A 56,810-nucleotide genomic window follows, 5' to 3' on the forward strand; every position below is an offset into this window, starting at 1 on the left:
GCAAAGAAAAGTAGGTGCCGCCCCGCACAGGGGCGACGCGTGAAGCACGAAGGCATAGCGCGGATGCCAGCGAAAACGCAAGCAAACCAAACCGCGGCGCATGAAGCCCAAAGGCAAAGCCCGGATGCCAGCGAAAAGGCAAACACACCGCGCCAAAGCTCGCGCAGCAAATACCGTAACCCGGATGCCAGCGCAAAGGCCAAAACCCCAAAACCGAACATCAGCGCCGCGGCAAAAAACTCAAACCTCACCGCGCCGCGCAGGCCGAAAAAACCTCAACTCGGCGTCCGCATCAACCTCGCCTTCTCCCGCTCCCAATCCCGCTTCTTCTCAGTCTCACGCTTATCGTGCTGCTTCTTGCCCTTGGCAAGCCCAATCTCACACTTAACCCGCCCATTCTTGTAATGAAAATTCAACGGCACAAGCGTATACCCGCGCTGCTCGACCTTGCCAATCAGCTTGCTGATTTCCTCAGCATGCAGCAGCAGCTTGCGCGTACGGACCGGGTCCGGGTTGATGTGCGTCGACGCTTCGGGCAGCGGGCTGATGTGTGTGCCGATCAAAAATAGCTCCGCATTCCTGATCACGACGTAGCCTTCCTTGATCTGGCCACGCCCGGCGCGCAGCGCCTTGACTTCCCAGCCCTCCAGCACGAGCCCCGCCTCGTAACGCTCTTCGACCGAGTAGTCGTAGAACGCTTTTCTGTTGTCGATGATGCTCATGAATGGAAAGTGGCCAACTCGTTTAAAATCACGATTTTAGCAAAGCGGGACGCCGAAAACCCGCCGCGGCGTCATTCAGTTGTCACGCGCTCGCTATTTATCAATCCCTGTTGCCACGCGCTGTTCAATTTATGGCAGATGTCCAGAAAACCGTGTTGATACGCCACTCGGCGGAACAGATGTTCGACCTCGTCACCGATGTCGCCGACTACCCCAATTTCCTTCCGTGGTGTGGCGGCGTCGAAATCCGCCGCCAGGAGGAAAACCTGATGGAGGCGAAGATCGACATCAACTTCAAGGGCATCAAGCAGCACTTCGCGACGCACAACACGCAGGAGCGGCCGACGCGCATCGACATGAACTTCGCCGATGGCCCGTTCAAGAAGTTCACCGGCTACTGGCGCTTCACGCCGCTGCGCGCGGACGCGTGCAAGATCGAGTTCGCGCTGCACTACGAGTTCGCGAACATTCTGCTGGAGAAACTCATCGGACCGGTGTTCAGCCATATCGCGAACACGTTCGTCGAATCGTTCGTGAAGCGCGCCGATCAGCGCTACGGCAAGGCATGAGCAGGACGCTGACCATCGAGGTCTGCTACGCGCTGCCGGGCGAGCAGACGCTGATCGAACTGCAGTTGCCGCAAGGCGCGACGCTCGGGCAGGCCATCGACGCGAGCGGTATCCTCGCGCAACATCCCGGAATCGATCTGACGAAACAGAAGACGGGCGTGTTCGGCAAGCTCAAGCCGCTGGACACCGTGCTGGCCGACCATGATCGCGTCGAGATCTACCGGCCGCTGATCGTCGATCCAAAGCTCGCGCGGCAGCGGCGCGTCGAGAAATCGCGTCAGGAAGGATCCGTCGAAGGGCGTAAGTGGCTGCACAGGGATTCGCGCTGACGTTACGCTGATGTGCGACGCACAAATGGCAAACGGCGCATCGTGTCACACGGTGTGCCGTTTTTGCTTTGTAGCGAGAGGTTGCTGCCGGCGACAGGGCGCAGCCTAGTGCACAGCCGCCTGAGCCTTTTCTTCGAGCGTCGAGCGGTCGGAGTCGTCGCCAGCGTGCTGGCGCACCGACCAGCTGACGCCCGCGACCAGCAGCAGGATGGCGGCCATTTCGAGCGGACGGGGCATCCGGTGATCGTAGATGAACGCGTAGAGCAGCGCGAACAGCGTCTCGAAGACGATCAACTGACCCGACAGCGTCAGCGGCAGACGCTTGGACGCCGCGTTCCACAAGCCGTTGCCGAGCCACGATGCGCCGATCGCGAGCCCCAGGTTCAGCAGCCAGAACAGATGCCAGCGGGTGTCAACATGCGACGTATCGACGGCCGACGACGGCAGCACGGCCACCACGAGCCACAGCAGCGCGCCGAGCAGGCCCGTCACGACGCCCCACAGCACCGACCACTCGTTACCGCTGAAATGCGTATGACGCTGCAGATAGCGCGCGTTTTCGACGGCGAACCACGTCCAGCAGGCCAGCGCGCCGACCGCGCACGCGATGCCGATCAGTTTGTTCGCGATTGTTCCCGGCGTTTCACCCGCCGTGCCGAACACATCGACATTGATGCACACGATACCCACGACGACGAGCGCGAGCGGCCACGCGAGCCGCGCAAGCGGCACGGCGCCATGATCGCGCCGTCCGAGCAGCGTCACGGTGACGGGCAGCACACCGACGATCAGCGAGGACGGCGCAATGCCAACGAGGTGCACGGCGCCCGTCAACAGCAGGTAATAGAGCAGATTGCCCGCGAGCGCGAGCTTGACGAGCGCGTTCAGATCTTCACGCGTAAGCCGGCGCATCAGGGAGCGTGCGGAAGGCAGCGCGGCCAGCAGCGACACGACGCCGTACATTGCGTAGCGGCCGGCGCTCAGCAGCACGGGCGAAAAATCGGGCAACAGCCGCGGCACCAGAAACACCATGCCCCATAACGCTCCCGCCAACATTCCGTACACCACGCCGCGCTGCATTGCCTTGCCCCGATCGAAAAACTGAAAGTGCGCGAAGCATAGCCGGACGGGCGTGTTCGCGTCTTGTTCGATTCTGCACTTTGCAGCACTTCGCCTATGCTGGAAAAGCGCGCCTGGAAGGATGAATGGCAGCGTATGCGTTCGAACGAGCATACGAAACCGGTTCGAACGCGAGCCGAACGCAGAAGCGAAATCAGACGGTCGTTCGACGCGATAAAACATTGAAGAATTTCGCTAACTGACTGTTCGTGCAGCGAAAACCGGAAGGTTTCGCGTATAATTCGCTTTTGCGCCTATAGGATTTGCCATGCGTCTGATCCAAAAAGCACTCACGTTCGATGACGTGCTCCTCGTCCCGGCTTTCTCCGACGTTCTGCCGCGCGACACCAGCCTGAAAACCCGGCTGACCCGCAACATCTCCCTCAATATGCCGCTCGTGTCCGCCGCGATGGACACCGTTACCGAAGCTCGCCTTGCCATTGCCATGGCGCAGATGGGCGGAGTCGGCATCGTCCACAAGAATCTCACGCCGGCCGAGCAGGCTCGCGAAGTCGCGAAGGTCAAGCGCTTTGAATCGGGCGTCGTGCGCGATCCGATCACGGTTCCGCCGCAAATGAAAGTGAGCGACGTGATCGCGCTGTCGCGCCAGCATGGCATTTCGGGCTTCCCGGTCGTCGAAGGTGCACAACTGATCGGCATCGTCACGAACCGCGATCTGCGCTTCGAAACGCGTCTGGACGAGCCCGTGCGCACGATCATGACGCCGCGCGAGCGTCTCGTGACGGTCAAGGAAGGCACGCCGCTCGCCGAAGCGAAAGCGCTGATGCACGGCCACCGCCTCGAGCGCGTGCTGGTCGTCAACGACGCGTTCGAACTGCGCGGCCTGATGACGGTGAAGGACATCACGAAGCAGACGGAGCACCCGGACGCCTGTAAGGACGAGCATGGCAAGCTGCGCGCGGGCGCCGCGGTCGGCGTCGGCGAGGACAACGAAGAGCGCGTGTCGCTGCTGGTGCAGGCGGGCGTCGACGTGATCGTCGTCGATACGGCGCATGGTCATAGCCGGGGCGTGCTGGAGCGCGTCCAGTGGGTCAAGAAGAACTTCCCGCACGTCGAGGTGATCGGCGGCAACATCGCGACGGCCGACGCAGCGAAGGCGCTCGTCGAGTACGGCGCGGACGGCGTGAAGGTCGGCATCGGCCCGGGCTCGATCTGCACGACGCGTATCGTCGCAGGCGTGGGCGTGCCGCAGATCAGCGCGATCGCCAACGTATCGGCGGCGCTCAAGGGTACGGGCGTACCGGTGATCGCTGACGGTGGCGTGCGCTTCTCGGGCGACGTCAGCAAGGCACTGGCAGCAGGCGCAAACGCCGTAATGATGGGCAGCATGTTCGCCGGCACGGAAGAGTCGCCGGGCGATGTGTTCCTGTATCAGGGCCGCCAGTACAAGTCGTACCGCGGCATGGGTTCTGTCGGCGCGATGAAGGACGGCGCGGCTGACCGCTACTTCCAGGACAACTCCGCGAACATCGACAAGCTGGTGCCGGAAGGCATCGAAGGCCGTGTCGCGTACAAGGGCTCGGTCGGCGCGATCCTGTTCCAGCTGATCGGCGGCGTGCGTGCATCGATGGGTTACTGCGGCTGCCGCACGATTGACGAGTTGCACGAGAAAGCTTCGTTCGTCGAAATCACGTCGGCGGGCATGCGCGAATCGCATGTGCACGATGTCCAGATCACGAAGGAAGCCCCCAACTACCACGTGGACTAATTGCCGATGAAGCCGCTGCTGCGTGCCGTACTGATCATCGATGCCTTGTTGTTGCTGGCGTTTGGGCTGTTGTTTTTGCTCACGCCGTGGAAATCGCTGTACGACGCGCTGCAGCTGGTGCAGACAGACCCTGCGCTGGTTGGGCAGGGGGCGGGCATTGCGCTGATCGGTCTGGCGTGGCTCGCGCTGCATGCGTCGATCGACGGCGCGATGACGGCGACGACGGCCAAGGTCGTCGGCCATGTGAACTGGCTGACGGGCTTGCTGATGCTGGTCTGGCTGGTGGGGCTGCATACGCCGCAGTTGACCGGGTTTGGTCAGCTGGTGGCGGTGCTGACGGGCGTAGTACTGCTCGTTATCGGTCTGGGCGGGGTGAAGCTCTCGAGCGCGGTGAAGCGGCGCGAGCGGCTGGCCGGCACGGCTGCCGCCGAACGCACCGACCGTGTGGCGGCGCGCGACGCCGAGAACGAGGCGCGCAAGGCCGAGCGTGAGCGTGATGCGGCTCGCACGGGTGTGGTTTATCCGGCCACCACGGGGCCGCATGTCGAGCCGACGCTTGCCGCAACGCCCGTGAGTCCGGCGACGGGGCATCCCGTCGAGCCTGGCCTGACGGCGCAACCGCCGCGCGCGACGATGCCCGAAGCGGCCGCGGCCGCGCGTGAAGACGCGCTGGCGCATGAACGCCGGGCCGAAGCCCACGAGGACGCCGCTGCGCGTGAACGCGCAGCAGCCCAGCGCAATGAAGCCGACGCGCGTGCTGCCGAAGCGAAATCGGGCACACCCCGGCCGCCGTTTCATGGCTGACCCGCGCAAGCTTACGCCCAACGCCGAAACAACTGGAATCCGTCTGCGCGCAGGTCTTCTATCGAGCTTTTTATCGATCACGGCACGCAGCGATGCGGCGCTCAGGCCGCCGTTGCCGCGCAAGCCAATCCGTTTCGAATACAACGCCGTTCTGTCGCGATGCGACCAGCGCGGCTTTCCCTATCCGTTCTTTTTAGATTCAGTCCGCTGCCATGCATGACAAGATCCTGATCCTCGACTTCGGTTCGCAAGTCACCCAACTGATCGCACGCCGCATTCGCGAGGCGCACGTGCTGTCGGAAATCCATCCGCACGACGTCAGCGACGAGTTCATCCGCGAATTCAAGCCGATGGGCATCATCCTGTCGGGCGGCCCGAACTCGGTGACCGAGAGCGACACGCCGCGCGCGCCGCAAGCGGTGTTCGAAGCGGGCGTGCCCGTGCTCGGCATCTGCTACGGCATGCAGACGATGGCCGAGCAGCTCGGCGGGAAGGTCGAAACCGGCCATCTGCGTGAGTTCGGCTACGCGGAAGTGCGCGCGCGCAACCACACCAGCTTCCTCGACGGCATTCAGGACTTCGCAACGTCCGAAGGCCACGGCATGCTGAAGGTGTGGATGAGCCACGGCGACAAGGTGCTGGAAATGCCCGTGGGCTTCCAGCTGATGGCATCGACGGACTCGTGCCCGATCGCCGCGATGGCCGATGAGGCGCGCCACTTCTACGGCCTGCAATGGCACCCGGAAGTCACGCACACGGTGCAGGGTCGCGCGATGCTTGAGCGCTTCGTGCTGAAGATCTGCGGCGCGAAACCCGATTGGGAAATGGGCAATTACATCGACGAAGCCGTCGAAAACATCCGCAAGCAGGTCGGCGACGAGCATGTGATTCTCGGTCTGTCGGGCGGCGTGGATTCGTCGGTGGCGGCGGCGCTGCTGCATCGCGCGATCGGCGATCAATTGACCTGTGTGTTCGTCGATCACGGCCTGTTGCGCCTGAACGAAGCCGAGCAGGTGATGTCGATGTTCGCCGACAACCTCGGCGTGAAGGTGATCCACGTCGACGCCAGCGAAGCCTTCCTGTCGAAGCTCAAGGGCGTGACCGATCCGGAAGCGAAGCGCAAGATCATCGGCGCCGAGTTCGTCGAGGTGTTCCAGGCGGAAGCCGGCAAGCTGACGGATGCGAAGTGGCTCGCGCAAGGCACGATCTATCCGGACGTGATCGAATCGGCGGGCAAGGGCAAGAAGGCCGCGCATACGATCAAGAGCCACCACAACGTCGGTGGCCTGCCGGAGACGCTGAATCTGAAGCTGCTCGAGCCGCTGCGTGAACTGTTCAAGGACGAAGTGCGCGAACTGGGCGTGAAGCTCGGTCTGCCGCCTTCGATGGTGTATCGCCATCCGTTCCCGGGCCCGGGCCTCGGTGTGCGTATTCTTGGCGAAGTGAAGCGCGATTACGCTGATCTGCTGCGTCGCGCGGACGCGATTTTCATCGAAACGTTGCGCACCTTCATCGACAAGGAAACGGGCAAGTCGTGGTACGACCTGACGAGCCAGGCGTTCGCCGTGTTCCTGCCAGTGAAGAGCGTGGGTGTAATGGGCGATGGCCGCACGTATGAGTATGTCGTTGCGCTGCGCGCGGTCCAGACGCTCGACTTCATGACGGCGCATTGGGCGCATCTGCCGCATGACCTGCTCGGCCATGTGTCGAACCGGATCATCAATGAAGTGCGTGGTATCAATCGCGTCGTGTACGACATCTCGGGCAAGCCGCCTGCGACGATTGAGTGGGAGTGATATAGCTTCTGGCACAGGCCGAGATCAAAAACTCGGCTCTGCGCCTGTCATTCAATTCGCGCCGGAAGACGGCGGGTGTCTTTCGGCGCTTTGAGTTATTTAGGCATGGTGATTCGTTTTTTTGAGCGCACCGATCTTGCTGCGTGCGAACAGCTGTTCGACAGTAACATTCCAAAGTTTTTTGCCGAGGAGGAGCGTGTCGAATTCACTGAATACCTTAACCGTCTTCCGGGGCCCTACCTGGTGCTTGAAGAGGATGGCGAGGTCGTGGCCTGTGGTGGCTGGGCAGCCAGCAGAACGACTCCCAACGAGATTATTTTGTGTTGGGGAATGGTGAGCAAAGACCGGGCACAAGGCGGGTCTGGGAAGTCGCCTCATGAAGGCACGACTGGAGCACATCTTTGCGAGCAACAACGCTGCGGCGGTTTTGCTGACCACCAGCCAGCACAGTGCCGGCTTTTTTGAGCGGTTTGGATTTCAAACTGTCCGCTCAGAAAAGGACGGGTACGCGCCGGGCATTGATCTGGTGGAGATGCGGCTTGAAGCAGGGTCCGTTGCAGCGAAGTGAATTGCGCATCGAACTGGCGGCGGCCCCCGTCCCCGCAAGGGTGTAACCACCAGATCGACGATCATCGAGCGTGCGACCAGGAAGGGGTGCTGGGGCGTGTCAGCGCGCTTTCTGCCGTGATGCGTCACGGCGGAAAATCGTGGAGATTCCGCTTACCGATCGTATCGTTGAGCGTTCTTGCCCAGTTCTTCGATATCAACGGATGCTGCGAGAAATGCGCCGCAACGCGGCTTGTCCACGAAACGAAGCCACTGGCTGAACTGGCTGAGAAGGAAGTAGACAAACATGATGTGCTCCTGTCAATGAAGGTGATAACAGGCGCAATCCATATCGTGTTGAGTGGCGCTCTGTTGATGCTTCAAGAATAGGGACGCGTGACAGCGGCGGACATAGGAAAAGGACGAATTTTGAGATAGCAGGCTGCGGCTTACGGCTTCTCCAGCACATACGTTGCCGCCAACGTCCCGTAGTAGGGCTGCAAACCGACACTACGCATCCCGAGCCGCTTCATGACATTGATCGATCGTTCATTCGACGGATGCGTCGTCGCATAGATAGAAGCAAGGCACAGTTCATCGAACGCAAACCCGATCATCGCTCGCGCGGCTTCCGTCGCGTAGCCTTGTCCCCAGTGATCGCGCTTCAAACGCCAGCCGACTTCCACCGGATTACCCGGTTCGTTCTCGATGTGCTGCACGCACCCCGCGCCGATGATCTCGCCGCTGTCGTGCCTGATGAACGACCACCACGAAAAGCCGAACCGTTCCCAGCGCGCCTTTGCCGTATCGATGCTCTGATGCACTTCCGTCGGCGTGGCAGGCGAGCCGTCGCCGAGAAATTGCATCACGACAGGATCGGAGTTGAGCGCGAGCAACCCGGCGAAATGAGCTTCGTCGAACGGTTCGAGGCGCAGCCGCGAGGTATGGAGAAGGGTTCGCATGGCATCCGTCCATTGGATGAAGGAATGCTCGCGCATTCCTTGACGAAACACTAGCGCGATACGTGCCGCCGTTCTTGCCCCGTGTCCGCCAGATCGCGCGCCCGCGCCAATGCAGAAGCGATCGCATCCAGCACCCGCTCGCGCGCCTCGTCATTCTCCTGCCGCAACGCGAACGACGGGTGATACGTGGAGATCACCTGCATGCCGTCAACATCGATCGACCGTTCGATCCAATCGCGCAAACTGACTTTCTCGTGCAGCAGCGCAGTCAACGCAGTCGCGCCCAACGTGACGACGACGGCAGGCTTCACGCGCTCCAGTTCGCGTTCGAGCCAGTAACCGCACGCATCGATTTCCTGCTGCGCAGCAGTCTTGTGCAGGCGCCGCTTGCCGCGCAGCATCCACTTGAAGTGCTTGACGGCGTTGGTCAGATAAAGTTGTTCGCGCCGCAACCCCGCACGCTCGATTGCAACATCGAGCAATCTGCCCGCTGGTCCGACAAACGGCTTGCCCGCGAGGTCTTCCTGATCGCCAGGCTGTTCGCCGATCAGCATGATGCGCGCATCGTCGGGACCGATGCCATCGACGGCTTGCGTCGCGTGCCGCCACAGCTCACAGCGCCGGCATGCGTCGAGCGTCGATGGCTGCTGACGCGCCGGTTGCGCGCTATGTGCATCGACAGGCACGCTCTTGCCGCCCAGCACGCCGACGCCGCGCGCCTGCGCGACCCGTTGCGCGCCGCTTTTCGCTTCGCTGATCATCGACGGAATCAGGTGGCCTTCGGGCAGGCCTTTCCAGAAGCGCACGGGCATGTGCTGTTCGAGCGCCGTCTCGTTCAGCCGCGCGGGATTGAATGTGCTGCGGTAGTAGGCGAGCCAGAGCGCTTCGGCTTGGTCGGCGGTGTGCTTGCAACGGTCGCTGGATAACGCCGGACGGTGTTCGAGCCGCAACGTTTTGCCGTTCCACCACGCGGCGCTATCGGGTGTCGAGATGAGCCACGTCGAGCGGCCCATGCGGCGTGCGAAATGCTCGGCTGACCACGCGAGCACATCGTGCTCCGGCTCGTACCACGCGACGTACTCGGGCAGATCGGCCGCAGGCGCATCGTTGCCGGGCTCGCGCAGCCGGAAACGTACATACGCGATCATGTCGTGCTTCGCGCGCCGTACGGCCTTGGCCATCTTGTACAGGCGCGCGCCGTCGCAATCGGCGGCGGACGCGACCGAGCGGTCGCCGTCATGCCATCGCCAGAGCACGCGGTAGAGGAACGCCCAACGTGCCGTGTCGCGATAGAGCGCTGCGTCCTTCAGCAGTTCACCGAGCTCGCGAGAAATGCGGACATTGGCGGGTGCGGTCGTTGCCTGGGACGCAGACGCGTGATCGTCGAACAACGCGGGCGTGGTTGCGCGATCGTCATCGCCAATTACACGCCAGTCGATATCCTCGGGCGCAATGCGGCTCGCAAGCGCCTGCAGCGCGGCTTCGCGCCACGCCGCATAGCTGTCCTCGATCGAGATGACCCGCATGCCTTCGCGTCCGGTGTCAAAGCAGCGACAACTGCGTCGGCGGCGGCGTCAGTGCGTGACGTAACCGCTGCGTCGACAGGTCGGCGTGCGCGGGGCGATAGTCGGCTGTCACGACGAACGGCCGCGTCTTGTCCATCGAACACCGCAACTGCACGAGATCCTGATAGCGGATGCGCCGCGAGCGCCGCAGTGCCACCAGACGCTTTGCGTTGCGCATGCCGATGCCCGGCACGCGCGCGATCATGCGTACATTCGCGCGATTCAGATCGACGGGAAAGCTCTCCCGATGACTCAGCGCCCACGCGAGCTTCGGATCGATGTCGAGCGCGAGATTGCCGGGTGTGTCGAACAGTTCGTCAACGCGAAACCCGTAACCGCGCAACAGAAAATCCGCCTGATACAAACGATGCTCGCGCAACAGCGGCGGCGCCTTGGCCGGCAGCGCCGTCGGACTGTCGGGAATCGGGCTGAACGCGGAGTAGTAGACGCGCTTGAGCCGGTACGAGCCGTACAGCGTTTCGGCCGTTTGCAGGATCGTGCTGTCGCTGGTGTCGTCCGCGCCGACGATCATCTGCGTGCTCTGGCCAGCCGGCGAGAAGCGCGGCGCTTTCGCGTCGCTCTCGGCTTCGTCGCTGGCGAGGCGAATCGAGCCCATCGCGAGGCGGATCGTGCGCGCGCTTTTCTCGGGCGCGAGCCGTTCCAGACTGATTTCGGTTGGCAGTTCGATATTGACGCTCAGGCGATCCGCGTAACGGCCCGCTTGCGCGATCAGTTGCGGATCGGCATCGGGAATGGTTTTCAGATGGATATACCCGCGAAACAGATGTTCTTCGCGCAACGACTGCGCGACGCGTACCAGTTGCTCCATCGTGTAGTTCGACGAGCGGATCACGCCGGAACTGAGAAACAGCCCGTCGATGTAATTGCGCCGGTAAAAGTCGAGCGTGAGGCTCACGACTTCCTCGGGTGTGAAACGCGTGCGCGGCACGTTGCTCGTGCGCCGGTTCACGCAATACTGACAGTCGTACAGACAGAAATTGGTCAGCAGGATTTTCAGCAACGACACGCATCGGCCGTCGGGCGTGAAGCTGTGGCAGATGCCCGCGCCCGTGCTCGCGCCGAGCCCGTCCGCGCCGCGCGAACTGCGCTGTGGCGCGCCGCTGCTCGCACACGACGCGTCGTACTTGGCGGCGTCGGCGAGTATTTCGAGCTTTTTGAGCAGTTCCATGGCAGACGGCGACACTGTATATATGTACAGTATTCTACGCCGTCGCGTGCTGTCCACAAGGCACGTATTGCCGCGAACGCGGCGGCTGTCCCGGATTTGTCCTATTTTTCAGTGGATAAGCTGAACAGCGGCGGCTTCTGCCTTCACACAACTTCACAGCTCGCAGGCGGCGCAGTGCAATCATTGCAGCCCCGAGCCGAATCGACGTATCGACGGTTCGAAGCCTCAGTTTTGTCGCGGTGAAGGACATGATCGAATGACATCCCAGCCAGATATCGACCAGCGCTACGCGGCAGCCGAGCAAGTCTTTTTCGCGGGCGACCACGACGCGGCGCGCGCGCATCTGGACGCCGTGCTGCAAGCGCAGCCCGGGCACGCCGGCGCGCTCCATCTGCGCGGCCTCGTCGCGCTCGAAGCGAAGGAGCCGGGCGGCGCGGCGCACTGGATCGAGCAGGCGCTGCGCGCGCGGCCCGATCCCATCTTCTACAACAGTCTGAGCGTCGTGCAGATTCGTTCGGGCGCGCTTGCCGAGGGCGCGGCGAGCGCGCAACGCGGGCTCGATCTCGCGCGCAGCGAGCCGTCCGTGTCGATCGATACGTCGATTCTCGCCTTCAATCTCGGCGTCGCGCTGCAACTGAACGACGACATGGAAGCGGCAGAGCACGCGTATCGCAGCGTGATCTCAACGAACCCGGCGCACTCCGGCGCGCACAACAACCTCGGGCTCGTGCTGAACGCGCTCGGCGACGTCGAAACGGCCATCGTGCATCACCGGCGCGCGTATGAGCTCGATCCGTCGAATCTCGAAGCGCGCAGCAATATCGGCCATATGATGCTCGCGGCCGGGCGATACGAAGAAGCGTGGCCGCATTTCGAATACCGCTGGGCCGCGCTCGGCAACAATCGCGGCGAGCGCGGCGCGCGGCCGGCTGAATGGCCTGTGCCGCAGTGGCTGGGCGAAGCTTCGCCGAAACGGGACGCGCGGCTGTTCATCGTGTACGAGCAGGGACTCGGCGATGCGTTGCAGTTCAGCCGCTTCTTCCCGCTCGCGCTCGACCGTTTCGCGACGATCGGCTTCAACTGCCCGAAGCCGCTGCGGCGGCTCTTCGAGGATTCGTTTGGCGAACGTTATCCGCAGTTGCAGCTGCTGGACGATGTACCCTCCGACTGGAGCGAATGGGACTGCTATTCACCGATGCTCTCTCTGCCGATGGCGCTCGAAATCGGCTTGCAGAACCTCGGCTCGGCGCCGTCGCGCTATCTGCGCGCCGATCCGCAGCGCGCCACATACTGGCGCGAGCGTCTCGCGGCAGTCGCGCCGCAACGTGTGCCACGCATCGGCATCGTGTGGGCGGGCGGCAAGATCAACGCGCATATGGACAGGATGCGCAGCATCGCGCCTGCGCAGGTCGAGCGTCTGCTCGCGTGGCCGCGCGCGCAGTGGATCAGCTTGCAGAAAGCGGACGACGCGTCGAAGGAACTCACTGCGGCACAGCGTCCGAACGTGAACGACTGGATGAGCGAGATCGCGGATTTCGCCGACACGGCGGCGCTTGTCGAGCCACTCGATCTGGTGATCGCCGTCGATACGTCGGTTGCGCATCTCGCCGCGGCGATGGGCAAGCGCGTGTGGCTGCTCAATCGCTACGCGGGATGCTGGAGGTGGCTGCGCGAGCGCACTGATAGCCCGTGGTATCCGGGCATGCGGATCTTCAATCAGTCCGAGCGCGGCAACTGGGTCGACGTGCTGTCGAATTTGATCGAAGCGCTGGAAGCGGAATTTCCGGCGCGCGCATAAAAGGCAAAACGCAAAGCAAAACGCGGCGCATACAATGCGCCGCGTTTTCTCGAACGCGATCCGCCTCGGCGAATCGCGCATTTCACTACCCGCTCAGATCGCCACTTCAGGCGGCGCCTGGCGGAACAGACGCGTGATCCAGCACAGGTACGCGATACCCAGCACGAACCACACCGCGCCGAGCACGAGCGCCGTCTTTTCGAGGCTCGCGAGCAGCCAGATATCGGCCACTGCGCCGATCAGCGGAAACACCAGCCCGCCGAATACGCCGATCTTGCGGTCGCCATGATTGCCCGACAGATACAGACGGACCACGCACAGGTTGACGGCCGTGAACGCGAGGAACGCGCCGAAGTTGATGAACGACGTCGACGTGGCCACATCGAGCTTCAGCGCGATCAGCCCGACGATGCCCGCAATCGCGATATTGATCGCCGGCGTCTTGAAGCGCGGATGGATATAGCCGAAGAAGCGCTTCGGCAGGATTTCATCGCGACCCATCGCATACAGCAAGCGGCCGACGCTCGCCTGCGCCGAGATGCCCGACGCGAACTGCGCGAGAATCAGGCCCGCGAGAAACACGGTCACGAAAATATCGCCGCCAATCATCTTCGCGACTTCGAACGCGGCCGAATCCGTGTCCTTGAACTCGACGCCGGGGTGCGCCAACTGCATCGTATACGCGGCGATCACGAAGATCGCGCCGCCAATCAACGCAATCAGCAGGATCGCGCGCGGCATGTTCTTCTTCGGATCGATGGTTTCTTCCGTCAGCGTCGACACGGCATCGAAACCGAGATACGAGTACGCGGCAATCGCGGCGCCCGCCATCGTCGCGCCGAGCGGCACATGCGGCTTGAAGAACGGCTCGGCCATCGCGATGCCGCCAGGGCCCGCCGCCGCCGACGCATAGTGCCAGCACAGCGCGACGAACATCGCGACAATCGCCAGTTGCACGACCATCAGCACGATGTTGAAGCGCGCGGCCAGTTCGATCCCGACGATGTTCAGGCCGCTCGTCAGCACGATGAATGCGACGATCCAGATCCACGACGGCACATGCGGAAACGCCGCGTTCAGATACGCGGCGCCGATCAGCCAGATCACCATCGGCAGGAAGAAATAGTCGAGCAGCGTCGCCCAGCCGATCAAAAAGCCGAGATGCGCGTTGAAGGTCTTGCGCGTGTACGTGTACGCCGAGCCGGCGACGGGGTAGAGCCGCGCGAGCTTGCCGTAGCTGAGCGCGGTGAAGGCGATCGCGATCAGCGCGAGCAGATAGGCGAGGGCGGCTGTGTCGTCGCTGGCTTTGGCGAGCACGCCGTAGGTGCCGTAGACGATCAGCGGCGCCATGTAGGCGAGACCGAACAGCAGCACGGACGGCAAGCCGAGCGTGCGCTTCAGGTGCGACGGTTCATGAGATGACGACGCTTGCATGATTTCTCCTAAAGCCAGGCCGATAGCGATGGCCGATATGGATGTCTTCTGGATGCCTTATGGTGCCTATGGCTGGCATTTCGACGGGCGTGGGCGTACGCGCGCAGGGCGCGCTCGGCCCCGTGCGGTACGTCCCGGACAGACTGCTGGAAAAGCGTTCAGTCGGTGCGGCGGCGGCGCGCTTCGACCATCAGCGCGCGATGGCCATCCGACTGTTCGACGGGCACGAGGCCGAGCGGCACGCGTGCGTCGTGCAGATAGTTGTAGTGCTCGCGGCTCGCTTCGAGCCGTTTGAAATCGACGGTCGCCTTCGTCACCGTTTCTTCGCCGCCGAGTTCGAGCACCGTTTCGCCGAACGGATCGATCAGCGCGGAGAGGCCGGGGAACGTCAGGTTGTCGTCGCCGGAGCCGCAGCGGTTCACCATCAGCGCGAACATCTGGTTTTCCATCGCGCGGGCAGTGATCGCGCGTCGATGCACGGGGCCGAACGGGTCCATGTTGCCGTTGGTGACGATCAGCAGATCGGCGTCGAGCGCCGCGACGGCGCGCGCCGATTCGGGAAATTCGATGTCGTAGCAGATCAGCAGCCCCACGGTGAGGCCGTTCCACATGCAGGTTTCGAAGCGGTCGCCGGGCGTGAACACGCCCACATCCGATGCCCACAGATGCGTCTTGCGATAGCGCAGCGCGATGTCGCCGCGTTCGTCGACGAGCACCGTCGTGTTGTAGAACTGGTTGCCGTCGCGTTCGGCGAGGCCCACTGCGACCGAGACACCCTTTTGCCTGGCGGCGTCGCGCACGGCGGTCAGCGCGGGGCCATCGAGCGTCTGCGCGACTTCGGCGACGTTTTCGCGCGTCGGAAAGCCCGACAACGTGGTTTCCGGGAACACGATCAGCTTCGTGCCGCCCGCTGTGTCGGCGCGTCCGATCGTCTCGACGACCTTGCGCGTGTTGTGCGCGACGTCGCCGTCGATCAGCGCGACTTGCGCCAGTTCAACCTGCATGGTGTTGCCTCCTTCCAGATGCCTTTCAGCGGTGCGCGATGTGCGTTGCGCATCCGTATTTCCTGCCATTCTTGCGCCGCGCGGAACAGTGCGTACGTCGCCCGCTCCTCGTATTGAGGCGGATTATCAGGGTATTATTTTTGTCCTGAAATTACCCACGAGGGTTACCCTCACCGGAGGACACGATGGACTTCGAATGGCGAGATCTCGCTTTTCATCGGGAGATCGGCTCGGCCATCGACGCCCTCGATGGTCCGCATTTCTGGGCGCGCCTGACGCGCGTGCTCGAAAGGCATGTCGGTTTCGACAGCTGGGTCGCGTTGCGCTTCAAGCGCGATGCCGCGCCGCTCGTGCTCGCCGAGCAGGCTATGCCCGACGGCAAGATCGACCTGATGTTTCAGGACTATCTGGCCGCGCTCTATCAGCTCGATCCGTTCTATCTCGCCGCGTTCGAAACGCGGGCGTCGGGCTTCTACACGCTCGCCGACGTTGCGCCTGACAACTTCCGGATGACCGAGTACTACCAGCGCTACTTCAAGAAGAATATCGTCGGCGACGAGGTGCATTTCAATGTCGTGATTGATCGCGATCATACGATGGGCTTTTCACTCGGCAAGACGAGCCGCTACGACGAGCGCGAGATCGCGTTGCTCACGCTGTATTCGCCGTGGGTGCTCGCGTTGATGCAGCAGCGCTTGCGTTTCGAGAAGTTCGTTGGGGAAGAAGAGCCACGCGCGACCGGAAACGAAGAGGCGGATCTGCATGCGCGCTTCGGCATGCTGACAGGCAAGAACGGGCGCGGCGCGTTGACTGCGCGCGAGATCGAGGTGGCGATGCTGTCGTTGAGCGGGTTCTCGTCGCGTGCGATCGCGGAGAAGCTGTCGATCTCGTTCGAAACGGTGCGCGCGCACAAGAAGCACATCTACGCGAAGCTCGGCGTCGGATCGCAGTCCGAACTGTTCGCGATGTTTTATGAGCCGGGGAGAACGGTCGAGCCGGAGTGAATGTTGTCGCGCTGCTTCGATTGCTTGTGATCGAAGCAGCGCGCGGCGCTCGGTGCTAGCAGTGCGTGCGCGCGTCGAGTTCGTGGCCTGGTGATGGCTTGAGCGGCTTAATAGCGGTCGAGCCGGTTGCCCGCAACACGCACGCGATCACCAGGATGCAGGTCGCCGGGCGAGCCGACATCGAAAGCGCGCACGGAGCCGTCGTTCAGTTGCACCGCAATCCGGTAGCCGCCCGGCGACGACGCGCCTGCCTGCTGACCCAACTGGTTGCCCGCGACGGCGCCGCCCAGCACGCCGATCGCAGTCGCCGCATCGCGTCCATGGCCGCGCCCGAACTGGTTGCCGATCACGCCGCCGACAACCGCACCGATCACGGTGCCTGCGACGCCGCCCGCCGTCACGGCGCCTGGATTCGCAAGCGGCTGGATCGACGAAACTACGCCGTATTGCTCGCCGTATCCATAGCCCTGTTGCGGCTGCTGGTAAGCCTGGTAGTCTTGTCCATCGGGCTGATCGTAGCCGGGTTGTTGATACTGCGGCTGCTGCGCATACGGCTGCTGATAGGGCTGTTGATACTGCGGCTGCTGCGCGTAGCCAGGCTGCGCATAGACCGGTTGCGCCGGTTGTGCGTAGGCCGGTTGCGTGGTGTAGGTCGAGCCATAGCTCGCGCCGTACGGCGAATTGCCAGGGACGACGCAGCCTGCGAGCGGCAGCGTAACGCAGAGCGCGATCAACGTCGTTCGAACGAGAGGGCGAGCAAAACGGGTGTGGGTCATGTTACGTGATTGTCGTGATGCCACCAGGTGTGGACCGCGACGAGTATAGGGAAACGCGCATCGCTAGTGATGCGCGGCCTGCGTAACAGTATGTAAATTGCGCGTCCGATAAAAACGCCTGGTGAAACAGTGACGCGCGGGTGGGAGGCGGGTGAAAAAACGGTTGAAAAAAGCGAGGAGGTCAGAAGCGAAAGCCGGTGCCAATGGCGCAGCTACCGCCAACTCCGCCGCTGCCGCCGCCGATGTTGCAAAACACGCCGCAGCCGGACAACGCTAGCGACAGTGCAACGCCCGTTACAAACACCCTCGCGAACGAGACGACGCGGCGGCGATTTGCGCCCGGCATCCGCGAACTGCGGGCGGCGGCACGCTTCGGGTGAATTGACACGATGGCGGGAGCGAAATTTCGATAGGCATGACGAAGCCGGAAGCGCTGAAAAACCGACAACCATATCTTGGCCTGGAATGCCAGCCCATACGACAATTCCTAATCCTGGGTGTGTCCTCTAGGCGTCTGACAAATCCATTTCTCAGCGTCCTGATAAAATGCCAGAGCCGCAACGTAGTGGACTGCAAATGAAATTGCTTGATGCACTTGTCGAACAACGGATTGCCGCCGCGGCTGCGCGCGGCGAGTTCGATGATTTGCCGGGAACCGGCGCGCCGCAGGTTCTCGATGACGACGCCCTGGTGCCCGAGGAAGTTCGCGTAGCGAACCGCATTCTGAAGAATGCGGGCTTCGTGCCGCCCGCCGTCGAACAATTGCGGGCGCTGCGCGACCTGCAGAACGAGCTGGATGCCGTCAGCGACCGCAGCAGCCGCTGCCGCCTGCAAGCGAAGATGCTGGCCCTCGATATGGCACTGGAATCGCTGCGCGGCGGGCCGCTCGTGATGCCGCGCGAGTACTGTCGCCGGATCGCGGAGCGCCTGTACGAGCGCGTCGCGGAAGAGCCGACCGCCGACGCGGGGCCGGCGTGAACCCCGGCGTCGATCCGGCTGTTTTGCCGTCTGCCGACTCCGTTTCGTCTGAAGATTTGATCATCCCGTCCTGCTCGGGCGTCAGCGTCGCGAACGAGACGAGCGCTACCATCGACACTCCCGCGCCCGAACCCGCCCCGATTACCGAACGCGATCGCCGCTTCATGGCGCTCGCGCAGGCTGCCGCCGAAGAGGCGCGCGCCGTTGGCGAGGTGCCTGTCGGCGCGGTGCTGGTCTGTGGCGACGAAGTGATTGCAAAAGGCTTCAATCATCCGATCGGCGGTCACGATCCTTCCGCGCACGCCGAAATGGCCGCGCTGCGCGCCGCTGCGCAGAAGCTCGAAAATTACCGGCTGCCGGGTTGCGAGCTCTATGTGACGCTGGAGCCTTGCCTGATGTGCGCGGGCGCGATCATGCACGCGCGCATCGCACGCGTCGTGTTCGGCGCGCGCGATCCGAAGACGGGCGCGTGCGGTAGCGTCGTCGATGCCTTCGCGAATCCGCAACTGAACCATCACACGACAGTGACGGGCGGCGTGCTCGAAGAGGAGTGCGGCGCTGCGTTGCGCTCGTTTTTCGCCGACCGCCGGCGCGCCGCGCGGGAAGCGCGCGCTGCAGCCGCATTGAACAACGCATCGGATGCCGCCGATCCGCGTGCGGACACTAATCAGACCCACTGACTTGCCACTTCATATGGCCAAGCACCGCACCATCGAACTGATCGCGCCTTCCGGCTATCCACACGATCCGAACGCGATTCATCTCGCGCTGAAGCGTTTGCGTGCGCAAGGACATCACGTGGAGAACGTCAACGCGACGCAGCGGCGCTATCAGCGGTTCGCCGGCACGGATGGCGAGCGCGCGGCTGAACTCAATCGCCTCGCGGATCCATCGCGCGAACTGCCGGATATCGTGCTCGCCGTGCGCGGCGGGTACGGCGCAGTGCGCATCCTGCATGGGCTCGACTATCGCGGCCTGCAGCGCCGCCTGGGCGACCAACCGATCGCCTTCTGCGGACACAGCGATTTCACGGCGCTGCAGCTTGCGCTGCTGTCGCAGGCGAACGTGAAGACCTTCGGCGGCCCGATGCTCGCCGTCGACTTCGGCGCCGAAAGCGTCAGCGATTTCACGATGAAACACTTCTGGAAGGCGCTGACTTCGGAGACGTTCACGATTTCCAGTACGGCTCCCCAACCGCAAACCGTCGACGTAACGGGCACGCTGTGGGGCGGCAATCTGGCGGTGATCGCATCGCTGGTCGGCTCGCCGTACATGCCGCCTGTGGAAGGCGGCATCCTGTTTGTCGAGGACGTGAACGAGCAGCCATTCCGGATCGAGCGGCTGATTTATCAGTTGCATCTGGCGGGCATTCTCGAGCGGCAACAGGCGCTCGTGCTGGGGGATTTCTCGGGCGGCAAGCCGTTCGACTACGACAACGGATACGATCTGCGCGCGATGGTCGAGCAGGTGAGGTCGGTGGTCGGCATTCCGATCGTGACGGGGCTGCAGTTCGGCCATATTCCCGATATGGTGACGCTGCCCGTCGGCGCCGAAGCGCGTCTCGTTGCGGGCGCGCGCGGGTTCAAGCTGACCGTTTCAGGGCATCCCGTGCTCGAATGACGGTTGGGTCCCTGTTTCACATCCGGCGAAGGCGAGGCAGCTCGCCTTTGTTTTTGAGCGTCTAATGCAACTAACTGTCTGGCGCGTTTGATGCCTCCCAGTGCCGTCGCGTCGGCGCACGGCCGGATTTTGTTGACAAAATAGTCTGCAAGGAAGGCGGCGATCGAACCGTGCGTATGCGCTGAAATCGAGCACTGATAACGCTTTCGGAGCGTTTGGGTTAGTTTTGAGCACTTCAGTCCAAACCAGAATTGTCGTAAATCCGCCCTCAAAATTGTTGACAATATTTATGTCCGTCCTAAGATGGACCACATAACAGCACGCCCATCATGTCCGACACACACAACGTCACCGCGAGCAGCACGAAACCCGAAGCGATCGCCGAGCGCATTCGCGCCGCGATCCTCGAGCATCGGCTCGCGCCTGGCGCGAAATTGACGGAAGCCCAGTTGTGCGAAGTATTCGGTGTCAAGCGCGGACCGATCCGTCAAGCGCTCGCTCTGCTGTCCACCGACCACCTCGTCGATCTGGAGCCGAACCGCGGCGCGTTTGTCGCGAGTCCGTCGCTGCAGGAAGTACATGAAGTGTTCGAGATGCGCCGGATCATCGAACTGGCCGTCGTCGACAAGATTTGCGCGAGCCAGGGCTCGCGGCGGTTGAAGAACATCGGCGGGATGATCGCGCGGGAGCGCAAGGCGTTCGAATCGCGCGACTTTCCGGCGTGGATCAGGCTGTCGGGCGAGTTCCATACGGAGCTTGCGTCACTGACGGGCAACACGGTGCTGTGCGATTGCCTGAACGGACTGGTCGCGCGCTCGACGCTGATCTCGGCGCTGTACGAATCGCTGGGCCGCAGCCCGTGTTCGTTCGAAGACCACGAAGCGATTCTCGCCGCACTCGACAGCGGCGACGCGAAGACAGCAGGCGCACTGATGTCGCGCCACTTGCAGAGCGTCGAGTTGAAGATGCTGGATCGGCCGGCTAGCGGTGGGACCGATCTGCACGAAGTGTTCGGCATGCGCGCGCCCAGGGCCGCAGCCGGCTGAAGATTGTCGAAGTGCAAGCCTGACGCACGCCCGCGCTCGCTGGCGGTGCGCGCTGCACTGAAGTGAACGGAGCTTGACCAGAAAGTCGACCCAAAGGTCGATCGCTATCACATCCGATACACGCCGCACCCGGCGTGTATCGAGACCGAAAGACCGGACGGCGAGGGACGCCCATCAGGCGGACCACGCTCACACGGCGAAGCCTTGCAGGCGTTCGCGGAAAGCCTGCAAGGTCATCAAAACAAGTACGTAAGTACGGAGACATCCGCGGCAACCTGTAAGCGATGCGCATACGCGCCAGCCACATAGTGGGCCGGCCGCGCGCCTGGCATACACGATGCAATGCTCGTCGATTCCCGTCGGCGTTCCCATCTTAGGAGGAATCCATGGCTCAGTTCAGTGCAGCACCGGATAGTTCGGCAATCCCCGATTACGAGAGCAGCGGACAAGGCGCTCACGCGATGCCCGCAGGCTACAGCGAACGCCTGTACAACGAAGACCTCGCGCCGTTGAAGCATCAGACGTGGGGCGCGTATAACATCTTCGCGTTCTGGATGTCGGACGTGCACAGCGTCGGCGGTTACGTGTTCGCGGGGAGTCTCTTCGCGCTCGGGCTGACGAGCTGGCAGGTGCTGATCGCGCTGCTCGTTGGCATTACATTCGTCAACGTGCTGTGCAACATGATCGCGAAGCCGAGCCAGCAGAACGGCGTGCCGTATCCCGTCGCGTGCCGTGCGACCTTCGGCGTGCTGGGCGCCAACGTGCCCGCCGTGATCCGCGGCCTGATTGCGGTTGCATGGTATGGCATCCAGACGTATCTCGCGTCGAGCGCGCTGGTGATCGTCGTGCTCAAGTTCTTCCCACAACTGCTGCCCTATGCGGATGTGCATCATCACGGCTTCATGGGTCTGTCGACGATCGGCTGGGCCGGCTTCATGTTGCTGTGGGTTTTGCAGGCACTCGTGTTCTGGAACGGCATGGAGACGATCAAGAAGTTCATCGACTTCGCCGGTCCCGCCGTGTACGTGGTGATGTTCATTCTCGCCGGCTACATGATCTGGCGTGCGGGCTGGAAGAACATCGGCATCAATCTGGGCGGCGTGAAGTATCACGGCATGGAAGTGATCCCGGTGATGATCACGGCGATCTCGCTGGTGGTGTCGTACTTCTCCGGCCCGATGCTGAACTTCGGCGACTTCTCGCGCTACGGCAAGAGCTTCCGCAGCGTCAAGCGCGGCAACTTCTGGGGCCTGCCCGTCAACTTCCTCGCGTTCTCGCTGGTGACGGTCGTCACGACGGCTGCGACGCTGCCCGTGTTCGGCGAACTCATCACCGATCCCGTCGAAACGGTGGGCCGTATCGACTACCCGACAGCCGTGATTCTCGGTGCACTGACGTTCACGATTGCGACCATTGGCATCAACATCGTCGCGAACTTCGTGTCGCCTGCATTTGACTTCTCGAACGTGGCACCGAAACTGATCAGCTGGCGTGCAGGTGGCATGCTCGCTGCAGTGGCATCCATTTTCATCACGCCGTGGAACCTGTTCAACAATCCGGCCGTGATCCACTACACGCTCGACGTGCTCGGCAGCTTCATTGGACCTTTGTACGGCATCCTGATCATCGATTTCTTCCTCGTGAAGCGTCAGAAGGTCGTGCTCGACGATCTGTACACGGTGTCGGAAAAGGGTTTGTACTGGTATCACAACGGCGTGAACTATCGTGCCGTCGGTGCGCTGCTGCCGGCTGCAGTGATCGCGGTGATCTGCGTGATGGTACCGTCGCTGGACGGTCTTGCGAACTTCTCGTGGTTCATCGGCGCCGGACTCGGTGCAGTGTTCTACAGCGTGCTGGCTCGCAATCTGCCGCGCGGTGCATAAAAGTTCATCAAAGGATGCAAGCAATATCTTGCATGGGACCGGAGTAGACGCTAAAGCGCCAACTCCGGTCGACGCAATAACTTGCATGGGACCGGAGTAAGCGCTAAAGCGCCAACTCCGGTCGACATAGGAGTCGACATGCGTATCAAACTGATCAACCCGAACACGACGCAACGGATGACGGAGGCCATGGGCCGTTGTGCGCGCGACGTCGTGGCGCCGGGAACGGAGCTGGTGGCGGTGAGCCCGACGATGGGCCCGCCGTCGATCGAAGGCTATTACGACGAGGCGCTCGCCACGCCGGGCCTGCTCGCGGAAATCGAAGCGGGCGAGCGCGAAGGCTTCGATGGTTATGTGATTGCATGTTTCGGCGATCCTGGCCTTTACGCGGCGCGCGAACTGGCGCGCGGCCCGGTGATCGGCATCGCGGAGGCGGCGATGCATGCGGCGAGCGTGCTGGCGCCGGGCTTCTCGGTGGTGACGACGCTCTCGCGGACCTGCGGCATGGCCTGGCATCTGGCCGAGCGCTATGGCATGAAGCGGTTCTGCCGCAACGTGCGCGCAACGGATGTCGCCGTGCTCGAACTCGATCAGCCCGGCTCCTCCGCGCGGCGCATCATTCTCGACGAATGCCGGCGCGCACTCGACGAGGACGGCTCGGACGCGATCGTGCTCGGCTGCGCGGGAATGGCAGAGCTGTGCCGGGAGATCGAGGATGCGCTGGGCGCGCCCGTCGTCGAAGGCGTGACGGCGGCTGTGAAATGGGTTGAAGCGCTCGTTTCGCTGCGGCTGGCCACGGCCAAGCGGGGCGACTACGCGCGCCCGCTTGCCAAGCGCTATGACGGCGAGTTCGCGCGCTTCAGCCCGACGGGCGAGCAGCCAGCCGCAGCGCCTGCCGCCCAGCAAGGCGCCGGGGAAGCGCTGCTGCGGGTGAACTCGAGTGCGCTACGCGCCGACCCCGCCGCTAATATTGCACCGCACATACACTCAGTCTGACATGCACTATCTGCCCGGGTGTATGGGCGCACCCGGGTGTTTTCGCTACACTGGTTCAACCCTGCCGGCCCTGCCGTAGCGTGTTTTCCCGCTTTTACGACGTCGCCGGTGCGTACCCGTCAACGCTCACGTCAACCGCTGCGCCATTCACATCATGTCATTCGACCCGAACTATCCGCGCGACCTGATCGGCTACGGCCGCCACCCCGTGCAGGCAAACTGGCCAGGACGCGCGCGCGTCGCGGTCCAGTTCGTTCTCAACTACGAAGAGGGCGGCGAGAACTGCGTGCTGCATGGCGATCCCGGCTCGGAACAGTTCCTGTCGGAAATCGTCGGCGCGGCGTCGTATCCGGCGCGTCACATGAGCATGGAGTCGATCTACGAATATGGCTCGCGCGCGGGCGTGTGGCGCATCCTGCGCGAGTTCGAGAAGCGCGGTCTGCCACTGACAGTGTTCGGCGTCGGCATGGCGATCGAGCGGCATCCGGAGCTCGCGCGCGCTTTCGTCGAACTGGGCCATGAGATCGCCTGTCACGGCTATCGCTGGATTCACTATCAGGACATGTCGCCCGAGCGCGAAGCCGAGCATATGCGCCTGGGCATGGAAGCGATCGAGCGCGTGACGGGCCAGCGGCCGCTCGGTTGGTACACGGGCCGCGACAGTCCTAATACGCATCGGCTGGTCGCCGAATACGGCGGCTTTCTGTACGACTCGGATAACTACGGCGACGACCTGCCGTTCTGGATGGACGTCGAAGTGACGGGCGGCGCGAAAGTACCGCAACTGATCCTGCCGTACACGCTCGACACCAACGACATGCGCTTCGCCACGCCGCAAGGCTTCAACACGGCGGACCATTTCTTCACGTATCTGCGCGACGCATTCGACGTGCTGTACGAAGAGGGCGACGAAGCGCCCAAGATGCTGTCGATCGGCATGCACTGCCGCCTGCTCGGCCGCCCTGGGCGGATGCGCGCGCTGCAGCGTTTTCTCGATCACATCGAAAAGCACGAGCGCGTCTGGGTGACACGGCGTGTCGATATCGCGCGTCACTGGCGTGAGCATCATCCTTATCAACAACAGGACAACCGCGGGGCTGCGGCATGAAGGCGATGCAATACACACTGGACCAACTCAACAGCATCTCGACCGACGCGTTCGTCGCGGCGCTGTCGGGCATCTTCGAGCATTCGCCGTGGGTCGCCGAAGTGGCTGCCGCGCAGCGTCCGTACGCGAACATCGACGCGTTGCACAAGACGATGTCGAGCGCCGTCGAAACCGCGGGCGAAGCGAAGCAGTTCGCGCTGATCAACGCTCACCCGGAACTTGCGGGCAAGGCGGCCGTGCGCGGCGAACTGACGGCCGAATCAACGCGCGAGCAAAGCGGCGCTGGCCTCGGTCAATGCACGCAGGAAGAGTTCGACAAGTTGCTGCGCCTGAACGCGGCGTATCGCGAGAAGTTCGGCTTTCCGTTCATTCTCGCCGTGCGCGGCTATGACCGGTACGGCATCATCGCGAACTTCGAAGCGCGCGTGAACAACAGCCGCGCCGACGAACTGCGCGCGAGCCTCGACCAGATCTATCGCATCGCGCGTTTTCGTCTCGACGATCTGATCAGCGCCTGATCGTCGCCTGATAGCCGTAACACCGGCACGCATTCACGCACTCACAAAGCAACAACCCGACAGCAAGGAAGACAACGATGGCACTCCCGATTCTCGATCCCAACGCCCCCGAATTCACGCGCCGTTTCGTGAACCTCGCGGACCCGCGTCTTGGCGCACAGGCGCTCGAAGCCAGCGACGATTTCTTCGCGCCGAAAGACCGCATGCTGAATCCGGAGCCGGCCGTGTTCATTCCGGGCAAGTACGACGAGCACGGCAAGTGGATGGACGGCTGGGAAACGCGCCGCAAGCGCACGACGGGCTATGACTGGTGCGTAGTGAAGCTCGCGCGTCCGGGCGTCATCAAGGGCCTCGATCTCGATACCAGCCACTTCACGGGCAACTTCCCGCCGGCGGCATCGGTGGAAGCGGCGCGCGTGGTGGACGGCGCGCCGAACCAGTCGACGCAATGGACGGAGATCGTGCCGTCGACGACGCTGCAAGGCAACAGCCACCACTACCTCGAAGTGGGCGACACGAACGCATATACGCACCTGCGCGTGAACATCTATCCGGACGGCGGCATCGCGCGTCTGCGCGTGTACGGCCAGCCGCAGGTCGATTGGGCGGGTGCGAGCCGCACCGATCTGTTCGACCTCGCCGCGATGGAAAACGGCGCGTATCTGGTCGGCGCGAACAACCAGCACTTCGGCGCCGCATCGACGCTGCTGATGCCGGGCCGCGGCGTCAACATGGGCGACGGCTGGGAAACGCGCCGCCGCCGCGAGCCGGGCAACGACTGGGCAATCGTCGGGCTCGCGCAACCGGGCGTCATCAAGAAGATCGAAGTCGATACCGCGCACTTCAAGGGCAACTATCCGGACCGCTGCTCGATCCAGGCCGCGTATGTGACGGGCGGCACCGACAGCTCGCTGATCACGCAGGCGATGTTCTGGCCCGTGCTGCTCGGCGAGCAGAAGCTGCAGATGGACAAACAGCACTTCTTCGAAAACGAGATCGCGGCGCTCGGGCCCGTCACGCATATCCGCTTCAACATCATTCCGGATGGTGGCGTGTCGCGCCTGCGTCTGTGGGGCACGCTCGCATCATGAAGACACTCGCTATCGAACCGCTGACACGCGAAGCATTCGCGCCGTTCGGGGACGTGATCGAACTGGAAGGCGCGAAGCAGATCCCGATCAATCTCGGCACGACGATCCGCTACCACGATCTCGCGAATGTCGACATCACCGACGAAGGCGGCCGCACGCTCGTCAATCTGTTCCGTGGACAACCGCGCGCACTGCCGTTCGAAATCACGATGATGGAGCGGCATCCGCTGGGTTCGCAAGCGTTCATTCCGTTGAACGACAAGCCGTATCTGGTTGTCGTTGCGCCTGCTGGCGAGCTGGATGAATCGAAGATTCGCGCGTTCGTGACGAGCGGATGGCAAGGCGTGAACTACGCGAAAGGCGTGTGGCACCATCCGCTGCTCGCATTGGGCGAGGTGAGCGATTTCATCGTCGTGGATCGTGGTGGCGACGGGCACAATCTCAACGAGCAAAATTTGCGCGAGTCGCAGTGGTTGACGGAAGAGGCGATGAATGCGGTTGTCGTCTGATACTTGCGCGCTGTGTTTATGTTTGAATTGCGCGGTTTGGTAGTGTGATTGGTTGTGGTTGAAAAAGCCCATTGCGATGGAAGTCGCAATGGGCTTTTGCTTTGGTGCGCGTGTTGTGCGTGGCATATGAAATCGCGGACAATCGCTGGCGGCCTTGATGATAGACAGCACAACCTATTCGCGAGAAAAACATGCAAGCGTCACTGAACCGGATTTTGCTGTATGTGAGGGACGTCGAACGCGCGTGTGCGTTTTATCAGCGCTATTTCGGCTTCACGGCCACGCGCGATAACGACGACCGTATCGTCGAACTGACTTCGCCGCACGGCGGCGTGATCCTGTTGATTCATCCTGCCGCGAAAGGCGTCAAAGCAGGGCAAGCGACCGTCAAGCTGGTATTCGACGTAGAGGACGTGGAAGCGTTTAAGGCTCACTGTGCAACTGACGGACTCGTGTTCGGCGCGACGCATCGCACGGACGGCTACAGCTTTGCGAATGCAAAAGACCCGGACGGCAATTCCGTGTCGATCTCCAGCCGCGGCTTTCGCGTGGACCGATGAGCACGTGTGACGATTTTTGCGCACCGTCACTGGCATAAAAAAATGCGGACTGCCGCTTGCGCGAACAGCCCGCTAACCTCGAAGAACCGGGCTTGCGCCCGTCATCGACACCTCATTCGTTAATTCACCGCACCGCCCTGGAACCACGCGGCGATCTTCTGACGTTCCTCGTCGGTCATGTGCGTGACGTTGCCGAGCGGCATCGCCTTCAGCGTCACGGCCTGCTGATAGATGCGCTGCGCGTTCGTCGAAATCTCTGCAGGCGTATCGAGCAGCACGCCAGCGGGTGCGCTGCCCATCATCGTCGGATGCGCGGAGTGGCAGGCGACGCAGCGCTGCTGCAGCACGGGCACGATATCGGCCGTCTTCACGACAGGCGCGTTCGCCGCTTCCGCCACGGGCACGACGGGCTTCGGCATCGTCCAGAACAGCGCGCCGAACATCAGCACGATGCCGGCGAGCGGCAGATACCACAGCACCTGGCCACGGTGACGCATCACGAAGAACTGACGGATCAGCGCGCCCGCCAGCATGATGACGACCAGCACCGCCCAGTTGTACGGATGCGTGTACGTCATCGCGTAGTGGTTCGACAGCATCGCGAACACGACGGGCAGCGTGAGGTACGTGTTGTGGACTGAGCGCTGCTTGCCGCGCTTGCCGTAGATCGGGTTCGGCGTTTCGCCCTTGAGCATCGCGGCGACCATCTTGCGCTGACCAGGGATGATGACGAAGAACACGTTCGCCGACATGATCGTCGCGAGCATCGCGCCCATGATCAGATACGCCGCACGGCCCGCGAAGATGTGGCACGCGAGGAACGCGGCGATCAGCACATAGATGCCCACGCAGATGCCGAGCACCTTGTCCTTGTTGCCGAGCAGCCGGCACAGCGAGTCATACACGATCCAGCCCGCAGCGAGAAAGCCGAGCGCCGAGAAGATCGCGACGACGGGGCCCATGTCGAGCACGTTCTTGTCGATCAGATACGTGTTCGGCGCGAACAGATACAACACCGTGAAGAGACCGAAGCCGGACAGCCAGGTCGTGTACGACGGCCACTTCGACCAGTGCAGGTCGTCGGGCATTTCGGGCGGTGCGACGGTGTACTTCTGCATGTTGTAGAAGCCGCCGCCGTGCACGTGCCACAGTTCGCCGAACACGCCGCGTCGGCGCTGATTCGGGTCCACAGGCGGCTTCAGGCTGTTGTCGAGCGCAACGAAGTAGAACGACTCGCCGATCCATGCAATCGCGGCGATAACGTGAAACCAGCGAATCGCGAGATTCAGCCAGTCGGTGATAAAGCCTTCCATGAAACTCCTCCACTCCTGATTCGTTGTTCGCGCAGCATCTTGGGTGTTGCGCGGCATGCGGGGTTGTTGCGCCGGTGCATGTCCGCTATTGGATCAGTGCATGCAACGGCAATCGGATGAAATCGGGTGCCGATCGATCACGGCTTTCTGGCTTGCGCTTCGCGAATGTCTCCATGTCATCTGCGAAATGCACGCACGCGCACGATCGTGCACGCGACGCCGATCGCTTCAGCTGCCGCGATACGTGCTGTACGCCCACGGCGACACCAGCAGCGGCACGTGATAGTGCGCACCTGCATCGGCGATGCCAAAACGCAGCACGACGCGATCGACGAAGCGCGGTTCAGGCACTTTGGTGCCGATCGACGCAAAATAGTCGCCTGCATGGAACACCAGTTCATATTCGCCGACGGCGAGTGCATCGCCTTCGAGCAGCGGCTCGTTGCAGCGGCCGTCGTGATTGGTGGTGGTGGTTTTGAGCGCGCGGCGCGTGTCGCCGGAGAGCGCAAAGAGTTCGACCTTGATATCGGCGCCGGGACGGCCGTTTGCCGTGTCGAGCACGTGGGTAGTGAGCTTGCCCATTCGCGATTGTCCTTGTGTGGATGCGAGGTATCAGCGGCGGCCCGATCCATTACACGTTGCGGCGGATCGAGGCTCCACGTCAGTGGCTACATACCCGTCGGCGGTTTGAAGCGAGCGCCGTGACATCCATTGTAGAAACATTGTTCACCTTCGCGCGCCAGCGATAGGAAAGATAATCGCTACCGCATGACGCCCCGCAGGCGGGTATCGGACAGGCAGTCCGATGCAGGCTCGACGGGAGGTGCTGCACGGTTCCGATCGTACCGGCGCCAAAAATGACGACTATATGCGCGGTGTGAACTTCGGTATCGCAGCGGCGCGAGTTGCCAGCGCAATTTTGTCGCCCGAAGGTTACGTCCATGCGCGGCGGTGCCGCGCATCCCGAAGACGGCGGAACACGCTGGGTAACCGGGCCAACTGCGTTCGAACGGACGCGACGGCACGGTGGCGTGCCGCCGACATCGCGTTCGAACGACTTTTGCACTTGCCCGGACAACCGCAGGCTGCGGCGACGGCAGAACGATGCAGCTTTGAGCGGCTACATGCGGCCAGAGCAGCGCAACGGCGCAGCATCGTGCGGCGGCCTCATCTGCGGCAACACAGGGCAGCACTGGAGAAACGAATGACGATGCAAACCAGTTCAACCGGCGTGACGCGAACGACCGGCCAGCGCGGCAAGACGATGCTGGTCAGGCATGCGGACGTGCTGGTCACGATGGACGGCGAGCGGCGCGAGTTGCGCGACGGCGGCCTGTATATCGAAGACAACCGGATCGTCGCGGTGGGTCCGACGAGTGAACTGCCCGACACAGCCGACGAAATCCTCGACATGACGGGCCATCTGGTGATTCCCGGGCTCGTCAACACGCACCACCACATGTATCAGAGCCTGACGCGCGCGATTCCTGCCGCGCAGGACGCCGAACTGTTCGGCTGGCTGACCAGCCTGTACAAGGTGTGGGCGAATCTCACGCCGGAAATGATCGAGGTGTCGACGCTGACGGCGATGGCCGAACTGCTGCTGTCGGGCTGCACGACGTCGAGCGATCACCTGTACATCTATCCGAACGGCAGCCGGCTCGACGACAGCATCGCCGCCGCGCGCCGCATCGGCATGCGTTTTCATGCGAGCCGCGGCAGCATGAGCGTCGGACAGAAGGACGGTGGCCTGCCGCCGGACTCCGTCGTCGAGAAAGAAGCAGACATTCTGAAAGACACCCAGCGTCTGATCGAGACGTACCACGACGAAGGACGTTACGCCATGCTGCGCGTCGTTGTCGCGCCGTGTTCGCCGTTCTCGGTAAGCCGCGATCTGATGCGCGAATCGGCTGCCATGGCGCGGCATTACGGCGTGTCGCTGCATACGCACCTCGCCGAGAACGTGAACGATATTGCTTACAGCCGCGAGAAGTTCGGCATGACGCCGGCCGAATATGCAGAGGACCTCGGCTGGGTCGGCCGCGATGTATGGCATGCGCACTGCGTGCAGCTAGACGATGCAGGTATCGAACTGTTTGCGCGTACGGGAACGGGCGTCGCGCATTGTCCGTGTTCGAACATGCGGCTCGCATCGGGCATCGCGCCCGTGAAGAAGATGCGGCTCGCGGGCGTGCCCGTCGGCCTGGGTGTCGACGGATCGGCTTCCAACGACGGCGCGCAGATGGTCGCCGAAGTGCGTCAGGCGCTGCTGTTGCAGCGGGTCGGCTTTGGACCGGATGCGATGACCGCGCGCGAGGCACTCGAGATTGCGACGCTTGGCGGCGCGAAAGTGCTGAATCGCGACGATATCGGCGCGTTGGCGCCCGGCATGGCGGCGGATTTCGTGTCGTTCGATCTGCGGCAGCCGCTCTTTGCGGGCGCGCTACATGATCCCGTCGCGGCGCTGGTGTTCTGCGCGCCGTCGCAGGTATCGACGAGCGTGATTGGCGGAAAGGTCGTGGTGAAGGACGGCGTGCTGACGACGGTGGATCTCGGTCCGGTGATCGAGCGGCACAACAGTCTCGCGCGGACGCTGTATGAAAGTGCAGCATAAGCGCGCGGCATGAAAGCAAGGCGGCGGTTCGAAACCGCCGCCTGAAAGATAGTGCTTTGCTTGTCGCGTGAAAGGTGAACTACTTCGCGATCAGCGTCTTGGTCGCTTCGGCGACGAGGCTGCGCAACCAGCGCACTTCATCGGAGTAATGCACGCGCTCATGCCACAACTGGTAATACTGCATCGGCGGGAAATCCAGCGGTGCGGGCACGACGGTCAGCGGCAGGAACTTCGCGTAGTAGTCGGCGAACAGGCGCGTGGTCGTGAAGATCAGATCGGATTTGATCAGCACGTACGGCGCAAGGTTGAAGTACGGCAGCGTGACGACGACATGGCGTTTCAGGCGCTCGCGCGCGAGATGCACGTCGATCGCACCGCGCTGGCCGACGGAATAGGGCGTCGGCGCAAGATGCGGCGCGTTCAGGTATTGATCGAGCGTTAGGTTGCCGCGCTTTGCGAACGGATGCGTGTTGCTCATCAGACACACGATCTGGTCGACGAACAGATTGGACAGGTGCAGTTGCTCGGGCGGTTCCGGCCAGTTGCCGACGACGATATCGAGCTTGCCGTCCTCGAGCGCCAGTTCATAGTCGAACGCGGGGCCAAGCGAATGGAACTCGAGCGTCGCGTTCGGCGCGGCCTTGCGGAAGCGCTCGACGACGGTCGGCACGAACAGCACGTTCAGGTAGTCCGGGCAGCCGATCCGGTAGCAGCGGATCGACGTCGCCGGATCGAAGTTGTGCTGCTGAAATTTAATGCGTTCGATTTCGCGCAGTGCATTTTGCACGGGTTCGAGCAGGCGCAGTCCGTACTCGGTCGGCACCATGCCGGATTTTCCGCGCACGAGCAGCGGGTCGCCCGTGATGTCGCGCAGCCGCCGCAGCGCGGCACTGATAGCCGGTTGGGACTGGTTCAGTTTGACGGCGGCGCGCGTGACGCTGCGCTCCATCAGAAGGGTGTGCAAGACGCGCAGTAGGTAAGTGTCGATCGCCTCGCGTTGCTGACTCATGACTTCTCCGAAATATATGTTTTGGCTGATCGAACGGGCTTGGGGGTATATGCGTTTTAATATAGAGATAAAGAGCCGTCAAGGGTGGGATACCCGCAAACCGCGCAGCGGCGCGGCTCTGCGGGAATTTTGGCGGCTCGACTGAGAGGGGCGATTTCGGTATTGTCGATCGGCTGCGGTAGCACGACGCGCGCGTCCGGGGCCGGAATTTCGAACGGGAGCCGCTTGGGATTCAAGCGGGATTCGAGCAGGACTCAAGCGGGGAGCGCGCGCGACGCCGCGTGCCGCGGGCCACACGCGTAATACGGAACAACATGAGCGACACACCTACAGGCGGCCCGACGGGCAGCAGCACACACGCAAACGGCGCAAACCGTAGCGACGGCGCCACACCACGTCTCGCACTCACAGGCATCAGCAAGCAATATCCTGCAGTTCGCGCGAACGACGACGTCACGCTGATCGTCGCGCCCGGCGAAATTCATGCAGTGCTCGGCGAAAACGGTGCGGGCAAGAGCACGCTGATGAAGATCATCTACGGTGCAGTGCGCCCGGATGCAGGCGAAATCCGCTGGGAAGGCCAGCTCGTCGACATCGCGAACCCGGCGGCAGCGCGCAAGCTCGGCATCGGCATGGTGTTCCAGCACTTCTCGCTGTTCGAGACGCTGACGGTCGGCGAGAACATCGCGCTTGCGCTCGACGAGCCATTCGACCTGAAGGTACTGGGCAAGCGCATTCGAGAAGTGTCGGCGGAGTATGGGCTCGACATCGATCCGCAGCGCCACGTGCACAGCCTGACGGTGGGCGAGCGGCAGCGCGTCGAAATCGTTCGCTGCCTGTTGCAGAATCCGCGTCTGCTCATCATGGACGAGCCGACCTCGGTGCTCACGCCGCAAGCCGTGCGCAAGCTGTTCGCGACGTTGCGCCGGCTCGCGTCGGAAGGCTGCAGCATTCTCTACATCAGCCACAAGCTCGACGAAATCCAGGAACTCTGCGACACGGCTACCGTGATGCGCGGCGGCAAGGTGACAGGCCGCGTGACGCCGCGCGACGAGACGCATGCATCGCTCGCGCAACTGATGGTCGGTCACTCGCTGCCCGACTACGAACGCCGCGCGCACACACCGGGCGACGTGTTGCTCGACGTGAAAAATCTTTCATCTGCCAGCGATGATCCGTTCGGCACGTCGCTCGCCGACGTGTCGTTCAGCGTGCATTCAGGTGAAATATTCGGCATCGCGGGCGTATCGGGCAACGGGCAGGCGGAACTGCTGGCGGCGCTCTCGGGCGAGCACAAGGGCAATCGCGCCGATGCCGTGACGATCTGCGGCAAACCTGCCGGCAAGCTCGGCGCAGCGGCGCGCCGCAAACTGGGCTTTGCATTCGTACCCGAAGAGCGGCTGGGACGCGGCGCGGTGCCCGCCATGTCGCTCGCGGAAAACGCGCTGCTGACGGCGCATCGGCAACAGATGGTGCGTTCGGGCTGGATCAACGCAGGCGCGATGCGCGCGTTCGCGAAGCGCTGCATCGAATCGTTCGACGTGCGTTGCGGCGGCGACGGCGCGCTCGCGCAGAGTCTGTCGGGCGGCAACCTGCAGAAATTCATCGTCGGCCGCGAAATTCTGCAGGCGCCGAAGGTGCTCGTCGTCGCGCAGCCGACCTGGGGTGTCGACGTCGGCGCGGCCGCGTTCATCCGCCAGCAGTTGCTGGATCTGTCGGCGCGCGGCGTCGCGATTCTGGTGATCTCCGAAGAACTCGAGGAACTGTTCGACATCTGCGACCGCATCGCCGTGATTGCGCGCGGACGCATGTCGCCGACACGCAAGACGGGCGACACGAACGCGGAAGAGATCGGCCGCTGGATGGCCGGGCTGTTCGGCGACCGCGAGGGCGCACCGCCGTCGGCGGGGCATCCGGCGCATGCATGAAATGTCATGCATGAACTGAAGTGCTCCCGAATGCAACTGCAGAGACAACATCCACCACACGCACAATGATTCTTCCGTATCGACTCGAAGCCCGCACGTCGCCGTCGCGAACGATGCAGCTTGCCGTGCCGCTGATCGCCGCGCTCCTCACGCTCGTGATCGGCTTTCTGATCTTCAGCCTCGTCGGGCGCGATCCGGCGCAGGCGATGGCCGCGTTTTTCATCGAGCCGCTGTCGAGCGTCAACGGCTGGGCCGAACTGCTGCTCAAGGCGTCGCCGCTCTGCCTGATCGGGTTGGGCCTTGCCATCGGCTACCGCGCGAACGTCTGGAACATCGGCGCGGAAGGGCAGATGCTGCTCGGCGGCATTGCGGCGAGTGGCGTCGCGATCTACTTCGATCAGGCGACCGGCTGGTGGATCCTGCCGACCATGATGATCGCGGGCGTGCTGGGCGGCATGGCGTGGGCCGCGATTCCCGCGCTGCTCAAGAGCCGCTTCAACACCAACGAGATTCTCACGAGCCTGATGCTCACCTACGTCGCCACGCAGTTGCTGATCTATCTCGTGAGCGGACCGTGGCGCGATCCGCAGGGCATGAACTTCCCGCTCTCCGAAATGTTCTCAGGCGACGCACTGTATCCGACGCTCTACGGCGACTGGCACTGGAAGTTTCTGAAGGGTACGCGGCTGAACGCGTCGATCTTCGTGACGATTATCGCGATCCCGCTCGTGTGGCTGTTCATGCGCAAGAGCTTTGCGGGTTTCCGCATGAACGTCGGCGGTCTTGCGCCACTGGCCGCGCGCTACGCGGGCTTTTCGGACAAGAAGACGATCTGGACGTCGCTGCTGATCAGCGGCGGCCTCGCGGGACTCGCCGGCATGGGCGAGATCTCCGGACCCATCGGCCAGTTGCAGGCGACGTGGTCGCCGGGCTATGGCTTCACCGCGATCATCGTTGTGTTCGTCGGACGGCTGCACCCGGTCGGCATCGTGCTCGCGAGTCTGTTGATGGCCTTGCTGTATCTCGGCGGCGAGGCGGTGCAGACGTCGATGCAACTGCCGCAGGCGTTGTCGGGCGTGTTCCAGGGGCTGCTGCTGTTCTGTTTGCTGGGCGCGGACCTGTTCGTCAACTATCGCGTGCGCCGTCGTGGCATCGCGGCATCGTAAAACCGCCGGATTCAGATCAAATCTCATGGATATTCAACAAGCTAGCGCGCTCACGTCGAGTGCCGTCGTCGCCGCGATACCGCTGATGTTCGCGGGCGTCGGCGAACTCGTCACCGAGAAGTCGGGCGTGCTCAACCTCGGCGTCGAAGGGATGATGCTGATGGGCGCCGTGACGGGCTACGCGGTCACAGCGATCACGGGCAACCCTTGGCTGGGCGTGCTCGCCGCGATCATCGCGGGCATCGCGATGTCGCTGCTGTTCGCGTTCCTCGTGCTGTCGATGCTCGCGAACCAGGTCGCCACGGGGCTTTCGCTGACGATCTTCGGCATCGGCCTGTCGGCCTATGTCGGCAAGCCATACACGTCGGCGGCCGTGCGCGAGTCGATCGGCACGTGGGTGATTCCCGGCCTCTCGAAGATTCCCGTGCTCGGACCTGCACTATTCAGCCTGACACCGCTCGACTATCTTGCGTTCATCATGTTCGGCGTCGTCGGCTGGTTCCTGTACCGCACGCGCGCCGGGCTCGTGCTGCGCTCGGTCGGCGAGTCGCCGCAGGTCGCGCACTCGGTCGGTTTTCCCGTGATCGGCGTGCGTTATGGTGCGACGCTGTTCGGCGGCGCGATGGCGGGACTCGCGGGCGGCTACTACTCGATCGTCAACCTGCACTTGTGGCAGGAGCAGTTGACTTCAGGTCGTGGCTGGATTGCGCTGGCGCTCGTGGTGTTCGCGACGTGGCGTCCGGGGCGTCTGTTGATCGGTGCACTATTGTTCGGTGCAGTGACGGGTCTGCAGTTTTATGCACAGGCGATCGGCGTTCCCGTGCCGACGCAGTTCCTCGCGATGCTGCCGTACGTCGCGACGGTCGTCGTGCTCGTGCTGATTTCGCGCAATCCGAACACGATTCGCCTGAATGCGCCCGCGTCGCTCGGCAAGCCGTTCTTCGCGGCGGGCTGAGCGCGGCGTCCAGCGATCAATGATAGTGCATGCCAGTTCATCAAGTAAAAACATCTGATTCAACGACAGGAGAAAACATGAAGAAAAGAACCATGCTGAGCGCACTGGCGCTGGCCGCCGCGACGCTGGCGACGGGCGGCGCGCTGACGCAGACTGCGCAGGCCGCCGATGTGCCCGGCGTCGCGTTCGTGTATCTCGGCAACCCCGGCGATGCAGGCTGGACCTACGCGCACGACCAGGGCTCGAAGGAAGCGGAAGCGAAGTTCGGCAACAAGATCAAGATCACGCGTGTCGAGAATGTGCCCGAGTCCGCCGACTCGGAGCGCGTGTTCCGCGATCTGGCGAACAAGGGCAACAAGATCATCTTCGGTTCGAGTTTCGGCTTCCAGGACTTCGAACTGAAGGTCGCGAAGGATTTCCCGGACACCGTCTTCTTGCACGCGACGGGCTACAAGAAGGCAGCAAACTTCGGCACGTACGACGTTCGCATGTATCAGGGTGCCTATCTGGCAGGCGTCGCCGCCGGCTACGTGACGAAGACGAACACACTCGGCTTCGTCGCTTCGGTGCCGATTCCTGAAGTGGTGCGCAACATCAATGCCTACACGCTCGGCGCGCGCTCGGTGAATCCGAAGGTGCACACGAAGGTCATCTGGATCAACAGCTGGTTCGATCCGGGCAAGGAAAAGCAGGCAGCCGAAACGCTGATCGGCCAGGGCGCGGACGTGCTGCTGCAGAACACCGATTCCAGCGCGACGCTGGCTACTGCGTCTGAAAAGCATGTACATGCATTCGGCTGGGACTCGGACATGAAAAAGTTCGGTCCTGATGCGCACCTGGGTTCAGTGGTTGCGCACTGGGGCGTCTACTACACGGCTGCCATCCAGCAGGTGCTGGACGGCAAGTGGAAGAACGATCCCGTGTGGTGGGGCATTCCGCAGAAGGCTGTCAATCTCGAAGACATGAACACGTCGGCTATTCCGGCCAACGCGATGAAGGATGTCGACGCGAAGCGCACGCAACTGGCAAGCGGCAAGTGGGATGTGTTCACAGGCCCGATCAAGGACCAGACGGGTGCGGTGAAGGTGCCGGCTGGCAAGACGCTTGCCGATCCTGAACTGCAGCGTTTGAACTGGTATGTCCAAGGCGTGGACGGTTCGCTGCCGAAGTGATGCACTGCATTGAAATGCGTGCGGCACGCGGGGTTCACGCGGGATTTGATTTCCGCGGTTAACGCGTAGTGCACGCGTTTGCGCGTCATGCGCAAACGCCAAAAGCTGCATTCGGTTTCGTGCCGGATGCAGCTTTTTTCATGGTTGCGCGGATCGCGCAGACGGCGGGCCGCATGCGTTATGCAACTCGCTGCACGCGATGCCGCCCGCTTCAATCGTCGATGCGCAATCCGACCTTCAGCGTTACCTGCCAGTGCGAGACCTTATTGTCTTCGATGTGACCGCGCGTTTCGATGACCTGGAACCAGTGCAGATTGCGCAGTGTTTTGCTGGCTTTTTCGATCGCGCAGCGGATCGCGTCATCGCTGGACTTCGTTGACGAACCTGTTAGCTCGATCTGCTTGTACACGTGGTCGCTCATGATTTACCTCCTGATGGTCCAAAAAGTATAGGCAATGGCTGTTGCGTGACGAACTCGAATGCATGCCGCACATGGCGTGCCCGGCATGCTGCAACGCGATGCGGCCGGTATGATGGACAGTTCGCATGCCGTCGCCTGCCGGCGGGTGCAATCCGATGCGTGCAGTGCATCAAATGGAGGAGAGAGAAGTGGAGATCGGTTTTTGCGGACCGGGCTTGATGGGTGCGCCCATGATTCGGCATCTGCTTGGTGCAGGTCATGCAGTGCAGGTGTGGAATCGCACGCGGGCGAAGGCGGAGGTACTGGTGCCGGACGGCGCGACGGTCGCGTCGACACCCGCTGGACTCGTCGGCCGGGCTGAAGCAATTTTCCTGTGCGTGCTGGACGCGGCGGCTGTCGAAGAAGTCGTGTTCGGCGCGAACGGCATCGTGCCAGGCGTGCTCGAGGCGAACGGCGACAGCCCCGTGCGCTGGATCGTCGATCACGGCAGCATCCCGCCGTCGGCGACGCGCGCGTTCGCCGCACGGGCGGCGGAAGCGAACCTCGGCTGGATCGACGCGCCCGTCTCGGGCGGCGTGTCGGGCGCGATTGCCGGAACGCTCGCCGTGATGGCGGGCGGCGAGGCAGCCGATGTTGCCGCCGTCACGCCCGTGATCGGGGCCTATGCGGCTCGCGTCACGCACATGGGCACGGCGGGCGCGGGACAAACCACCAAGCTGTGCAATCAGGCGATCGTGACGTCGACGGTGGCGGCCATCGCCGAGGCTGTCAGCCTCGCGCAGCGCAGCGGTATCGACGCCGCACGGCTGACGCAGGCGCTCGCGGGCGGCTGGGCCGACTCGGTGCTGCTGCAGACCTTCGTGCCGCGCATGACGCAGTCGGGTCAGCCGCCGATCGGCGCCTTGAGCACGTTCCAGAAGGATGTGGACACGATTGCCGCCGCGGCTTGCGAAACGGGCACTCCAATGCCGGTTTCGGGCACGGTGCAGCAACTGTTGCGTCTCGGTGCAGCCATGGGACTGGCGGATGCAGATTTGTCCGGTTTCATCGACGTGTTGCAGACGACACGTAAAAAAGGGTAGCAGGGCGCTGGCAGTGGTCCGGAGCGCGGCGCGCATGAGGCGATAACCTGCTAAAATACTGGGTTTTTCGCCGATCTATCATTCAAAGGGACGCGCCGTGCTGTCTACTGCCAACATCACCATGCAATTCGGGCCGAAGCCCCTGTTCGAGAACATCTCGGTCAAATTCGGCGGAGGCAACCGCTACGGCCTGATCGGCGCGAACGGTTGCGGCAAGTCCACGTTCATGAAGATCCTGGGCAGCGATCTCGAGCAGAGTGCAGGCAATGTGATGCTCGAGCCGAACGTTCGTCTCGGTAAGCTGCGTCAGGATCAGTTCGCGTACGAAGACGTGCGCGTGCTCGACGTCGTGATGATGGGCCACACGGAAATGTGGGGGGCGATGACCGAGCGCGACGCGATCTACGCGAATCCGGAAGCCACCGACGACGACTACATGCACGCGGCCGAACTGGAAGCGAAGTTCGCCGAGTACGACGGCTACACGGCCGAAGCGCGCGCGGGCGAACTGCTGCTCGGCATCGGTATCTCGATAGACCTGCACAATGGTCCGATGAGCAACGTCGCGCCGGGCTGGAAACTGCGCGTGCTGCTCGCGCAGGCGCTGTTCTCGAAGCCGGACGTATTGCTGCTCGACGAACCGACCAACAACCTGGACATCAACTCGATCCGCTGGCTCGAAGACGTGCTGAACGAGTACGACTCGACGATGATCATCATCTCGCACGATCGACACTTCCTGAACCAGGTCTGCACGCACATGGCGGACATGGACTACGGCACGCTGAAAGTCTATCCCGGCAACTACGACGACTACATGCTCGCGAGCACACAGGCGCGCGAGCGTCAGCAGGCCGCGAACGCGAAGGCGAAGGAACGTGTCGCCGACCTGCAGGATTTCGTGCGCCGCTTTTCGGCCAACAAGTCGAAGGCACGCCAGGCAACCAGCCGTCTGAAGATGATCGACAAGATCAAGATCGAGGAATTCAAGCCGTCGTCGCGTCAGAACCCGTTCATCCGCTTCGAGTACGAGAAGAAGCTGCACAATATTGCAGTGGTCGCGGACAGCATCACGAAGAAGTACGACCGCACGATCTTCAGCAATTTCAACCTCAGCGTGCAGCCGGGCGAGCGCATCGCGATCATCGGTGAAAACGGCGCGGGCAAGACGACGCTGCTGCGTTCGCTGCTCGGCAATCTGAGCGTCGACCACGGTTCGATCAAGTGGGCGGAGAACGCGAACATCGGCTACATGCCGCAGGACACGTACGAAGAGTTCCCGGGCGACGTCACGCTGATGGACTGGATCGACCAGTACCGCAAGGAAGGCGACGACGAGCAGATGGTGCGCGGCACGCTCGGCCGCCTGCTCTTTAATGCAGACGACATCAGGAAGTCGGTGAAGGTGCTGTCGGGCGGCGAGAAGGGCCGCATGATCTGGGGCAAGCTGATGCTCGGCCGCCATAACGTGCTGCTGATGGACGAGCCGACGAACCACATGGACATGGAGTCGATCGAATCGCTGCAGATCGCGCTGGACAAGTACGACGGTACGCTGATTTTTGTCTCTCACGACCGTGAATTCGTGACCGGGTTGGCGAACCGGATCATCGAGGTGAAGACGGATGGGACGCTGAGCGACTTCGGCGGCAACTACGAAGACTTCCTTTCGAGCCAGGGCGTGCAGTAAGCGTTACCGCCGCGGTTCCGACCAAAACCCGCTTCTTGCGAAGCGGGTTTTTTGTTGCCTGCTGCCGATGCGTTTTGCGCTCTCGCGCCGATTCCCCTTGTCTGCGTCCGATTGCGTCGTTTTCCCACGAGTAAAATGAACAGACTATCCAGGAGACAGGACGCAAAACAATGAAGACCTTCGAGCACTTCTACATCGACGGCAAATGGATCAAGCCGTGCGGCACAGGCATGATCGACGTGATCGACTCGGGCACGGAAGAAGTGATGGGCCGCATTCCCGAGGGCGTCGAAGCCGATGCCGAGGCGGCCATTGCCGCTGCCCGCGCTGCTTTCGACGGTTGGGCCGCGACCTCGCCCAGGGAGCGCGGCGCCTACCTGCAAAAAATTGCAGACAATCTCAAGGCGCGCACCGATGAACTCGCGGGCTACATCTGCGGCGAAGTCGGCATGCCGATCAAGCTCGCACGCGCGATTCAGGTCGGCGGCCCCGTCTACAACTGGAATGCCTATGCGAAGCTCGCGGGTGAATTCCAGTTCGAAGAGCAGGTCGGCAATTCGCTCGTCGTGCGGGAGCCCGTCGGCGTTGTCGCCGCGATTACGCCGTGGAACTATCCGCTGAACCAGGTCACGCTGAAGGTGGCAGCCGCACTTGCGGCTGGCTGCACTATCGTGCTCAAGCCGTCGGAAGTGGCGCCGTTGAATGCCTTCGTGCTCGCGGAAGCGATTCATGAAGCGGGGCTGCCCGCCGGTGTGTTCAATCTGGTCAGCGGCTATGGCCCCGTGGTCGGTGAAGTGCTCGCCAGTCACCCATCCGTCGACATGGTGTCGTTCACTGGTTCGACCCGCGCGGGCAAGCGCGTATCGGAACTGGCGTCCGCGTCGGTGAAGCGTGTCGCACTGGAACTCGGCGGCAAATCGGCGTCGGTCATTCTCGACGACGCGGATTTCGCTGCGGCGATCAAGGGCACGGTGGGCGCATGCTTTCTGAATTCGGGGCAGACGTGCTCGGCGCACACGCGCATGATCGTGCCCGAATCGCGCTATGACGAAGCGCGCGAACTGGCGAAGAAGGCAGCCGAAGCATTTGTCGCAGGCGATCCTCGCGTCGAGACGACGCGTCTGGGTCCGCTGGCTTCCGCTGCGCAGCAGTCTCGCGTGCAGCACTATATTGCGCGTGGCATCGAAGAAGGCGCGGAACTCGTCACGGGCGGCGCCGGCATGCCGGATGGCATCTCGAAGGGCTTTTTCGTGAAACCGACTGTGTTCGGCCGCGTGCATCCGAAGGCGACGATTGCGCAGGAAGAAATTTTCGGTCCGGTGCTGACCATCCTCACCTACAAGGACGAAGAAGAAGCCGTGCGCATCGCTAATGACTCAGTGTACGGACTCGGCGGCGCCGTATGGGCGGGGAGCGACGAGCGCGCGATGGGCGTCGCGCGACGTATCCGCACCGGGCAGGTCGATATCAACGGCGGCGCATGGAACATGGCTGCACCGTTCGGCGGCTACAAGCAGTCGGGACACGGCCGCGAGAACGGCGCATACGGGCTCGAAGAATACCTCGAGTACAAGTCGATGCAATTGAAGGTGAACAAGCCTGCATAGATTTGCATGAGCGCGACGCGGGGGCAATTCATGTCGACGCGACGTGCACAACCGATGACGAAGCGCAACGAAAGCGCGTGTCGATAACCGGCACGCGCTTTTTGTTTGACCTCACGCAAGATGCTGCATTGGCCAGTTGCGACCATCGAGGCTTTTCGTCGAATCCCACCGACGACGGAGGCCTCTCATGTTTCCTTCCCATCCGTTTGCGCCGCTCGTGATTCGCGGGCGATCGCTGTTGCCCATCGTGCAGGGCGGCATGGGTGTCGGCGTGTCGGCGCACCGGCTTGCGGGCAGCGTGGCGCGCGAAGGCGCGCTCGGCACGATCGCCAGCATCGATTTGCGCCATCACCACGCCGACCTGCTCGAACGTTGCCGCGCGACCCCCGACCGCGCGACGCTCGAAGACGCGAACCGCGTCGCGCTTACACGTGAGATCCGTGCCGCACGAACCCTCAGCGAAGGGCGCGGCATGATTGCCGTCAACGTGATGAAGGCGGTCAACGCGCATGCGGACTATGTGCGGATCGCCTGCGAGCTGGGCGCGGACGCGATCGTCATGGGAGCCGGTCTGCCGCTCGATCTGCCCGACCTGACACAAGGGCGCGATATTGCGTTGATCCCGATTCTGTCCGATAGCCGGGGCGTCGGCGTGGTGCTCAGGAAGTGGATGAAGAAAGGCCGCTTGCCCGATGCAATCGTGATCGAGCACCCGGCGCACGCGGGCGGTCATCTCGGCGTGACGAATCTCGACGACATGCACGATGCGCGTTTCGAGTTCACGCGAGTACTGCAGGAAATCGACGAGATCTTCACTTCGCTGCAGATCAGCCGAAGTGAAGTGCCGGTGATCGTTGCAGGCGGCATCAACAGTCATGAAGCGGTGCGCGCGTGTCTCGAAGCCGGCGCGAACGGCGTGCAGATCGGCACGCCGTTCGCCGTCACCGAAGAGGGTGACGCCCATCCGAACTTCAAGCGCGTGCTGGCCGATGCGACGCCGGACGACATCGTCGAATTCGTCAGCGTGACGGGCTTGCCGGCGCGCGCCGTGAAGACGCCGTGGCTCGAACGCTATCTGCGCAACGAGTCGCGCATCCGCACAAAAATTGGTGCGCTCAAACGCGCATGTCCGACTGCACTCGAATGCCTGAGTGCATGCGGTTTGCGCGACGGCATTGAAAAATTCGGTCACTTCTGCATCGATACGCGTCTTGCGGCTGCACTGCGCGGTGACGTGAACAACGGCCTGTTTTTTCGTGGACGCGAAGCATTGCCGTTCGGCACTGCAATCCGCAGCGTGCGCGATCTTCTCGAACTGCTGCTGACAGGCGTGGCGCGACCGGCTGTCGCAGGGCGTCTTGCGTTTTCGCTGGGTTGACGGGGGTCAAAGAGCGCGTGTAGGGGAACTTCGACAATGCTCTCGCGCACGATGCTTCGCACCTCGCGCAACCACACAAGAAAATCAGGGTAGCTTATGAACAAAAAAATTCGATCGATCGGGGTCGCGCTGTGCACAGCCGGGCTGGCGCTGATGACTTCGCACGCATTCGCCGCGGACACCGACACCTCAGGCATTCATGCCGGCGACGTGCTCGTGCGCCTGCGCGCCATCAGTATCATGCCGCAGGTGCGTACGAGCGACACGCTGTCCGCGCTGAACGTCGACGTCAACAACGCGATCGTGCCTGAAATCGACTTCACATACATGATTCGCGACAACATCGGCGTGGAACTGATTCTCGGCACGTCGCGGCATCAACTGACTTCGAATCTCGGCGACCTGGGCGGCGTCAACGTGCTGCCGCCGACGCTGTTGCTGCAGTATCACTTCAATCATCAGGGGCAGGTTCGGCCGTATGTCGGCGCGGGCGTGAACTACACGTACTTCTACAACGACGGCCTGCATGCGGGCGACCAGCAGATTTCGGTCAAGCGCAGCAGTTTTGGTCCGGCACTGCAGATGGGCGTCGACGTGCAGTTGACGAAGTCGGTGTTCGCCAACGTCGATGTGAAGAAGGTCTGGATGAAGACGGATGCATCGCTCAATGGCGCATCGCTCGGCACGCTGCATATCGATCCGTTGATCGTCGGCGTCGGTGTCGGGATGAAGTTCTGATCGCCTTCCGTCTCAACGATCATGCAATGAAAAACGCCGGCTCGTCATGAGCCGGCGTTTTTGCTTATCGGATCAGTGCATGTGCAGTCAAGCGGTGCGTCCGCCCAACAGGCAAATGCATCACAGCTTGTCGAACTTGAACCGCATCGCCGTGCCTTCGCGCTCGATGCGCGTCCAGACGGAGCGCCTTTCCTCATCGGTCAGAAACACCCAGTTCGACACTTCCGTCGCCGTGCGGCCACACCCTTTGCAGATTTCGTCGAAAAGCGTCGAGCAGACGCCGATGCAGGGGCTGTCGGGAAGGTCGTGCAGATTCGATGACATCGAGATACCTTGAACGGGAAATGCGTGCGGTCCGCTATGGTAAACCAAAAGCGCAGTCGGCTTCCGGCACCCATTTCGCGTTTGGCCGACATGCATTGAACTTCATCGCGCGATGCTGTAGCCGATGCGCGCCATCCAGTGCTGACGCTTGTTGTAGTCGAGCAGGTCCTCGCCGTAGCCGTTGAAGTAGCCGACCCATAGATAGCCACCCCATGCACTGCTGCCGAGCAGCTTGGCCAACGGGTAGGTCAATTGCGTGTCGACGCTGCCGTACCAATGTTTAGTGCCCTTGCGTAGCGTCGTCGCGAGTTGCCAGCCGTCGGGGCTCCCGTACTTGATCAGCAGGTCGACGTAGCCCCGGTAATCGGCAATGTCCGGGTTGTTGCTCGTGCCGAGGTAGAAGTAGACCTTCGGCGACACCTCCAGGTGCGTCGAGTTCAGGTCGCCGAATTCCCATGTCGGCAGCACGAACACGGTGTTGAGGCTGCGCGAATCGTCGCCTGCGAGGCCGTTCGATTCATGTCCGATACCCGCGGCGATGCCCATGCGCGTGAACCACTCCGAGCGCACTCCCGTGTCGGGGATGTAGTAGAAGAGTTGGGGCATGTAGCTCGTGTCGCGGAATGGGCGCGACTCGGCGGACAGATCCCAGATCGACATCTGCGTGTATGCGAAATACAGGTTGTCGAGGAAACGCTTCGAACGAAGATCGTCGGGCAACAGCAGCCGGTACTTGAAGCTGAGTTGCAGGCGCGCATTGGTGTCGCCGTTGTGGCCGACGGCAAAGTACATCGGCTCGTAGTACGAGATGCGGGAGAGCGCGGCGCGGCCCGCGTTCATCAGTGCGTCTGCGGCGGGCGAGGCGACTTCCGTGCTCGAAGCCGGCGTCACCGCGGCGGCCGCGCTCGCGGTTTGCGCGGGCGTTGCCGCCTGCATTTCCGCGCGCTCGGCCTGCACGATTCTCTCTTCGCGCGGGCCCCGGTTGATCGCGACGAGCGTGGGCGATGCGTCGAAGCCAACGGGATCGATACGCACCTCACCGCGTGCCCACGCAGGCCAGGGCGCTGAGTAGCGCACCTTGCGGAACTGGCCGGGTGACAGATGCAGCGCGTCGGACACGCCGGGCTCGCGCGTGAGTTCGAGCGGTTGCGGCGCGATGTCGCCGTTGGTGAGCGTGACGCGGATCGTCGCCGGCAAGGTCAGGTCGAGCGGCGCGTTGTCGTCGGCGGAGCAGAGAAGGGTGATCGACAGCGGTTCGTCGAACGCGGCTTCACGCAGCGGCGCGAGCATCGACGTCGTCGCGTGCACGCAAGGCGCGGTAAGGCCGAGCGATGTCGCGATCGATACGACAAAGGCGAAGCGGATGCGGACGATACGGGTGATCGCGTGATGCAACCAGGATGGCAGACAGGAAAGCGACAGGCAGGCAAGCGAGGCGAAGCGGCAAGACAAGGCGTTCAATGGCATGAGCGGTCGTCCTTTGCTATTGCTTGTCGGCGGCTTGTCGGCAGCGAACTTCATGCACCCAGTGCCTGGCACGATCGTGCACGCTGCAGAACCGGCGACGACGCGACGTGCAACGAGCTTCGTATGCATTGCCTTGCATTGCACTTCGCGGTACGCGTCCGCAACGTATTTCATGCCGCCGCGCAATCGCGTGCAGTGGATCGATGCAGCGAGCCGACGCAGATCGCGATCAAGTCATTGTAAAAGACGACTTACAAAGCGCAAGCTGCACGTGCGCATGCAGTGAACCGGCGGCACTCCAATGCATCTGGACGCGCCCATTCAACCGGTCGCTGTTTCCCAGATCAACGCGCCATTCAGTGCAATGATGCCCGCCGCGCATATCCACGCGAGCACGAGCGGCACGCCGCGCACGCGCCAGCTGTGCATCAGCTGGCTGTCCGACCCAAAGCGGATCAATGGCACGACGGCGAGCGGCAGTTGCAGGCTCAGCACCACCTGGCTCGCAACCAGCAACTGCGCCGAGCCATGCGGCCCAAACAGGCCGACGGCGACGAGCGCCGGGCCGATCGCCAATGCGCGCGTGAGTAGCGCGCGTTGCCAGCGTGGCAGCCGGATCTGCAGGAAGCCTTCCATCACCGCCTGACCCGCGAGCGTGCCCGTCACGGTCGCGCTCAGGCCGCACGCGAGCAGCGCAGCCGCGAACAGGATAGCCGCCCAGTGCGAACCGACGATGGGCGCGATCAACCGATGCGCATCGGCAAGGTCAGTCACGGTGCGGTGGCCGCTCGCGTGGAAGACGGCCGCCGACACGACGAGCAGCGCCGCATTGATCACGAAAGCCAATGAAAGCGCGCTGAAGGTGCCGAAGTTGACGCCGCGCAACGCATCGGCGATGTCGGCGTCACTGGTGGAGTGCGCATGCGTTTTGACGAGCGCCGAATGCAGATACAGGTTGTGTGGCATCACCGTCGCGCCCAGAATGCCTGCCGCGAGCCACACCATGCCGGCGTTGCGCAGCAGTTCGGCGCTGGGTGCCGCGCCCGTCAGCGCGGCTCGCCAGTCGGGCCGCGCGAGCACCAGCTCGATCACGAAGCACAGGCCGACGAACAGGATGAGCGCGACCACCACCGTCTCCAGCGTGCGCTGCCCATGCCGCTGCAAGGCGAGCATCGCGAAGGTGCCGACGGCCGACATCAGCACACCCGCCGTCAGCGACACGCCGAACAGCAGCTGCAGCGCGACCGCGCTGCCGACCACCTCGGCGACATCGCACGCGATGATCGCGATCTCGCTCGCCACCCACAGGAACAGCGTCATGCGCCGGCCGGTGCGCTCGCGGCACAGCTGCGCGAGATCGCGCCCCGTCACCACGCCGAGGCGCGACGACACCCACTGCAGCAGCATCGCCATCAGGCTCGACATGATGACGACGCTCAGCAGCGTGTAGCCGTAGCTCGCGCCGCCCGCGAGCGCCGTCGCCCAGTTGCCGGGGTCCATATAGCCGATCGCGACGAGCGCGCCCGAGCCGACGAACGGCAGCCAGGTGCCGGGGCGCGGCGGCTTCGAACCGGGGCGGCGGCGCCGGCGGGACGGATCCAACGCGAACGGGTTCGTGTTCATCGCACTGTGACGGTGAAAGACGCCCTCCACGGGGCAATCGGCATGCCATGCAGTCCGCTGCATCGGGATGCATAGCGATGCGACCACTATCTGGGCTAATTTGACAGTCTATAGTGATGGTGAAAGAGGGTTTGGGGCGGGATGCAGTCCGCTTCAACGGACCTGCACGGCACAGGACGTCTCGATGCAGGAAGCAAGGTTTTTTTCGGGTGGACAGGACGCGATAACCCGATAAAATTGCGGCCAATTTTGCAGCGGCGTGCCGGCTGCGCCGCCCCAGTGCATGTCGGCGGGAAGGCGTGCTGCTGTTTAGCCTCGACAGGCCGCCGATGACAGGCTCGATGCCGGAGCCGCACGGAATCTGCCTGTAAGGCGGAACCCGGCCACGTAACGCCGCGCTGTACCCTTTGCGCGACATCTGGCGGTTTTTTTTGAATCGGGCATCGATTGATGGTAGTTTTCGGGTTTTTCAAGGGTAGCCGCGGGCAGCGCACAGCGGTTTGAAGCGGGGTAAGCGACCGGTTTCGCGCCGGTCAGAACGGAGAACGGAATGAAGAAACGGGTGGTGGGCCAACTGGCTGCGCTGGTACTGTGCGCGACGCCTTTCATGTCGGCGGCGGCAAAAGATACACAACTGAATGTGTACAACTGGTCGGACTACATTGCCAAAGACACGATTCCGAACTTCACCAAGCAGACGGGCGTTCAGGTCAAGTACGACAACTACGATAGCGACGACACGCTGCAGGCCAAGTTGCTGACGGGCAACTCGGGCTACGACATCGTCGTGCCGACCAGCAATTACGCGGGCAAGCAGATCGCAGCGGGCATCTTCGCGCCGCTCGACAAGTCGAAGATCCCGAACCTCAAGTATCTCGATCCGTCGCTGATGGCGCTCGTCGCGGGCGCGGACCCAGGCAACAAGTTCTCGGTACCCTGGGCGTACGGCACGACGGGCCTCGGCTACAACGTCACGAAGGCGCAGCAGATTCTCGGCAAGGGCGTCGCGCTCGACAGCTGGGACGTCCTGTTCAAGCCGGAAAACATCTCGAAGCTGAAGGCGTGCGGCGTCTCCGTGCTCGACGCGCCGGACCAGATGTTCGCGGCCGCACTGCATTACATCGGCAAAGATCCGATGAGCACGAACCCGGCCGACTATCGCGAGGCGCTCGCGATGATGAAGAAGATCCGTCCGTACATCACGCAGTTCAACTCGTCGGGCTACATCAACGACCTGGTTGGCGGCGACATCTGCTTCGCCTACGGCTGGTCGGGCGACGTCGTGATCGCAAAACATCGCGCGGCAGAAGCCAAGAAGGCGTACAAGATCGACTACTACATTCCGAAGGGCGGCGCGCCCGTTTGGTTCGACGTGATGGCGATTCCGAAGGACGCGAAGAACAAGGAAGCCGCGTTGGAGTGGATCAACTACATCGAGACGCCGCAGGTCCACGCGGCCATCACGAACGCCGTCTACTATCCGAGCGCCAACACGGAAGCGCGCAAGTACGTGGACAAGGATGTCGCGAACGATCCCGCCGTCTATCCGCCGGCGGACGTCGTCAAGACGTTGTTCCTGTTGAAGCCGCTGCCGCCTGAAATCCAGCGTCTGCAGACGCGGCTGTGGACCGAGTTCAAGTCCGGCCGCTGACCCGGCAACTGAGCCAGTCCGAGCCAGACGATTGTGCAGTCAAGCATCATCATGAAGCCCTCGGTATCCAGCCGGGGGCTTTGTTCGTCAAATGCAGGGAGAGAAGCAGCAGATCATGAGTGACCAGTCGAACGTGCTGGCAGGGGCCGGCGTGTCGTCCTCGGGCAATTCCGCCGCTGCGCAGGACGCAGCAGACAATTTCGTGCAGATCGTCGACGTCGTGAAGAAATTCGGCGAGACGGTCGCGGTCAAGGGTGTCAACCTGTCGGTGAGGAAGGGCGAGCTGTTCGCGCTGCTCGGCAGTTCCGGTTGCGGCAAGTCGACGCTTTTGCGCATGCTCGCGGGGCTGGAAACAGTCACGTCGGGCAAGATCCTGATCGACGGCGAAGACCTCGCGCAGATGCCGCCATACCGGCGTCCCGTCAACATGATGTTCCAGTCTTACGCGCTCTTTCCGCACATGACGGTCGAAGCGAATGTCGCGTTCGGCCTCAAGCAGGAAGGCGTGCCGAAGGCCGAGCTGAAGGAGCGCGTGCAGTCCGCGCTCGAGCTCGTGCAGATGGCGCGCTTCGCGAAGCGCAAGCCGCATCAGCTGTCGGGCGGGCAACAGCAGCGCGTCGCGCTGGCGCGCTCGCTCGTCAAGCGTCCGAAGCTGCTGTTGCTCGACGAGCCGATGTCCGCGCTCGACAAGCAGATCCGCCAGCGCACGCAAATCGAGCTCGTCAATATTCTCGATACGGTCGGCGTCACCTGCATCATGGTCACGCACGATCAGGAAGAGGCGATGACGATGGCAGGGCGCCTGGCCGTGATGAGCGAAGGCGAGATCGTGCAGCTCGGCACGCCGAACGAAGTCTACGAGTATCCGAACAGCCGCTTCTCGGCGGAGTTCATCGGCTCGACGAATCTGTTCGACGGCAATGTCGTAGAGGACGAGCCGGATCATGTGTACATCGAAACGCCGGACTTGCCGGTGCGCCTGTACGTGAGCCACGGTATCACGGGGCCGCTCGGCATGCCCGTGACGGTCTCGGTGCGCCCGGAGCGCATCGCGCTCACGCGCAAGCCGCCCGAAGGCGCGTTCAACTGGGGCAAGGGTGTCGTCACGAACATCGCGTACATGGGCGGCTACTCGCTGTATCACGTGAAGCTCGACGGGGGCAAAACGGTGATCGCGAACGTGTCGAGTCTCGCGTTGTCGGAAATCGAAACGCCGACGTGGGGCGATGAAGTGTACGTGCGCTGGAGTGCATCGGCGGGCGTGGTGCTGACATCATGAAAAGCGCGCTGCATTCGTTCATGAGGTGGCCCGTGCGCCGCTTCAATCTGACGGGGCGCACGGCTGTCGTCGCGGGGCCGTTCATCTGGCTGCTGCTGTTCTTCCTCGTGCCGTTCCTGCTGGTCGTGAAGATCAGCTTCGCGGACCTGCAGCTCGGCATTCCGCCCTACACGGAGCTGACGTCGTTCAAGGACGGCGTGATTCACATCGCGCTCGACGTGTCGCACTACGCGTTCCTGTTGCAGGACAGCCTGTACTTCGCGACGTATGTGAACTCGGTGGTGGTCGCGGGGATCTCGACGCTGCTGTGCCTGCTGCTCGGTTATCCGATGGCGTATTACATCGCGCGCTCGAATCCCGCCACGCGCAACCTCCTGATGATGGCGGTGATGCTGCCGTTCTGGACGTCGTTCCTGATTCGCGTGTATGCGTGGATCGGCATTCTGAAGAACAACGGCCTGCTGAACAACTTCCTGATGTCGATCGGGCTGATTCATTCACCGATCGAGCTGTATCACACGAACACGGCCGTCTATATCGGCATGGTCTATTCATACCTGCCGTTCCTCGTGATGCCGCTCTACGCGCATCTCGTGAAGATGGACCTGACGCTGCTCGAGGCCGCGTACGATCTCGGCGCGAAGCCGTGGCGGGCGTTCTGGCAGATCACGCTGCCGCTGTCGAAGAACGGCATCATCGCGGGCTGTCTGCTGGTGTTCATTCCTGCCGTGGGCGAGTACGTGATTCCTGAACTGCTCGGCGGCGCGAATACGCTGATGATCGGCCGCGTGATGTGGAATGAGTTCTTCGACAACGCCGACTGGCCGATGGCGTCCGCTGTCACCTGCGCGATGGTGCTGCTGCTGCTCGTGCCGATGGCGTTTTTCCAGTATTCGCAGGCGAAGGCACTGGAGGAGAAGCGCTGATGAAGCCAAATCGTGTATTGCAGTTCATTGCGCTCGCGATCGGCTTCGCGTTCCTCTACGTGCCGATCATCAGCCTCGTCGTGTATTCGTTCAACGAGTCGCAGCTCGTGACGGTGTGGACGCGTTTCTCGACGCGCTGGTACGCCGCGCTGTTGCAGGACGAGGAGCTGATCAATGCCGCGTGGCTGTCGCTGCGTGTGGCGTTGCTGACGGCGTTCGCGTCGGTGATCATCGGCACGTGGGCGGGTTTCGTGCTCGCGCGCATGGGGCGTTTTCGGGGCTTCACGCTGTACACGGGGATGATCAATGCGCCGCTCGTGATCCCGGAAGTGATCCAGGGCATTTCGCTGCTGCTGCTGTTCATCGAAATGGGCAAGTGGCTTGGGTGGCCGGCGGGACGCGGTATCTTCACGATCTGGATCGGCCACGTCATGCTGTGTATTTCCTACGTTGCGATTATTGTGCAGTCGCGTGTGCGTGACCTGCATCCATCGCTCGAGGAAGCGGCACTGGATCTCGGCGCCACGCCGTTGCGTGTATTTTTCTTCATCACGCTGCCGCTGATCTCTCAGGCATTGATTGCGGGCTGGCTGCTGTCGTTCACGCTGTCGATCGACGATCTGGTGTTGTCCGCATTCCTGTCGGGGCCGGGCTCGACGACGCTGCCGCTGGTGGTGTTCTCGCGCGTACGCCTGGGATTGAACCCGGAGATGAACGCACTGGCGACGTTGTTCATTGCAGTCGTCACCGTCGGCGTCGTGGTGGCAAATCACTTCATGCAGCGCGCCGAGAAGCGGCGCCTGGCGATGGCTGTCTAGTTCATCCTCGCCGTTTTATGTCCTTTGCCGGTGCCTGCGTGGGCGCCGGCAAAGCGAGTCTTCATCAGCGGGCTTGATGCGCGATTCCCGCTCTCAGATTCGATATCCGATCCGCAATCCGCCCCAATGCCGGCCGTTGACGAAAATGGGTGCTGACGCGTCCTTCATCAGTGCATATTCGCCGCCGCCCATGTCGCGCCGGTAGGTTTGCAGCAGGAAGCGTTTCGTACTGGTTCCGGCAGCGAGGCCGGTACGGTCGTTGAACATTCGTCGGTTGCGGCAGTTCGCGGCATTCCAGACGGGGTCGCCACGCTGCGGCTGCGAGAACTTGAGATTGTGGGTGGGCAGGTAGCCGCGCGCGTCGACGGCTGCGCAGAACGCGACGCGCGGGTCGAGTTCGAGCATGGGTTCCTGGATCAACGGCAGGACGCGGTCGGTGAGGTCGGTAAAGCGCGTCATGAACTGCTGCGGATTCGTGCCCGGTACGGGCACGTAGCGATCGTCGAACAGGTCGTTCATCGTCAGTTCGCCCCGCGCGACAGCCGCTTCGAACAGCTTGCCGGCTTTTGCGGCAGCCTGTTCGACGGCATCGATGAACGGTGTGTCCGCCGTTGCAACGCCCGTGGCCGCCGTCAGTTCGATCAGGTTCTCCGATACGCCGAGCAGATTGCCGAGCCGGTTCTTTGCCTGCACGAAGTTTTCGCCGGAATGTTCGACGTCGGTGGCAATATCGAGCACCTGCGACTCGAATGCATTGCATTGCTCTTCGATTTCGCCGGACAGCGTCGCGATCTGGTTCGCCTCTGCATGCAATTGCGTGATCGCGTGACCTGTCGAATGCACGACGTCGCCGATCATCCTCGTGCCTTCGCGCACCCGCTGTGCGCGAGCTGTGTTCTCGGCGCCTTCGGTAATCAGGCGCTCGGTCTGCTCGGTGAGTTGCGCCAGCGTCGTTTCGATCTGACCCGTTGCCTGCGCGGTTTTCGCCGACAGCGTCTTCACCTCGGCGGCGACCACCGCGAAGCTCTTGCCGAATTCGCCCGCACGCGCGGCTTCGATCGCGGCATTCAGCGCGAGCAGATGCGTCTGGCGCGCGATCAGCGATATCTCTTCCGACACGCGGCTCACGTGCGACAGCGCCGCGCGCAATGCGCCGATCTGGCTCTCGATCACCGTCACGCCTTCGACCAGCCCATGAATATCCGACAGCGACGCTTCGAGCGTCTGCCGCGAGGTCTCGACGTCACCCGCTGCCTGCGCCGTTACCGTGCGCATTTCGCGGGCTGCGGCGGCGATGCGGTGATTGCCGGTGAGCGTCGCCGCCGCAGACTGGCGCAGCGTCTGGCATACGTCGGCTTGCCGTTCGACGCGGGTGGCGACCTCTTCGATATGACCGGACACGTCGCAGATCTCGATGCCGAGCTTGCCCGCCTGCGCGGCGATATCGCCGACAACGGATAAGGTGCCGCTGCGGCGGCGCCGGCGGCGATTGAAAAAGCCCGTCATGGTCAAGTCTCCTGAACGGCGCGGCGCTGGCGCACGCCGACCTGGTATCCGTTTAATGTGTGCGAGTTCATGTAGCGAGCAGGGCGACACGCACTGGTCAGCATCCGGCAGATGAACTGCGGCACATGAATTGCACGTCGTCGTACACGCTTACGGTTTCTCAACGGCTCCTTACGGAACTGCTTGATAGGGACTATCCCGCAGTCGAATCGGTTAGGATCGCCGGTGGCCGCGCGCAAGCCGTGCCACATGCCTGTCGAATCCGCCAACCAATGACTGATGATTGAATCCTTCGCGCGCGTCTCGGGCTGGGAACAGCTGTGGTATCTATGGGAACTGATCGTAATGGTCTGCAAGTTCCTGTGGGGCCTGCTGCGTCTGTTGGGCGGCGGCTGAAACTGAAGCAGAACGCGATGCACTGTCACGCGGCGCAGGGTGAACTGCAGTAAGCTGAAATCCATTTCATCCCGGTAAGCCGCCCACCGATGACCGACGATTCCACCCAGCGCTTCACCGACCGCGTCACCGACTACGTCAAATACCGGCCGGGCTATCCGGGCGAAGTTGTGACCTTCCTGCATACGACATGCGGGCTTGCCGAGGGCGCACGGGTCGCCGACATTGGCGCGGGCACGGGCATTTCGTCAAAGCTCTTGCTCGATGCTGCGCACCCCGTCGTAGCCGTCGAGCCGAATCAGGCGATGCGCGCAGCCGCCGACGCATGGCTTGCCGGGTACGCGGACTACACGAGCGTCGCGGGCACGGCGGAGGCGACTACACTGGACAGCGCGAGTGTCGATCTCGTCATCGCGGCGCAGGCGTTTCACTGGTTCGATCCGGCGACAGCGCGACGCGAGTTCGCGCGCATCCTGAAGCCGCGCGGTCTGATCGCGTTGATCTGGAATAGCCGGCTACTGGACGCGACGCCTTTTCTTGCGGGCTACGAAGCGCTGTTGCAACGTCTCAGCGTCGACTATCAGGCTGTGGCCGAACGCTATGCGGATGACGAATCAATGGCTGTCTGGTTCGGCGACGCGCTGGCTCACAAAGCGCGTTTCCCGAACGCACAGCGGCTCGACTTCGAAGGCGTTAAGGGGCGGCTGATGTCATCGTCCTATGCACCGAAGGCCGGGCATCCGAATCATCAACCGATGCTGACGGCGCTGCGTGAGCTGTTCGACCGTACCGCGCAAGATGGCACGGTCGAGTTCGCGTACGAGACACGCGTGTATGTCGGATATGCACAGGACAACCGCTAGACCTGCAACGGAGTGCGTCCGGTCGGGAACTGAGCGAGAAACTCGCGGAGGTCCTGTAGCACGCGCTGTGGTGCATCCTCCATCGGGATGTGTCCGAGTTAATCGAGGCGCGCAGCGAGCGACCGACGTGGCAGCGGCGCGCGCGTCGTCTGCGTCGTTTCGACGTTCTTCATGTTTTCGTCTCCCTGTTATTGGACTGCCTGAATTACTCTCGCTCCTGATCTGAGTACACGTATTCGGCGCTGCGCACGCGACGTGTGCGCCGACGGAAATTGAATGTGAAGCGCGGCCAGATTGCCGTGATCTTGCCGCTCTTCGTCTGATACCAGCTGTGGCAGCCGCTCGCCCAGACAGTTCGCTGCATGTCGCGTTGCAGGCTTGCGTTGAATGCGCGCTGTACGTCGGCACGAAGATTCATCGTGCGGGCGCCGCGACGGTGCAGTTCGCGCAGGCAATCGGCAATGTATTGCACCTGTGACTCGATCATGTAGATCATCGAGTTGTGCCCAAGGGCCGTGTTGGGTCCGGCCATCATGAAGAAATTTGGAAAGTCCGCGATGCTCGTGCCGAGATACGCTTCGGGTCCGTCGCGCAGCCAGAGTGCACCGAGATCGGCGCCGCCGAGTCCCGTCACGTCGAATGGCGCGCCGACGTCGTTCACCTGAAATCCGGTGCCGCAGATGATCGCATCGACCTGATGATGCGCGCCGTCGGCCGTCACGACGCCGTCATGCACGATGGTGCGGATCGGTGTCGTCACCACGTCGACATTCGGCTGGCTGAGTGCCGGATAGTAGTCGCTCGATAGCAGCACGCGTTTGCATCCCAGCCTGTATTCGGGTGTCACTTTGGCGCGCAGTGCAGGATCTTTCACCCGTCGTTCGAGGTAGCTGCGCGCGAATTTCATCGCCGGGTTCACGAGCTTCGGGTTGACAAAGAATCCGAGGCCGCGCGATTCCATCTGCCAGTAGATCGCGCTGCGCACGCAGCGTTGCGTGAACGGCAGGTGTTTGAAAAGCCAGCGCGCACGTTCGCTGACCGGCTTGTCAGGCTTGGGCATGATCCACGGCGCGGTGCGCTGGAAGAGCAGCATCTGCGCGACACGCGGCTGGATTCGCGGGATGAACTGGATCGCGCTGGCGCCGGTGCCGATGACGGCGACGCGTTTGCCTTCGAGTGGATAGTCGTGGTCCCAGCGCGCCGAATGAAATATCTTGCCACCGAACTTA

General features: G+C 62.6%; 54 protein-coding genes (1 of these 54 running past the window's edge). 36 read left to right on the plus strand and 18 right to left on the minus strand.

The window, feature by feature from the left end:
* Positions 1-275: 275 nt before the first annotated feature.
* On the minus strand, positions 276-722 hold the full coding sequence (smpB, locus tag SB822_RS27710) for an SsrA-binding protein SmpB (protein ID WP_007588232.1): 447 nt from the start codon (positions 720-722) through the stop codon (positions 276-278).
* 131 nt (positions 723-853) lie between these two features.
* Here smpB and SB822_RS27715 point away from each other — a divergent pair, with 131 nt between their 5' ends.
* Together SB822_RS27715 and SB822_RS27720 are read left to right on the plus strand one after the other, a co-directional pair.
* Complete coding sequence (locus SB822_RS27715) at positions 854-1,291, plus strand: type II toxin-antitoxin system RatA family toxin (RefSeq protein ID WP_007588234.1); 438 nt, start codon at positions 854-856, stop codon at positions 1,289-1,291.
* Positions 1,288-1,620 carry an RnfH family protein gene (locus tag SB822_RS27720; RefSeq protein WP_007588235.1) on the plus strand — a complete coding sequence of 111 codons (333 nt, stop codon included), beginning with the start codon at positions 1,288-1,290 and terminating at the stop codon, positions 1,618-1,620. The genes SB822_RS27715 and SB822_RS27720 overlap by 4 nt, the downstream gene beginning before the upstream one ends.
* 105 nt (positions 1,621-1,725) lie before the next feature.
* Here SB822_RS27720 and SB822_RS27725 read toward each other — a convergent pair whose 3' ends face one another.
* Entirely contained in the window at positions 1,726-2,700 is a 975-nt protein-coding gene (locus tag SB822_RS27725) for a DMT family transporter (RefSeq protein WP_007588236.1), read from the minus strand.
* A gap of 307 nt (positions 2,701-3,007) precedes the next feature.
* On the opposite strand from SB822_RS27725, the gene guaB reads away from it, so the two are divergent.
* The 6 genes from guaB to SB822_RS27755 all read left to right on the plus strand — a co-directional run bounded on the left by guaB (position 3,008) and on the right by SB822_RS27755 (position 7,636).
* Positions 3,008-4,468 carry an IMP dehydrogenase gene (gene guaB, locus SB822_RS27730; protein ID WP_007588238.1) on the plus strand — a complete coding sequence of 487 codons (1,461 nt, stop codon included), beginning with the start codon at positions 3,008-3,010 and terminating at the stop codon, positions 4,466-4,468.
* Between the two features lie 6 nt (positions 4,469-4,474).
* Positions 4,475-5,272 carry a hypothetical protein gene (locus SB822_RS27735; RefSeq protein WP_090836004.1) on the plus strand — a complete coding sequence of 266 codons (798 nt, stop codon included), beginning with the start codon at positions 4,475-4,477 and terminating at the stop codon, positions 5,270-5,272.
* Positions 5,265-5,492: a hypothetical protein gene (locus SB822_RS27740; RefSeq protein WP_007588242.1), complete on the plus strand. Its 228-nt coding sequence runs from the start codon at positions 5,265-5,267 to the stop codon at positions 5,490-5,492. Before SB822_RS27735 ends, SB822_RS27740 begins: the two co-directional genes overlap by 8 nt.
* Complete coding sequence (gene guaA / locus SB822_RS27745; RefSeq protein WP_090836005.1) at positions 5,485-7,068, plus strand: glutamine-hydrolyzing GMP synthase; 1,584 nt, start codon at positions 5,485-5,487, stop codon at positions 7,066-7,068. The genes SB822_RS27740 and guaA overlap by 8 nt, the downstream gene beginning before the upstream one ends.
* A 75-nt stretch (positions 7,069-7,143) precedes the next feature.
* Positions 7,144-7,533 (plus strand): hypothetical protein, encoded by a 390-nt coding sequence (locus SB822_RS27750; RefSeq protein WP_208525970.1) that lies wholly within the window; start codon positions 7,144-7,146, stop codon positions 7,531-7,533.
* Positions 7,445-7,636: a hypothetical protein gene (locus tag SB822_RS27755; protein WP_208525968.1), complete on the plus strand. Its 192-nt coding sequence runs from the start codon at positions 7,445-7,447 to the stop codon at positions 7,634-7,636. The genes SB822_RS27750 and SB822_RS27755 overlap by 89 nt, the downstream gene beginning before the upstream one ends.
* Before the next feature lie 152 nt (positions 7,637-7,788).
* Here the strand turns inward: SB822_RS27755 and SB822_RS27760 are convergent, their stop codons facing one another.
* The 4 genes from SB822_RS27760 to SB822_RS27775 all read right to left on the minus strand — a co-directional run bounded on the left by SB822_RS27760 (position 7,789) and on the right by SB822_RS27775 (position 11,330).
* Entirely contained in the window at positions 7,789-7,923 is a 135-nt protein-coding gene (locus SB822_RS27760; protein WP_007750087.1) for a hypothetical protein, read from the minus strand.
* 140 nt (positions 7,924-8,063) lie between these two features.
* The gene (locus SB822_RS27765; RefSeq protein WP_244144591.1) at positions 8,064-8,576 is read right to left on the minus strand and encodes a GNAT family N-acetyltransferase; all 513 of its coding nucleotides are present in this window, start codon (positions 8,574-8,576) and stop codon (positions 8,064-8,066) included.
* Positions 8,577-8,626: 50 nt separating this feature from the next.
* Complete coding sequence (locus tag SB822_RS27770) at positions 8,627-10,102, minus strand: UdgX family uracil-DNA binding protein (RefSeq protein ID WP_090836007.1); 1,476 nt, start codon at positions 10,100-10,102, stop codon at positions 8,627-8,629.
* 16 nt (positions 10,103-10,118) lie between these two features.
* Positions 10,119-11,330: a putative DNA modification/repair radical SAM protein gene (locus SB822_RS27775; protein ID WP_090836008.1), complete on the minus strand. Its 1,212-nt coding sequence runs from the start codon at positions 11,328-11,330 to the stop codon at positions 10,119-10,121.
* A gap of 256 nt (positions 11,331-11,586) precedes the next feature.
* On the opposite strand from SB822_RS27775, the gene SB822_RS27780 reads away from it, so the two are divergent.
* The gene (locus SB822_RS27780; protein ID WP_090836009.1) at positions 11,587-13,128 is read left to right on the plus strand and encodes a tetratricopeptide repeat protein; all 1,542 of its coding nucleotides are present in this window, start codon (positions 11,587-11,589) and stop codon (positions 13,126-13,128) included.
* 93 nt (positions 13,129-13,221) lie between these two features.
* On the opposite strand, the gene SB822_RS27785 is transcribed toward SB822_RS27780, so the two are convergent.
* Positions 13,222-14,562 (minus strand): APC family permease, encoded by a 1,341-nt coding sequence (locus tag SB822_RS27785; protein WP_410856115.1) that lies wholly within the window; start codon positions 14,560-14,562, stop codon positions 13,222-13,224.
* Between the two features lie 158 nt (positions 14,563-14,720).
* Positions 14,721-15,566, minus strand: a complete 846-nt coding sequence (locus tag SB822_RS27790; protein ID WP_090836057.1) for a carbon-nitrogen hydrolase family protein — start codon at positions 15,564-15,566, stop codon at positions 14,721-14,723.
* Between the two features lie 185 nt (positions 15,567-15,751).
* Between SB822_RS27790 and SB822_RS27795 the strand changes: the two genes are divergently transcribed.
* A complete protein-coding gene (locus SB822_RS27795; protein WP_090836011.1) occupies positions 15,752-16,570 on the plus strand; it encodes a response regulator transcription factor in 819 nt (272 codons plus the stop codon).
* A gap of 107 nt (positions 16,571-16,677) precedes the next feature.
* On the opposite strand, the gene SB822_RS27800 is transcribed toward SB822_RS27795, so the two are convergent.
* Complete coding sequence (locus SB822_RS27800; protein WP_090836012.1) at positions 16,678-17,346, minus strand: glycine zipper 2TM domain-containing protein; 669 nt, start codon at positions 17,344-17,346, stop codon at positions 16,678-16,680.
* Between the two features lie 576 nt (positions 17,347-17,922).
* Here SB822_RS27800 and SB822_RS27805 point away from each other — a divergent pair.
* From SB822_RS27805 to SB822_RS27855, 11 genes are all read left to right on the plus strand, one after another.
* On the plus strand, positions 17,923-18,324 hold the full coding sequence (locus SB822_RS27805) for a DnaJ family domain-containing protein (protein ID WP_007749400.1): 402 nt from the start codon (positions 17,923-17,925) through the stop codon (positions 18,322-18,324).
* Positions 18,325-18,434: 110 nt separating this feature from the next.
* Positions 18,435-19,004 carry a tRNA adenosine(34) deaminase TadA gene (gene tadA / locus SB822_RS27810; protein ID WP_244144594.1) on the plus strand — a complete coding sequence of 190 codons (570 nt, stop codon included), beginning with the start codon at positions 18,435-18,437 and terminating at the stop codon, positions 19,002-19,004.
* A 13-nt stretch (positions 19,005-19,017) separates the two neighbouring features.
* On the plus strand, positions 19,018-19,944 hold the full coding sequence (ldcA, locus tag SB822_RS27815) for a muramoyltetrapeptide carboxypeptidase (protein ID WP_090836014.1): 927 nt from the start codon (positions 19,018-19,020) through the stop codon (positions 19,942-19,944).
* 329 nt (positions 19,945-20,273) lie between these two features.
* The gene (locus SB822_RS27820) at positions 20,274-20,990 is read left to right on the plus strand and encodes a GntR family transcriptional regulator (RefSeq protein ID WP_079485107.1); all 717 of its coding nucleotides are present in this window, start codon (positions 20,274-20,276) and stop codon (positions 20,988-20,990) included.
* A 386-nt stretch (positions 20,991-21,376) separates the two neighbouring features.
* The gene (locus SB822_RS27825) at positions 21,377-22,873 is read left to right on the plus strand and encodes an NCS1 family nucleobase:cation symporter-1 (RefSeq protein ID WP_039901437.1); all 1,497 of its coding nucleotides are present in this window, start codon (positions 21,377-21,379) and stop codon (positions 22,871-22,873) included.
* Positions 22,874-23,011: 138 nt separating this feature from the next.
* Positions 23,012-23,869: an aspartate/glutamate racemase family protein gene (locus SB822_RS27830; protein ID WP_079499757.1), complete on the plus strand. Its 858-nt coding sequence runs from the start codon at positions 23,012-23,014 to the stop codon at positions 23,867-23,869.
* 154 nt (positions 23,870-24,023) lie between these two features.
* Positions 24,024-24,977 carry an allantoinase PuuE gene (puuE, locus tag SB822_RS27835; protein ID WP_007749393.1) on the plus strand — a complete coding sequence of 318 codons (954 nt, stop codon included), beginning with the start codon at positions 24,024-24,026 and terminating at the stop codon, positions 24,975-24,977.
* On the plus strand, positions 24,974-25,495 hold the full coding sequence (uraD, locus tag SB822_RS27840) for a 2-oxo-4-hydroxy-4-carboxy-5-ureidoimidazoline decarboxylase (protein ID WP_090836015.1): 522 nt from the start codon (positions 24,974-24,976) through the stop codon (positions 25,493-25,495). The genes puuE and uraD overlap by 4 nt, the downstream gene beginning before the upstream one ends.
* A gap of 77 nt (positions 25,496-25,572) precedes the next feature.
* Positions 25,573-26,586 carry an allantoicase gene (gene alc, locus SB822_RS27845; RefSeq protein ID WP_090836016.1) on the plus strand — a complete coding sequence of 338 codons (1,014 nt, stop codon included), beginning with the start codon at positions 25,573-25,575 and terminating at the stop codon, positions 26,584-26,586.
* The gene (locus tag SB822_RS27850) at positions 26,583-27,095 is read left to right on the plus strand and encodes an ureidoglycolate lyase (protein WP_090836017.1); all 513 of its coding nucleotides are present in this window, start codon (positions 26,583-26,585) and stop codon (positions 27,093-27,095) included. The genes alc and SB822_RS27850 overlap by 4 nt, the downstream gene beginning before the upstream one ends.
* Positions 27,096-27,286: 191 nt before the next feature.
* Entirely contained in the window at positions 27,287-27,655 is a 369-nt protein-coding gene (locus SB822_RS27855; RefSeq protein ID WP_090836018.1) for a VOC family protein, read from the plus strand.
* A 119-nt stretch (positions 27,656-27,774) separates the two neighbouring features.
* Here SB822_RS27855 and SB822_RS27860 read toward each other — a convergent pair whose 3' ends face one another.
* Positions 27,775-28,968, minus strand: a complete 1,194-nt coding sequence (locus SB822_RS27860) for a urate hydroxylase PuuD (RefSeq protein ID WP_090836019.1) — start codon at positions 28,966-28,968, stop codon at positions 27,775-27,777.
* Between the two features lie 228 nt (positions 28,969-29,196).
* Entirely contained in the window at positions 29,197-29,550 is a 354-nt protein-coding gene (gene uraH / locus SB822_RS27865) for a hydroxyisourate hydrolase (RefSeq protein WP_007588274.1), read from the minus strand.
* 622 nt (positions 29,551-30,172) lie between these two features.
* Between uraH and SB822_RS27870 the strand changes: the two genes are divergently transcribed.
* Complete coding sequence (locus SB822_RS27870; RefSeq protein ID WP_090836021.1) at positions 30,173-31,582, plus strand: 8-oxoguanine deaminase; 1,410 nt, start codon at positions 30,173-30,175, stop codon at positions 31,580-31,582.
* Between the two features lie 79 nt (positions 31,583-31,661).
* Here the strand turns inward: SB822_RS27870 and SB822_RS27875 are convergent, their stop codons facing one another.
* On the minus strand, positions 31,662-32,591 hold the full coding sequence (locus tag SB822_RS27875) for a LysR substrate-binding domain-containing protein (protein WP_007588280.1): 930 nt from the start codon (positions 32,589-32,591) through the stop codon (positions 31,662-31,664).
* Positions 32,592-32,905: 314 nt separating this feature from the next.
* Between SB822_RS27875 and SB822_RS27880 the strand changes: the two genes are divergently transcribed.
* From SB822_RS27880 to SB822_RS27895, 4 genes are all read left to right on the plus strand, one after another.
* Positions 32,906-34,519 carry an ABC transporter ATP-binding protein gene (locus SB822_RS27880; protein WP_007749349.1) on the plus strand — a complete coding sequence of 538 codons (1,614 nt, stop codon included), beginning with the start codon at positions 32,906-32,908 and terminating at the stop codon, positions 34,517-34,519.
* Positions 34,520-34,584: 65 nt separating this feature from the next.
* Complete coding sequence (locus tag SB822_RS27885) at positions 34,585-35,685, plus strand: ABC transporter permease (protein WP_007588283.1); 1,101 nt, start codon at positions 34,585-34,587, stop codon at positions 35,683-35,685.
* A gap of 25 nt (positions 35,686-35,710) precedes the next feature.
* Positions 35,711-36,640, plus strand: a complete 930-nt coding sequence (locus SB822_RS27890) for an ABC transporter permease (RefSeq protein WP_007588284.1) — start codon at positions 35,711-35,713, stop codon at positions 36,638-36,640.
* Positions 36,641-36,717: 77 nt separating this feature from the next.
* Complete coding sequence (locus SB822_RS27895; RefSeq protein ID WP_090836022.1) at positions 36,718-37,812, plus strand: BMP family ABC transporter substrate-binding protein; 1,095 nt, start codon at positions 36,718-36,720, stop codon at positions 37,810-37,812.
* Positions 37,813-38,023: 211 nt separating this feature from the next.
* Here the strand turns inward: SB822_RS27895 and SB822_RS27900 are convergent, their stop codons facing one another.
* On the minus strand, positions 38,024-38,233 hold the full coding sequence (locus SB822_RS27900) for a dodecin (protein ID WP_007588286.1): 210 nt from the start codon (positions 38,231-38,233) through the stop codon (positions 38,024-38,026).
* A 155-nt stretch (positions 38,234-38,388) separates the two neighbouring features.
* Between SB822_RS27900 and SB822_RS27905 the strand changes: the two genes are divergently transcribed.
* The 5 genes from SB822_RS27905 to SB822_RS27925 all read left to right on the plus strand — a co-directional run bounded on the left by SB822_RS27905 (position 38,389) and on the right by SB822_RS27925 (position 44,728).
* Positions 38,389-39,315, plus strand: coding sequence for an NAD(P)-dependent oxidoreductase (locus SB822_RS27905; RefSeq protein ID WP_035537711.1), 927 nt, complete (start codon positions 38,389-38,391; stop codon positions 39,313-39,315).
* Between the two features lie 97 nt (positions 39,316-39,412).
* The gene (locus SB822_RS27910) at positions 39,413-41,005 is read left to right on the plus strand and encodes an ABC-F family ATPase (RefSeq protein WP_007588288.1); all 1,593 of its coding nucleotides are present in this window, start codon (positions 39,413-39,415) and stop codon (positions 41,003-41,005) included.
* Between the two features lie 170 nt (positions 41,006-41,175).
* Positions 41,176-42,612: an aldehyde dehydrogenase family protein gene (locus SB822_RS27915; RefSeq protein WP_007732199.1), complete on the plus strand. Its 1,437-nt coding sequence runs from the start codon at positions 41,176-41,178 to the stop codon at positions 42,610-42,612.
* A gap of 187 nt (positions 42,613-42,799) precedes the next feature.
* A complete protein-coding gene (locus SB822_RS27920; protein ID WP_090836023.1) occupies positions 42,800-43,990 on the plus strand; it encodes an NAD(P)H-dependent flavin oxidoreductase in 1,191 nt (396 codons plus the stop codon).
* 96 nt (positions 43,991-44,086) lie between these two features.
* Positions 44,087-44,728, plus strand: a complete 642-nt coding sequence (locus tag SB822_RS27925) for an OmpW/AlkL family protein (protein ID WP_090836024.1) — start codon at positions 44,087-44,089, stop codon at positions 44,726-44,728.
* Between the two features lie 120 nt (positions 44,729-44,848).
* On the opposite strand, the gene SB822_RS27930 is transcribed toward SB822_RS27925, so the two are convergent.
* From SB822_RS27930 to SB822_RS27940, 3 genes are all read right to left on the minus strand, one after another.
* A complete protein-coding gene (locus SB822_RS27930) occupies positions 44,849-45,052 on the minus strand; it encodes a DUF1289 domain-containing protein (RefSeq protein WP_007588292.1) in 204 nt (67 codons plus the stop codon).
* Between the two features lie 102 nt (positions 45,053-45,154).
* The gene (locus tag SB822_RS27935; protein ID WP_090836058.1) at positions 45,155-46,519 is read right to left on the minus strand and encodes a phospholipase A; all 1,365 of its coding nucleotides are present in this window, start codon (positions 46,517-46,519) and stop codon (positions 45,155-45,157) included.
* 321 nt (positions 46,520-46,840) lie between these two features.
* The gene (locus tag SB822_RS27940) at positions 46,841-48,142 is read right to left on the minus strand and encodes an Nramp family divalent metal transporter (protein ID WP_079485125.1); all 1,302 of its coding nucleotides are present in this window, start codon (positions 48,140-48,142) and stop codon (positions 46,841-46,843) included.
* A gap of 550 nt (positions 48,143-48,692) precedes the next feature.
* Here SB822_RS27940 and SB822_RS27945 point away from each other — a divergent pair.
* The 4 genes from SB822_RS27945 to SB822_RS27960 all read left to right on the plus strand — a co-directional run bounded on the left by SB822_RS27945 (position 48,693) and on the right by SB822_RS27960 (position 52,816).
* Complete coding sequence (locus tag SB822_RS27945; protein WP_007588295.1) at positions 48,693-49,793, plus strand: polyamine ABC transporter substrate-binding protein; 1,101 nt, start codon at positions 48,693-48,695, stop codon at positions 49,791-49,793.
* A 115-nt stretch (positions 49,794-49,908) separates the two neighbouring features.
* On the plus strand, positions 49,909-51,072 hold the full coding sequence (locus SB822_RS27950) for an ABC transporter ATP-binding protein (protein WP_007588297.1): 1,164 nt from the start codon (positions 49,909-49,911) through the stop codon (positions 51,070-51,072).
* A complete protein-coding gene (locus SB822_RS27955) occupies positions 51,069-51,998 on the plus strand; it encodes an ABC transporter permease subunit (protein WP_039901441.1) in 930 nt (309 codons plus the stop codon). The genes SB822_RS27950 and SB822_RS27955 overlap by 4 nt, the downstream gene beginning before the upstream one ends.
* A complete protein-coding gene (locus SB822_RS27960) occupies positions 51,998-52,816 on the plus strand; it encodes an ABC transporter permease subunit (RefSeq protein ID WP_007588301.1) in 819 nt (272 codons plus the stop codon). The genes SB822_RS27955 and SB822_RS27960 overlap by 1 nt, the downstream gene beginning before the upstream one ends.
* 93 nt (positions 52,817-52,909) lie before the next feature.
* Here SB822_RS27960 and SB822_RS27965 read toward each other — a convergent pair whose 3' ends face one another.
* Positions 52,910-54,322 carry a methyl-accepting chemotaxis protein gene (locus SB822_RS27965; protein ID WP_007588303.1) on the minus strand — a complete coding sequence of 471 codons (1,413 nt, stop codon included), beginning with the start codon at positions 54,320-54,322 and terminating at the stop codon, positions 52,910-52,912.
* Positions 54,323-54,807: 485 nt separating this feature from the next.
* Between SB822_RS27965 and SB822_RS27970 the strand changes: the two genes are divergently transcribed.
* Positions 54,808-55,581 (plus strand): class I SAM-dependent methyltransferase, encoded by a 774-nt coding sequence (locus SB822_RS27970; RefSeq protein ID WP_079485128.1) that lies wholly within the window; start codon positions 54,808-54,810, stop codon positions 55,579-55,581.
* A gap of 205 nt (positions 55,582-55,786) precedes the next feature.
* Here SB822_RS27970 and SB822_RS27975 read toward each other — a convergent pair whose 3' ends face one another.
* Positions 55,787-56,810 carry the 3' portion of a flavin-containing monooxygenase gene (locus SB822_RS27975; RefSeq protein WP_090836025.1) on the minus strand. The gene runs 470 nt beyond the window's last position, so the window shows 1,024 of its 1,494 coding nt (coding positions 471-1,494); its start codon lies beyond the right edge, outside the window; the stop codon is at positions 55,787-55,789.

This window comes from Paraburkholderia sp. SIMBA_054 (assembly GCF_046534875.1).
Classification (GTDB): Bacteria; Pseudomonadota; Gammaproteobacteria; order Burkholderiales; family Burkholderiaceae; genus Paraburkholderia; species Paraburkholderia hospita.

Coding starts and splice junctions, on each gene's coding strand:
- SB822_RS27790 (WP_090836057.1), bottom strand. CDS start 15,566: ATGCAGGTTGAACTGGCGCAAGTCGCGCTGATCGACGGCGACGTCGCG.
- SB822_RS27870 (WP_090836021.1), top strand. CDS start 30,173: ATGACGATGCAAACCAGTTCAACCGGCGTGACGCGAACGACCGGCCAG.
- SB822_RS27955 (WP_039901441.1), top strand. CDS start 51,069: ATGAAAAGCGCGCTGCATTCGTTCATGAGGTGGCCCGTGCGCCGCTTC.
- uraD (WP_090836015.1), top strand. CDS start 24,974: ATGAAGGCGATGCAATACACACTGGACCAACTCAACAGCATCTCGACC.
- SB822_RS27830 (WP_079499757.1), top strand. CDS start 23,012: ATGCGTATCAAACTGATCAACCCGAACACGACGCAACGGATGACGGAG.
- smpB (WP_007588232.1), bottom strand. CDS start 722: ATGAGCATCATCGACAACAGAAAAGCGTTCTACGACTACTCGGTCGAA.
- uraH (WP_007588274.1), bottom strand. CDS start 29,550: ATGGGCAAGCTCACTACCCACGTGCTCGACACGGCAAACGGCCGTCCC.
- SB822_RS27740 (WP_007588242.1), top strand. CDS start 5,265: ATGGCTGACCCGCGCAAGCTTACGCCCAACGCCGAAACAACTGGAATC.
- SB822_RS27905 (WP_035537711.1), top strand. CDS start 38,389: ATGCGTGCAGTGCATCAAATGGAGGAGAGAGAAGTGGAGATCGGTTTT.
- SB822_RS27885 (WP_007588283.1), top strand. CDS start 34,585: ATGATTCTTCCGTATCGACTCGAAGCCCGCACGTCGCCGTCGCGAACG.
- SB822_RS27855 (WP_090836018.1), top strand. CDS start 27,287: ATGCAAGCGTCACTGAACCGGATTTTGCTGTATGTGAGGGACGTCGAA.
- SB822_RS27920 (WP_090836023.1), top strand. CDS start 42,800: ATGTTTCCTTCCCATCCGTTTGCGCCGCTCGTGATTCGCGGGCGATCG.
- SB822_RS27880 (WP_007749349.1), top strand. CDS start 32,906: ATGAGCGACACACCTACAGGCGGCCCGACGGGCAGCAGCACACACGCA.
- SB822_RS27850 (WP_090836017.1), top strand. CDS start 26,583: ATGAAGACACTCGCTATCGAACCGCTGACACGCGAAGCATTCGCGCCG.
- SB822_RS27915 (WP_007732199.1), top strand. CDS start 41,176: ATGAAGACCTTCGAGCACTTCTACATCGACGGCAAATGGATCAAGCCG.
- SB822_RS27720 (WP_007588235.1), top strand. CDS start 1,288: ATGAGCAGGACGCTGACCATCGAGGTCTGCTACGCGCTGCCGGGCGAG.
- SB822_RS27765 (WP_244144591.1), bottom strand. CDS start 8,576: ATGCGAACCCTTCTCCATACCTCGCGGCTGCGCCTCGAACCGTTCGAC.
- SB822_RS27760 (WP_007750087.1), bottom strand. CDS start 7,923: ATGTTTGTCTACTTCCTTCTCAGCCAGTTCAGCCAGTGGCTTCGTTTC.
- SB822_RS27820 (WP_079485107.1), top strand. CDS start 20,274: ATGTCCGACACACACAACGTCACCGCGAGCAGCACGAAACCCGAAGCG.
- SB822_RS27805 (WP_007749400.1), top strand. CDS start 17,923: ATGAAATTGCTTGATGCACTTGTCGAACAACGGATTGCCGCCGCGGCT.
- SB822_RS27795 (WP_090836011.1), top strand. CDS start 15,752: ATGGACTTCGAATGGCGAGATCTCGCTTTTCATCGGGAGATCGGCTCG.
- SB822_RS27965 (WP_007588303.1), bottom strand. CDS start 54,322: ATGACGGGCTTTTTCAATCGCCGCCGGCGCCGCCGCAGCGGCACCTTA.
- SB822_RS27860 (WP_090836019.1), bottom strand. CDS start 28,968: ATGGAAGGCTTTATCACCGACTGGCTGAATCTCGCGATTCGCTGGTTT.
- ldcA (WP_090836014.1), top strand. CDS start 19,018: ATGGCCAAGCACCGCACCATCGAACTGATCGCGCCTTCCGGCTATCCA.
- SB822_RS27770 (WP_090836007.1), bottom strand. CDS start 10,102: ATGCGGGTCATCTCGATCGAGGACAGCTATGCGGCGTGGCGCGAAGCC.
- SB822_RS27940 (WP_079485125.1), bottom strand. CDS start 48,142: ATGAACACGAACCCGTTCGCGTTGGATCCGTCCCGCCGGCGCCGCCGC.
- alc (WP_090836016.1), top strand. CDS start 25,573: ATGGCACTCCCGATTCTCGATCCCAACGCCCCCGAATTCACGCGCCGT.
- puuE (WP_007749393.1), top strand. CDS start 24,024: ATGTCATTCGACCCGAACTATCCGCGCGACCTGATCGGCTACGGCCGC.
- SB822_RS27715 (WP_007588234.1), top strand. CDS start 854: ATGGCAGATGTCCAGAAAACCGTGTTGATACGCCACTCGGCGGAACAG.
- SB822_RS27900 (WP_007588286.1), bottom strand. CDS start 38,233: ATGAGCGACCACGTGTACAAGCAGATCGAGCTAACAGGTTCGTCAACG.
- SB822_RS27775 (WP_090836008.1), bottom strand. CDS start 11,330: ATGGAACTGCTCAAAAAGCTCGAAATACTCGCCGACGCCGCCAAGTAC.
- SB822_RS27725 (WP_007588236.1), bottom strand. CDS start 2,700: ATGCAGCGCGGCGTGGTGTACGGAATGTTGGCGGGAGCGTTATGGGGC.
- SB822_RS27925 (WP_090836024.1), top strand. CDS start 44,087: ATGAACAAAAAAATTCGATCGATCGGGGTCGCGCTGTGCACAGCCGGG.
- SB822_RS27785 (WP_410856115.1), bottom strand. CDS start 14,562: ATGCAAGCGTCGTCATCTCATGAACCGTCGCACCTGAAGCGCACGCTC.
- SB822_RS27895 (WP_090836022.1), top strand. CDS start 36,718: ATGAAGAAAAGAACCATGCTGAGCGCACTGGCGCTGGCCGCCGCGACG.
- SB822_RS27825 (WP_039901437.1), top strand. CDS start 21,377: ATGGCTCAGTTCAGTGCAGCACCGGATAGTTCGGCAATCCCCGATTAC.
- SB822_RS27890 (WP_007588284.1), top strand. CDS start 35,711: ATGGATATTCAACAAGCTAGCGCGCTCACGTCGAGTGCCGTCGTCGCC.
- SB822_RS27935 (WP_090836058.1), bottom strand. CDS start 46,519: ATGCCATTGAACGCCTTGTCTTGCCGCTTCGCCTCGCTTGCCTGCCTG.
- SB822_RS27755 (WP_208525968.1), top strand. CDS start 7,445: ATGAAGGCACGACTGGAGCACATCTTTGCGAGCAACAACGCTGCGGCG.
- guaA (WP_090836005.1), top strand. CDS start 5,485: ATGCATGACAAGATCCTGATCCTCGACTTCGGTTCGCAAGTCACCCAA.
- SB822_RS27950 (WP_007588297.1), top strand. CDS start 49,909: ATGAGTGACCAGTCGAACGTGCTGGCAGGGGCCGGCGTGTCGTCCTCG.
- SB822_RS27970 (WP_079485128.1), top strand. CDS start 54,808: ATGACCGACGATTCCACCCAGCGCTTCACCGACCGCGTCACCGACTAC.
- guaB (WP_007588238.1), top strand. CDS start 3,008: ATGCGTCTGATCCAAAAAGCACTCACGTTCGATGACGTGCTCCTCGTC.
- SB822_RS27735 (WP_090836004.1), top strand. CDS start 4,475: ATGAAGCCGCTGCTGCGTGCCGTACTGATCATCGATGCCTTGTTGTTG.
- SB822_RS27960 (WP_007588301.1), top strand. CDS start 51,998: ATGAAGCCAAATCGTGTATTGCAGTTCATTGCGCTCGCGATCGGCTTC.
- SB822_RS27800 (WP_090836012.1), bottom strand. CDS start 17,346: ATGACCCACACCCGTTTTGCTCGCCCTCTCGTTCGAACGACGTTGATC.
- SB822_RS27930 (WP_007588292.1), bottom strand. CDS start 45,052: ATGTCATCGAATCTGCACGACCTTCCCGACAGCCCCTGCATCGGCGTC.
- SB822_RS27945 (WP_007588295.1), top strand. CDS start 48,693: ATGAAGAAACGGGTGGTGGGCCAACTGGCTGCGCTGGTACTGTGCGCG.
- SB822_RS27875 (WP_007588280.1), bottom strand. CDS start 32,591: ATGAGTCAGCAACGCGAGGCGATCGACACTTACCTACTGCGCGTCTTG.
- SB822_RS27780 (WP_090836009.1), top strand. CDS start 11,587: ATGACATCCCAGCCAGATATCGACCAGCGCTACGCGGCAGCCGAGCAA.